A 41,494-nucleotide genomic window follows, 5' to 3' on the forward strand; every position below is an offset into this window, starting at 1 on the left:
TCTTTTAAAACTCAGTTTTACTTGACTCACCCAACTCGTTGAAGTGCTTGTTTGTAAGCAGCCCGCCGTGTCGGTGGATGCGCATTATAGGGAGATTCGATTTCCACGCAACCCCTTTTTTAAAGAAAAATGCAAAAAATAGATCGTTTGCTTTTAATTTAGGCATTACGGCTTAAATTAATACAAAAAGCCGCTGTTTGGCGGCTTTATTGTGGGACTTTTATTGTTGGATGGTTAACTTCCAACCAGCATTACGTTGGTAGAGTGTCTCTTGGTTAAGTTCGCTTAGCATAAGCGGGTGTTGCTTTAACCACTGCGAGTCTATAGATAAGATGAGTGCCTCACCTTGAGCATTAATGGCTAGTTGCGGTAGTACATCATCTTTACGACGCATAGAGAGAATAACAGCTAAGCGCAACACTCTGACCAGACATATCGCTAGTTGCTGGTGCGCGCCAAGGGACTCAAACTGGTTTGCACTCAAGTCCCCCTTGTGGCTTTGCACTAACATAGTCACTAATAAGTGCTGTTGACGAGTGAACCCTGGCATATCGGTATTTTTAAGAATATAAGCGCCATGTTTTGGATATTGCTTATATTCAATTAATAAACCCACTTCATGGAGTTTTGCGGCGCTGTGCAGCAAAGCGTGATCAGTCTCATTCAAATGCCAATCGCTGGCCAGTTGGCTAGCAAGCAATTTGGCGATACAGGCTACGCGCTCACCCTGGCTATGATCTACATGGTAACGGGTAACAAAACTGTCGATAGTACGTTGTCTAATATCTTTACGCTGTAGTTCAGGGATCATGCTATAGAGCACCCCTTCGCGAAGCGCACCGCCGGCCAAGCCCATCGCTTCAATTTCTAACACTTCAAAGATAGCAATGAGGATTGCTAATCCAGAGACAAAGACCAAACGACGCTCTTCGCTTAAACCAGGAAGTTGAAGACTATCAATATTGCTATATTGTACCGTCAGCTGTCGAATATCGTGGAGCTTATCCAGGGTCAGTGTTTCGTCCTGACGCTGTGCGACCATAATTTCTTGAATTGCTTGTACGGTGCCTGATGCACCAGCGGCATAGTCCCATCCGGTGTGTTTATACTTAGCGGCGATCGGCTCGACAATATTTTTCGCCGCAGCAATAGCAGCATTATAGTTTTCTTGGCTTAAAGCGCCGTCTTTGAAATAAGCTTCTAGATAGGTAACACATCCCATATTGAGGCTTTGATAATGTATAGGGTGGGACCCTTCACCGATCACCACTTCGGTACTCGCGCCACCAATATCAATAACTAGTTGCTTGCCACTGCAGGAAGAAGTGTGTGCAACGCCTTGATAAATGGTTTTAGCTTCCTCTTCACCACTAATAACATTCACCGGGTGACCGAGAATCTCTTGCGCACGGTTCTTAAACTCTTCGGCGTTAGTGGCTAAGCGCAGCGTTGCCGTGGCAACAATGTAAACCTGATGGGCAGGAATATCCTGCAAGCGTTCAGCAAATAAGGCTAAGCACTCCCAACCGCGCTCCATCGCCTCTTGGCTCAGGCACATTTGCGCGTCTAGCCCTGCAGCAAGACGTACTTTACGTTTAACCCGACCAATTGTTTGCAAAGAGCCAGCAACGGTCTTAGCTATCAGCATGTGAAAACTGTTTGAGCCAAGATCGATTACCGCATATAAATCATCTTGGAGGGAAGGTTTCACCACTTGTTATTACCTCAAAAAAAGCTTGGCATAGGCCAAGCTTGGGGATCATTTACTTCTAACGCGGCTGACGACGCCGATTTTGCCCTTGGCCTCGACCGCCATTACGAGAACGTCCTTGCGGCCCTCGGCGTTTAATCATTTTTGGTGCTTTGATGTCATCCAACAATGCACTCTTGTCATAATGGGATAATGGGATGCTGTGTTCTATATACTCTTCTATCTCTTGAAGGTTATATGCATACTGCTCACAGGCAAAGCTAATAGCGTGTCCTGAAGCACCAGCGCGCCCAGTTCGACCGATGCGATGCACATAGTCTTCGCAGTCATCCGGTAGGTCATAGTTAAATACATGACTTACTTCTGGGATATGCAATCCGCGAGCGGCGACATCCGTAGCTACCAGAAAGTCTAAATCACCTTTAGTGAATTGCGCCAGGATAGACTGACGTTTTTTCTGATTGACATCGCCTGTTAATAGCCCGACTCTGTGGTCGTCAGCTTTAAGCCATGCATATACCGTTTCGCAACTGTGTTTAGTATTAGCAAACACAATCGCTTTATCTGGCCATTCTTCTTCAATTAAGGTTAGCAGCAGCTTCATCTTGTCTTCTTGTGAAGGATGGAACAGCTCTTCTTGAATACGCTTACCCGTTTTCACATCCGGCTCAATTTGCACATGCTCTGGATTTGTCATGTGCTCAAACGCGAGCTCTTGGACACGATAAGACAGTGTCGCCGAGAACAATAAGTTCAGTCGCTCACTTGCTTCTGGCATCCGCCTAAACATATAACGGATGTCTTTAATAAAACCAAGGTCAAACATACGGTCGGCTTCATCAAGGACGACCACCTCAATATCATTGAGGGTGTAACAACCTTGCTTATAAAGGTCGATCAATCGTCCCGTGGTGCCAATTAAGATATCAACACCTTTTTCCAGCTGTGCCCGTTGTTTTTCATAATCCTCGCCACCATATAATAAACCTAGTTTAAGGTTGCAGTGTGGCGCCAAGATTTCTGCGTCTTTGTGGATCTGAATCGCGAGCTCCCGAGTGGGAGCCATGATCAGGGCTCTTGGTTGCTGACCCGATGGCTTTTGACTACGCAATAAGTAATGGCAAGTGGCCGTAAGAAACGCCAAAGTCTTGCCGGTGCCCGTTTGTGCCTGACCAGCAATATCTTGGCCAGCCATAATGTATGGCATACACTTTGCCTGAATTGGCGTGCAGTATTCAAAGCCACTTGCTTGCAATCCGGCAACCACTTCCGGTGCTAAAGCAAAGTCTGCAAATTTTTTATCGGTTAAATGTGTCTTATTCATAGCGATAAAGCATAACGCTTAAACTTGCAATAAGAAACAAGAGTGTTTAAATACGCACTAAATAAATTCGCCAAAATTAACGGAGAACGTGATGAGCGATAAAATTATCCAATTAACTGACGACAGCTTTGACGCTGACGTATTGCAATCAGACAAGCCTGTACTAGTCGACTTTTGGGCTGAATGGTGCGGACCTTGTAAAATGATTGCGCCAATCCTTGACGAAGTAGCTGGCGAATTTGACGGCCGTGTAAGCATTGGCAAACTCAACATCGACCAAAACGCAGGCACTCCGCCTAAGTTTGGTATTCGAGGTATTCCAACTTTATTGCTATTTAAAGATGGCCAAGTTGCAGCAACGAAAGTAGGTGCATTATCTAAAGCTCAGCTAGTTGAGTTCTTAGAGAACAACCTGTAATCACGCCGTTAAAAAGGGCTTTGGCCCTTTTTTACTCTACAATTGTGTTTAAACACTGGACGATGCGCTTTCGAGCTGCTAGTTTATAACCCCAACAATCCTAAGTTTATCCAAAAACCTCACTCGGGATACTTCCATTTCGAGACGATAAATAGTTAAAGAACCCACCAATATGCATTTACGCGAACTGAAAGACAAGTCTATCAAAGAACTTGTAAAACTAGCCGAGTCTATGGGCTTAGAAAACGTAGCCCGCCTTAGAAAACAAGATATTATCTTCTCAATCTTAAAAGCGCACGCCAAAAGCGGTGAAAACATTTATGGCGGCGGTGTCTTGGAGATTTTGCAAGACGGCTTTGGCTTTTTACGTAGCTCTGAAGCCTCGTACCTAGCCGGCCCTGATGATATTTACGTCTCGCCAAGCCAAATTCGTCGTTTCAGTTTGCGTACTGGCGATACGATTGCGGGACTGATTCGCCCACCTAAGGATGGCGAACGCTACTTCGCACTATTAAAAGTGAACGAAGTTAACTTCGATAAACCTGAAAACTCCCGTACTAAAATCCTCTTCGAAAACCTTACTCCACTGCACGCAAACGAACGTTTACGCATGGAACGTGGTAATGGTAGTACCGAAGACATCACCGCACGGGTACTGGATTTAGCCTCACCAATTGGTAAGGGTCAGCGAGCCCTGATTGTTGCTCCGCCGAAAGCGGGTAAAACCATGTTGCTGCAAAATATTGCCCAGTCTATCAGCTACAATCAGCCTGATTGTGAGTTGATGGTTTTGCTGATTGACGAGCGCCCGGAAGAAGTAACAGAAATGCAGCGCTTGGTGAAAGGTGAAGTAGTAGCGTCAACATTTGATGAACCTGCCAGCCGTCACGTACAAGTAGCCGAAATGGTTATTGAGAAAGCCAAACGTCTGGTTGAGCACAAAAAAGACGTGGTTATTCTTTTAGACTCCATTACCCGTTTAGCCCGCGCCTACAACACCGTAATCCCATCATCAGGTAAAGTACTGACCGGTGGTGTTGATGCGAATGCGCTACATAAACCAAAACGCTTCTTCGGTGCAGCTCGTAATGTTGAAGAAGGGGGTAGCTTGACCATCATCGCTACAGCTCTAATTGATACCGGCTCAAAAATGGATGAAGTCATCTACGAAGAGTTTAAGGGTACAGGTAACATGGAACTGCACCTTAACCGTAAGATTGCAGAGAAACGCGTATTCCCAGCAATTGACTTCAACCGCTCAGGTACACGCCGCGAAGAGTTACTCACCAAGGCAGATGAGCTTCAGAAGATGTGGATTTTACGTAAGATTGTCCATGACATGTCGGAAATCGATGCCATGGAATTCCTCATCGATAAGCTTGCCATGTGTAAAACCAACGATGAATTCTTTGATTCGATGAAGCGCAAGTAATAACTGCTTTAGCTTACTCGTAGGCCGTGACTGTTTTGCAGTCGCGGCCTTTTTTATTTTGCGCCTAGACGAGATTAGTCTATATCTTAGATAGGGCAAAATATAATCAGTAAGCTAATGAATCTTAGAAATTTTTACCTTCTCTTTGTGGCGGTATTAACATTCACGCAAGTGATAGTGGCCTACCAGTTCACGTCATCGTGGTGGCACACCGCCCTTATTTTATTGCCCACTTTGATTATCCTCGCCTTATTTATCTACGTTTTGAAGCGAGGCACTGTACAAGACCGTGAGCTGACCGCTGCCCTGGCACAGCACTTGGTAGATGGAGAAAAAGTGAACGTCAGTTTTCGCTTTGATGACAGCAAACACACTCCCCAATCTTATCTGGTATTCAATAGCTGCTTAGCCACCATTGAGCATTTAATTATGGAAATTCATGCAAGCGCTGCACGCCTTCTTCCGATGGCTGATGAACTTACCGATACCTATTCCTCAGTAACTCAAAAAGCGATGATGCAAAGTACCCATGGTAACGACATGGTAAACTCATTTAATGACATGATGCATATTACGACCCAACTCGGTGATGGCATTGATAATATTTGTGGCTCGTTGGAGCTGGCAACAAACTCAGTAAAACAAACCAAAATCGACGCTGATAAAAGCCAGCGCAGCATGCAAACACTGTCATCACAGATAGCACAAACCAATGATGAATTAGCGCAGTTGCAACAAGACAGCGAAAAAATTAGTTCGGTGATTGATGTTATCAATGCCATTGCTGAACAAACCAATCTACTGGCATTAAACGCCGCGATTGAAGCGGCACGCGCGGGTGAAATGGGCCGTGGCTTTGCTGTGGTCGCTGACGAAGTTCGCCACCTCGCTGCACGCACGACCAAATCCACCAGTGAAGTGCGGGAAATGGTGCAACATATTCAGCAAGGGACGCAGCGGGTCACCGAGTTGATGCAACAAAGCATCTCGCTGACACAGGAAACCGTTGAATTATCCGCGCAAGCGACTAACGAGGTCGACCAAATAGAGCATTCTATGCTCGACATTAGCGCCCATTCAGAACAAATCCGCAGTCAACTGCAGCAGCAGCATACGTTGTCTGATAGAGCGCAAAGCTGCGTCGATGCCATGCAAGAGCTCAACTCAGACGCGCTGCCTAGCTCGCGGATACAATCGGTATCATCACAAGACTTGCTCAACCTCGCACAGTGTATAGAGCAGAAGATAAGCTTATTTATTACCAGTGAAGAACATTATGATACCCGCAGACGTAATGATCCCAGCCGAAAACACAAAGATGCGCTGCCGCAAAAGACGAGCCATAGTGAGGATCTTACGGGTGATATTGATTTATTCTAGTTCCAGATTTGCCAAGTCTTCGATTAATACACCGACTTGCTCTTTATCCTGATACTTTGCCGCAAGTTCAATATCGCATACCAACTCCGCAATGGTTTGGCTGGCAAACATCTGCGCAGCCCCAGCTAAGCGGTGGGCGACGGCCTTAATTTCATCGAGGTCATTACGAGCGTGTGCATTTACTAAGCTTTCGATCTCTCTTGGTAAGGTGTGCATAAAGCTTTCGTGCAAGTCGCTCATATCCACACTCTGAGCCGCACGAGCGTCTATTTCAACATTCAAAAAGTGCTCTAGGGTGCGGCAAAACTCTTCTTTTTCGATAGGTTTCGCCAAGTGATTAGTGAACCCAGCAGCTTTGTACCGTTCAATATCATGGGTCATGGCGTTCGCCGTTAAAGCAATGATCGGTTGCGTATAGCCACATTGGCGCAACAAATTAAGAGCCTCAAGACCATCCATTTTTGGCATTTGGATATCCATTAACACTAAATCAGGGCAGTGCTGCAAAGTAAGCTCTACAGCTTGTTCACCATTAGCAGCGCTGTGCACTTTAATACCTAAGTTGGTAAGTAGACGCTCAATTAGTCTACGATTATCCTCGTGATCCTCGGCCAGTACCACCTCACCGGAAAAGCTCAGGGCCCGTGCTGCCTGAATCGTGTCGTTACTGCGCTCGTCCATTTCCATACAACGACAAGGGATATAGAAGCTAAATGTACTGCCCTGTCCCAAAACACTAGAGACGCTTATATCTCCACCCATAATCTGCGCTAGTTGCTGCGATAGGCTTAGGCCGAGGCCAGTGCCACCAAAGCGTCGGCTGATTGAGTTATCACCTTGGCTAAAGTTCGCGAAAATGGCATCAAGCTTATCTTCAGCAATACCAATCCCGGTGTCTTTTACACGAAAGCACACGCCCTGCTCATCAGCAGTAATAGCAAGTTCAACCTCACCTTGCTCGGTGAACTTCACCGCATTAGAGCATAAGTTCACCAGCACCTGTTTTACTCTAATGTAGTCAAATTCCGCACCAAAGCTTGCTGGCAACTTATTATTAATGCGAAAAAGAATGCCTTTTTGTGATGCGCTCGGCTGGAACATGGCATTTATATCCGCAAGCAAGGAACAAATACTCACTGTTGAAATAACCAACTCCAGCTTGTTGGCCTCGATTTTACTCAAATCGAGTACATCGTTAATCAGCTCTCCAAGGTGTTGGCTATTGTTGTAGATAACTCGTAGCTCCTTGGCTACTTGCTCGGCGGGCACATCACCTTCGATGATCGCTTGCGCTTGACCCATAATAGAGGTCAGGGGGGTGCGTATTTCATGGCTGATATTGGCCAAGAATTGGCTTTTTATTTCATTTGCCGCACTGAGCTGATCGGCTAGCTCCTCCAGCTCTTTGGTACGTTGCTTTACTTTATCCTCTAACATTGCCGTAGCTTTGCGCTCGGCAGAGCGCCGGAATAACAACACTATACTGATAAAAGCCAATATCAGTATACCTGCAGCCAGAAATGTCATTTGACGACGCTGCTGCGCTTCGAGTTTGTCTAACTGTTGCTGTTGCTTGAGCGAGTCAACCTGTTGTTGTAGTTCCGTAGCATTGTACTTAGCTTGGAAATCATTCAAAGAACTGGCTATTTTATTGCTTAACATCTCTTGCTGCTGGCGCTCATAGCGCTCGTATAGCAATGCGCTTTTGACATGATCACCCTGCGCCGCAGTCACGAGTAATTCAATTAAGGAAATCGCAGGAGAAGCTTTGTCATCGGTCACCTGCTCGCGCATGGTGTAAACCTCTCGCAGCGCTTGCTGTGCCTGCTTATATTGGCCTTTAGCGAACAGCAACTTGGCTTCAATCTCTTTAATATTGCTGTTGTAATGCAAATTATCCATTACCTCAGCCTGCGCTTGGGCGTCACGCATTTGCGTATAAGCGGCATCAAAACGCCCTTGCACGAAGTTTAATTCAGCTAAGCGAATAAGATTGACAATATGGTTTGGGCGGTCGCCATTTTCTTGGTACTTCACCAGAGCCTTTTGGTAGTAAATTTCTGCTTGTTCGAAATCCATACGTGATTGGTAAATAGAGCCTAAGTTAGTCTCCATTTGCGCTTGCCCTATGGTATCGCCCAAACGCTCAAAGCTATCACCTATTTGCTCATAAATATCAAATGCAGCTTCGAAACGGTACCAGTCCATGTAAGCAACGGCGATGTTGTGCATGATATTAACTTGGTCATATTCGTCGCCATATTCATCGTAAAGCTCTTTTGCCTTTGAATAGGAGGCGATGGCCGCTTCGATTTGGTCTGCGCCAGAATAAGCCAGGCCAATATTATTATATAAATGGGCTGCAATAATGGGTTTGTCGATTTGCTCGATGATCTCGATGGCGCGAAGATAATCTTCAATGGCGGTTAAATCTTGACCCCGGTAGTAGTGGCTAACGCCTTGCATCTGTGCATATCGCGAATGCTCAATGACCGTGCCGTGTTTTGCAGCTAGTTGCTCTGCGCGTAAATAGTAGCGAGCCGCCTTTTCGTAGTTACTGTCTTCAAAAAACTGTTTGGCGATAAAGGCATTGACTGCTAATTGTTGTGGTTCAGAGAGAGGTTGAGCGAGTTTGCTGATGGCGTAATCGCGTTGCAATTGCTGAGGTTGGGAGCGAATATCGTCAATCAGCGCATCACCATAGCTCAGGCTAGTAAAAAGTGAGCATACAAGTAACTGGATACACACCAGTAACCGAGGGAGCTTCCTTTGCGACATATTCCATTTCACTGTATTTTAAACCCTGTACACCCTACGCTGGGCAATCTCAATTACGTTAACGGTTTTATTATGGACGACTCACATTACAACCCACTCATAGAGCCTATTTTAGCGCTCTTAACGGACGGTCAAAGTTGGAAAGTCCATACCCTGGCTAGCCAATTAAAAGCACACGGTCACCTTGGCCGCCTTGATGAAGACTCCATGGCCGATTTAGCTAAACGCAACTTCATCATTATGAATGCACTGTTTCAGCTACAAGATGAATTGCTCAAAAGCGACTGCTATTTGTCCATATCTAGTTTACATATTCAGCTCGTTTACGGCCACCCAAAACAACGACCTAGCAGCAACGATTCATTGCGAGAATATTACCTCAATTGGCAGAATTACGCCTTATCTCGCGAGCAAGTTATAGACTTGTTAGACCAGTTTTGGCAAGCCTTGCCCATTAACACTTTAGACGATACGACCCTAGCACGTATTAACAAACGTTGGAAATTGTCACAGCCGATTCAAATGCAGGCACTAAAAAAGCGATGGCGCACGCTTGCGCTTGCGTACCACCCGGATAAAAACACCCACAGTAACGCAGACTTTCAACAAATTCATAATGAATACCAACAGTTACTTCAATATGTGCGAGTAAAAAATAACAATTGCAATTGATAATTACTTTCATTAACATGCGCAACGTTGTTTTTTATCTAGGTAATTATTATGAACCGCCACGCGCTCACCTTAGCAATCGCAGCTGCCTTCCCTACCGCGACTCTCGCAACTGAAAACATGGAAAAGATCGAAGTCGTCGGCTCGTATTTTAACGACTATAAAGTGGATAGCGCTTCAGGCGCCTTACGCACAAATACCTCATTGCTAGAGACGGCTCAGTCTGTAACTGTTATTCCTGACACTATAGTTAATGAGCAACTGGCCACCACACTCGGCGAAGTACTGAGTAATGACGCCAGCCTTACATCGGGCTCGAAACAGCGTAACCGAGAAACATTCAACATGCGTGGGTTTGGCTTAAGTTCATCGACTGGCTACTTACGCGATGGCCACCAGCATTGGTCTCATTACCAACAACCGATTGAAATCCTTGAGCGTGTTGAGGTTATCAAAGGCCCTTCGAGTATCCTCTATGGTCAGTCTGGTCCGGGCGGATTGGTCAATATGGTGACCAAAAAGCCCACCGCCAATCAATTTATTAACCTTGCGGCAGATATCGATCAACACGGCTCCACTCGCTTTATGCTTGATGCAAGCTCTGCACTAACCGAAGATGAGCGCCTGCGCGGACGCGGCATTTTAGTCAAGCAAGATGTAAACTTCTGGCGCGAATACCCCAACGGCGAAGAACGCGAACGAGACCGCTTTTTGGGCGCTATGGTGTTAGATTATGACCTCACGGACGACACTTTAATACGCGTACATTATGACCGCACTGATGATAAAACTGGGTTAGATACTGGGGCTTGGCTAAACAACGATGGCGAGCTTATCGGTGACGATAAAACGATTTACGATTTTTCTTGGGCTTTCACTGATATTACTGTGGAAAATATCGGCCTTGATGTACGCCATTTCATTAACAACCAGTGGCAAGTGAAAGTAGGCTACAACGAGCAAACGTTCGAGCGCCAACGTTTTGAGTCGGCACCGCGCAAACCGAGCGACTATCAAGTCGGTGATAGCTACACCTCGCGCCCCTATGATCGCTTTGATGATTGGCAATTTACTACCGCCTACATCGACTTTGTTGGCGAATTTAAGCTGGCCAATATGCAACACCAACTACTGATTGGTGCCAATAGTCTAGATTACTATTATGGACAGCTTCGCACCCGCGCAGATGCAGTGGATTACACACTCGCTCAGCAACAGCCAAGCCGCCCCAATGTAAGCTATCAGAGCGATGATAGCTTATACACCGCAGAATATGACTACTATGGTATCTATATTCAAGACTTGATCACTGTGAACCCACAGTGGCAAGTCTCTATTGGTGGACGCTACGATAAGCAAAATAAAACCGGTGCCGACAATGAATCTGTACTTCCTAAACTAGGCATACTTTACCACCCACTGGATACCGCCACGATTTACCTCAGCTACTCAGAAGGCTTCGAGCCGCAGGGCGCCGATAAGCTCAATAATGAAACCGACAAGAATCATAATATGAAACTTGACGCTGTGACTTCTGAGCAAATAGAGCTCGGTGCTAAGTGGCAGTTGTTCGATGACCGTTTACTGCTAAGCGGCTCACTGTTTGATATCAGTAAAGACGGCACCTTAGTCACTGAGCTCGTTGAACACCCTGATTATGATTCAATCACTACACAGGTTGGCGAGCAGCGTCATAAGGGCCTAGAGCTCGCCGCACAGGGCGCGGTCACCGATCGTTTTTTCGTCATGGCGTCCACTATGTATTTAAATGCTCAATACGAACGTGATGAGAATTATGAGGGCAACCGCCCTGCGGATGCACCCAAGTGGTCGGCTTCACTGTGGTCACGCTATGAGCTTAACGATGCCCTGGCCTTTAATGCTGGCGTTTTTTACACCGGAAAACGCTTTGCCGACAGTGCCAATACCGTTGAGAAAGATGCGTATACGCGCGTCGATGTCGGTGCTACCTACGCGCTTAAGCTTGCCGGTAATGACATTGACTTAAGACTCAATATTGAGAACCTATTTGATACTGACTACCTTGCCGGCGGTGGCGTCAGTAATGTCACTGTTGGCGAAGGCACGAACTTCCGCCTTGCTGCCCAGTTCAGCTTCTAACCATAAAGAGGTCGCCTCTCGGCGACCTCCTTCCCTCCCGACCTAGCGCATAAATTATCACCATGAGTAAGGATGTGATTAAATACACTTTTATCTCTAGACCTAGGAACAACCATGAAGTTTGTCTCTTTGTTGGCACTGCCCCTACTCGCATTAGCGCCAATACAGCAAGCAGCCGCAGAGCAATTTACCACTGAGCAATTACAACACACCGCACAAATTCGTCAGCAGGCACAAAACAGCGAGTTAAGTTGGCAACTCGTGGAGTCCCTTACCACCGAGGTCGGCCCTCGCCTGCCGGGTACCGAGAATGATAAAAAGGCCGTTGCTTGGGCCAAAGCTCAGTTCGAACGGCTCGGCTTCGATAAAGTGTGGCTCGAAAAAGCCCACTTCCCACACTGGCGCCGCTATCATGAATCAGGACATATACTCTCTCCTAGCAAACAGCCGCTGCATCTAACAGCTTTAGGCAACAGCGTTAGCACCGCAAAAGACGGCCTAAGCGCTCCTATCGTATTGTTTGAAACGCTGGCAGAGTTACAAGCTGCACCCGCCGGCTCGCTAGCAGGAAAAATTGCCTATGTGAACTATCGTATGAACCGTGATATTGATGGCAACGGTTATGGGCCTGCAGTGAAAGCGCGCAGTTCAGGCGCCGTTGTCGCAGCCCAAAAAGGCGCAATTGGCTATATGATGCGCTCAGTCAGCACCAGTCATCACCGTTTTGCTCATACCGGTGGCAGTCACTATAAAGAAGGGGTAAGCAAGATCCCCAATGTGGCTATTGCTAACCCAGATGCCGATCAAATTGCGCGACTTATCGCACTCGGCGAACAAGTCACCGTACACATCAATATACAAACCGAAGATTTAGGACAGGGCGAGAGCTATAACGTGATTGGTGAGATAACTGGCCATAGTAAACCTGATGAATACGTGCTCTTAGCTAGCCACCTTGATTCATGGGATTTAGGCACCGGTGCCTTAGATGACGGCGCAGGCGTTGCAATCACCATGGCAGCAGCAAAGCATGTGGCAGCGGTGAAACGCCCACAGCGAAGTATTCGTGTTGTCCTCTTTGCCGCTGAAGAGCTTGGCCTGTGGGGTGCTAAAGATTATGTCAAAGCACATAGTGATGAGTTAGATCACATCGTTGCCGCCGCCGAATCGGATTTTGGCGCCGATGTCGTGTATGCGTTCGAATCGAACGTGCATGCCCAATCCTTACCTATAGTGCGCGCGATTGCTGAGCAACTGAGACCTCTCGATGTAACCTACATCGGCGCAAACTCAGCCCGAGGAGGGCCGGACTTAATCCCGTTTGAACGAGCACAATCGAGCCCTATATTTGCCTTGCATCAAGACGGCACCGACTACTTTGATTACCATCACACCGCTGATGACACTCTAGATAAAATCGAACCACATAAGCTAAAGCAAAATACCGCTGCGTATGCCGTTTTTGCCTATATGGCCGCCGATGCTAAGGACAAAATTCAAGCAAAATAAAATCTTGCTAACATTTTTTAGTTGCGCTAGTGTGGAAAATACTTGCGCAACAAGGAATGTTAGTATGCCAGTTTCTGCCGTCCCCACTGAGCGACTCGCTCCGACACACATCAATAAACGCTTTGGCCGCTATTCAGTACTCAGTGCTTATGGCTTGCCCTTGATGCCGCTAGGCAGACCCGGCGCAGCTCTGAGCCACTGGTTCATTTGGGCGACTTACCATAGCTTGGGCTTGTGGCTTATTGCAGCATTAGTGGTTTTGCTTGTTAATCATAACCACCAACAAGGGCAACAAATGGCTGCCAACTTAGCTGCGCCCAAAATTTGGGATGTGTACGTCTTCGAAAAGCAAGGCTTAAGTCGTGCACTTGGTAAAGACGCAGCGCCGGGATATCAAGTGCTTCAGGTTAAAGCTGTTGATCCTGATACCGTCACTTTCAAAGTCAGTAGTGTCACTTATAAGCGAGAAAGCGGCACAGACAAAGCCATCAGCATGGATAATTTAATGCTTGATAGCTACTTTTTAACAAACCCCATCTCTCTTGAGCGTCAGCAGCTCGCCCCTTTATTTGCGCAGGGCACGATTATTTCAGCCCGTCGCCCCGAACATATCTACATTGACGGCGGCATCGTTCGTCCACGACCTAAGCCAAAACCTCTCTACGAAGGGCCTAAATTAAATCAAGCCAACCAAAAAGGTATTGAGTATTTTCGTCAAGGCTTGTGGGCTGAGGCATTGAGCGCTTTTCAGCGTGGTGCCGAGCAAGGTGATGCCTGGTCGCAATACAACTTAGGTGACATGTATTTAAAAGGCCAAAGCACTGAACAAGACACTCAACAAGCATGTCTGTGGTTTAAGAGAGCCGCCGAACAAAACCATCCTAAAGCTAAAATAGCGCTAAAGCACTGTAGCTAGTAAGCGATAACTCCTAGCTGTTACTAAAAACCGGCACCAAGCAATGTTATGTTGCAATATAACACCTTGGTGTTACTATATAACAAAACATGGAGATAGAATAATTATTAAGGAGCTTGCTTTGCGCTTACGTTATTTACCATTATTAGTTGCGACGACATTATTGTGGGGTTGTGGCGACAGTATCGATGACCTAAATCAACCCACAGAAGCTGTACCTGAAGAGCATTCAGAGCATGAGCATAATGATGAACACATCGCCGGACGCCTGTTAATTTCGGCGGCTGAACAGGCTGAAGTAAGCGTATTTAACGCTGAGGACTTAAGCCTCGTCGAGCTACTACCGACAACGCATGTGGTATCTGGCATGTACGCTACACCCTCATTGCGTTACGCTGCGTTGATCCAGCGAGACCAAGGCTTAGTAGAGTTTATTGATGGTGGCGTTTATAGCGAAGACCATGGCGACCATATGCACCCTTACGAGCAAGCCCCTAGCTTGTCATCGTTACAACTTAGTGGTGCTAAGCCGACACACTTTAACGCTGCAGAGCAACAAGCGGCCTTATTTTTCGATGGTGATAAACAAAACACGGTCAACGCATCAGTCACCCTACTTGACGATCATCATATTGGCGAAGGTGAGGTAATTGCCCACCACGAGTTTGCTACTTATATGCATGGTGCCGCACAGATACGCGGCGACTACGTGCTAGCAACCTATCGAGAGGCCAGCAGTGACACTGTATTGCCTAGCCAAGTTGAGCTGTTTCATCGCCATGATGATCATCTTCACCATGAACTACGCTTTGCACCAACCTGCCCGATGCTCCACGGCAGCGCGCAAAATGAAGAACATGTCGCCTTTGGTTGTAGCGATGGTGTACTGCTAATAGAGCAACAAGATACGAGCTTCAGTGCCCATAAGATAGCTAACCCTGAGGGGCTTGAGGGTCGCATTGGCACCATCAAAGCAAGCCATAACTCGCATGACCTGCTTGCCATTACCTCAGCAAAGCGATTGTTTAACCTCGATCCAGAAAATCATGATATGACCGAAGTGTTATGGCGTGATGAAGCAGACATCGATGCTTTAGCTAGCACCTTTAGCGCTCATCACGGTGCTTACTTTATTCTCGATAATCACGGTGACTTACACGTTTTTGAAGGCGATGGTGGCTGGCATCACAGCACTCACTTCAACCTTTTTTCGGAGGTATCAGTGAACTACCAGTTAGCGGTTGCCGCAGACGAGGAAGCTCTTTACGTGCTCAATCAGCAAGAGAGCATGCTACACAAAGTGGACTTAGAGTCGCAGGCCATCACTGCGACCCAAGAGCTTAACTTTGCTGCCAGTAAATTGCAGTGGTTAGGTATCGCTGAAGATGAGCATGACCACGCACACTAGGTTTGTTCCCGTGGCCTGCTTGCCCTTGCGGCTGTAGGCCATTTTCTTACTAAAAGGCCCTGTTTTAAAACAGGGCCTTTTTACATCGCTCAATCACAAGCTAAACCTTTTATAAATTAAGGTGTTCAGTGACAAACGCGATCATCTGCTGGTAATAATGAAGTTGGTGCTCGGCGTTATAAAAGCCGTGCCCCTCATCCTCCAGCAACACATATTGATACGGATGTTCAGCCTTATCTAGGGCGGCTATCAAAGACTCGGCCTGTTCAATGGGGGCGCGCTGATCTTCTCCTCCATGAACAATGAGTACGGGCGCCTTTAATTTGTCGACATTGTAACTCGGTGAGAACGCCTTTAGCTGCTTCTTGTCGCTGCCTAAGACCTTGCGTAAGTAGCGCTGGCCACTATCGCGCGCAGCCACGTCACCCTCATCAAACATCAACGGTAAATCATAGACCCCGACTACGCCCACCGCACATTGGAACATATCGGGTTCAATAATAGCGCTTTGCAATGCTGAGTAGGCGCCAAAGCTGGCTCCCATGATGCACATATTATCTTTATCAACCCAGCCTTGCTCTGTCACGTAGTTAACACCGTCAATGATGTCATACTGAATATCACTGCCCCATTTGCGATACCCTGCACGCTGGAAGTTGCCACCAAAGCCGCCTGAGCCCCTGAAGTTGACCTGCAACACAGCTATGCCCCTGCTAGCCAAGAGCTGTACTTCGGGATCGAATCCCCACCAGTCACGAGGACCATGGGGGCCGCCGTGGGGAAGTACAACTAATGGTAAGTCTTTTAATTCCTTACCATGGGGCACGGTAAAGTAACCGTAAATATTCAGCCCGTCACGCGCAGTGTATTGAATGGGCTTGGTTTGTGACATTTGCGCGGTATCAATCCAAGGCCGCGACGAGAACAAAAATTTCAACTCGTTGGTACTGGCGTTAAACAGATAAAAGCTACTGGGGTGACGGTCGCTACCAGTCCACACCACATTCAGGTTGCCATCTTCGGTGCTGCTGATAATGCGTACTTGCCGTCCAGGAACGGCTTGCAAAAGCCCCTTAAGACGCTTTGCCATAGGCGCAGTCTTATCAACAAAAGCATAATTAGGATATTGCGCTTCATATTCAATCGCGAATACCGATTTATCGACCTCATCAACCCATACCTTGCTAGGAGACACATGCTCTTCTTGATAGACCAATTCATGGGTTTTGGTCTCTAAGTTCAACTTATAAAGGCCAGCGGGTTCGCCATTTTTAGAGGCACTGGCGTACACAACATCCCCTTTTTGGTTAAAGCCATGCAACTTGATATCTGACAACCCCATGGCCCCGCGCTCAAGCTCAACCCACTGACCCTCATCAAGGTCACGTAAGTGAATCTCTTGGTCGGTGTAATTATCAGTAGAGACCGATACCCGCAAGCGTCCTTGTTCATCAGTTAAAAACTGCGCCATACGCGACGGTGAACGGGTGACCTGTCGGCGCAACCCGCGATACACATCCACTTCATAAACGATGGTATGGGGCTCCTTGCTGCCAGTCCAAGGGTAGGTAACCACCAGCATATGTCGCTCATCATCAACCAATGGGTCAAGAATATAAGAGGTGCCGTATACAGAGGTCGCCTTACGTAAACGCGAGCCCGTCTGTTGCTCACCCTGATAGCCCATCAGGTATTTAGAGCGGCTACCATCGACGTTTACGCCGAATAATTCGCCATAATATTCAGGATGGTCTTTCCAGCCTCGTAAGTATTCTTTGCTTAACACCACGCGCTCATTATTGACCCATTGGTAATTGCCAACCTGTGCGTTGCCGGGAAAGCTGACGCCGTGATGCACTTTGAAGTTTTCGGTATCAAGAATAATCAGGACATCCTTGCCCTCTTTTTTGGTCATCGCCCCTAGGTAAGCGCCATCGGGAGATAATTTAAGAGAGTGATACTGTGCGCTACGGGAGAAATGCTCTAGAGGAATAAGCTCCGTTTTGGCGTCCTCGGCACTAACGGCCGTGCTAACAAGCCCCAACAGCAGGGCAATAAATAATTTCATTATTTCACTCCATGAAATGTATTTTAAAAGTAGTACTTTTTATTTTTGTTAAATAAGTTACACGAGTGTACCGCGATAGCAATTATGGTTCCAGCTACGGGCCAGATGAAAGGGTTGTTAAACCTATACCTAACCCAACGTTGTGTGCGATGCAGATTCAGCGCAATACCAGCACTGAATGCGCCCGCGATTTTTTGTTTTTACTGATAACTTCATTTATCGTCGCTCTCCCCTAGGGTCGGGCCTCATGTCATAGCAAAAAAACAGAGAGCTAACGCAGCTTCAATAAATCCTAAAAAAGGGTAATAGGCCCAGTGAAGTGCATACGCTACACTGTAGTTGTCCACAAAATAGGAGTCTTTCACTTATGAAGCCCTCCCTAATAATATTATTACTTGTCACTTTGTTATCTGCGTGTTCAGAGTTATCCATAGAACCATCAGAAAATTCCGTTGGCATTAGCTATCGGTGTGATTCTGGATCGACTTTAAAGGTCGAATATAACGACAGCACGGCCACATTAACGCTTGACGGCGATACTTACAGTTTATCGGGAGAACGCTCGGCCTCCGGAAACAAATATACTAACGGTGAAATGACCTTCTGGGGCAAGGGCGATGAAGCAATGCTAATGATAGGGAATGAAACCTGGCAGTGTCACCGTAGCCACTGATCGCTTTTCCATTGGCTTACAGTATAATGCTGCAAACACTCAGGCTTAACGAGGCGTAATGAAATATAAAGATCTTCGCGACTTTATCGCGTTACTGGAAAAGCGCGGCGAGCTCAAACGAATTAGCCAGCCCATCGATACTTACCTGGAAATGACGGAAATAGCCGATCGCACTTTGCGCGCTAAAGGCCCGGCCCTGTTATTTGAAAACCCCAAAGGTTACGATATTCCGGTATTAGCTAACCTCTTTGGCACTCCTGAACGCGTAGCCCTGGGTATGGGCCAAGATAATGTAGAGGCCTTGCGTGAAGTAGGTAAGCTGTTGGCCTTTTTAAAAGAGCCTGAGCCCCCGAAAGGTATTAAAGAAGCTATAGGCCAGCTGCCGGTGTTCAAGCAAGTGCTTAACATGCCAGCGAAGGAAGTGAAGAAAGCCCCATGCCAACAAGTGGTATTAGCTGGAGAGCAAGTAGATTTAACCCGCCTGCCCATTCAGCACTGCTGGCCGGGTGATGCTGCACCGTTGATCACTTGGGGCCTAACCGTTACCAAGGGCCCGTACAAGAAACGTCAGAACCTCGGTATATATCGCCAGCAATTACTGGGGAAAAACAAGATCATCATGCGTTGGCTATCCCATCGCGGTGGTGCGCTTGACTTTCAAGAGTGGTGTAAAGAGCATCCGGGTGAACCTTATCCGGTATCGGTTGCCCTCGGAGCCGACCCTGCCACCATACTAGGCGCGGTAACACCTGTGCCCGACACTCTGAGTGAATACGCCTTTGCAGGTTTACTTCGTGGCGGCAAGACCGAAGTGGTCAAGTCCGTTTCCAATGATTTACAGGTTCCCGCTAGTGCCGAATTCGTGCTTGAAGGTTACATTGCTCAAGACGAGCGCGCCCCAGAAGGGCCTTATGGTGACCATACCGGTTATTACAATGAGGTTGATGACTTCCCTGTTATGACGGTGACGCATGTTACGCACCGTGAAAATCCTATTTATCACAGCACCTATACTGGCCGCCCACCCGATGAGCCGGCTATTTTAGGCGTCGCCCTGAACGAGGTATTTGTACCTATACTGCAAAAGCAATTCCCAGAGATAGTCGATTTTTACCTGCCCCCAGAAGGCTGCTCATACCGCATGGCCGTAGTGACCATGAAAAAGCAGTATCCAGGGCATGCAAAACGAGTAATGATGGGAGTCTGGTCGTTCTTACGCCAGTTTATGTACACTAAGTTCGTCATTGTCTGTGATGACGATGTCAACGCACGCGACTGGAATGATGTCATTTGGGCGATCACCACCCGTATGGACCCCGCTCGCGACACCACCCTAGTGGAAAACACCCCGATCGATTATCTCGACTTTGCTTCACCTGTTTCTGGCTTGGGTTCAAAAATGGGCATGGACGCAACCAATAAGTGGCCAGGAGAAACGGATCGCGAATGGGGTGAGCCTATCGTTATGGATGACAAGGTCAAACAACGCGTTGACGAAATCTGGGATTCCCTAGGTATCGACTAAAGTGCAGACTTATCGCCACAGCCGCTTATGTGATACGCTGTGGCGCAGCTAAAATCATAAAGGTTAATCATGCAAACACTAAAAGCGGATGTGGTAAGCATCACGCCACTGACAGAATTTGTTTCCAAGGTTGTCTTGGCACCAGAGCAGCCAGCTGAGTTTGAAGCGGGTCACTACTTGCAGCTCGTTTTAGCCGAGAAAGATAAGCGCGCCTTCTCTATCGCCAGCCGCCCAAGCCAAAAACAGCAAATTGAGCTGCATATCGGCGCATCGGGCGCTGATAGCTATGCGATGCAAGCCCTCGATCATTTGCGCCAGCACCATGAAAATGGCACCCAAGCGTTGATTGAAGTAGGTTTAGGCGTATCGCAGTTACGCATCGACTGCACCCGTCCGGTGGTATTGTTAGCCGGTGGCACCGGTTTTTCATACGTAAAATCAATGGCCGACCACCTAGCTGAAATTGACTGTGACCGTCCCGTCTTTTTTTACTGGGGTGTGAAGCATGAAGATGCTTTATATGCCAAAGATGAAATGCAGCAGTGGGCAGCTAAACGCAGTAACTTCACTTTTATCCCGGTGGTTGAGCAGCCTCAAGGTGAATGGCATGGTCATACCGGCCTTGTGCACCACGCGGTGATGAAAGACATTGTTTCCTTGGAGCCTTACTCTATTTATATGGCGGGACGCTTCGACATGATAGGCATTGTACGCGACGACTTCATAGAGCATGGTGCCCAGCGCGAATATATGTTTGCCGACGCATTTGCTTTTATCAAATAGAGGCCGCAAGCTAAAGCCCTACATTTCACCGATGTAGGGCTAATTCTCACTAAACCATCCGTTAAATCGAACACTTCCATTTATTTATTCCCTTTTACCTATCAAAAAGACAAGCCTACACTGCTCCTAAGACTTAAAGGAGTGACAGATTATGTTCGATTTAAAAGTACAGCATGCTATGAGGCGGAGCTTTCTTTCTCTCAGCCCAGACTTGGAACTAACAGCGGCCATTGCGCAGCTCAAGAAACACCAGGTTATAGGCGCACCTGTTGTTGATGAGCAACAACAGTTGGTGGGTTACTTGTCGGAGCAGGACTGTCTGGCACCGCTGACCATCAATAGCTATTTTTGTGATGGCCGCATTACAGTGGCTGATGTGATGCACCAAGATGTGCTCACAACATCCACACAGACGCCACTACTGGAGGTTGCGCTAAAAATGCAACAACCTCATAAACCCAAGCAATACCCCGTAGTGGAGCAAAACAAAGTGATAGGCGTCATTAGCCGTACTCAGGTTTTACATGCGCTAAGTCGCAGCTATCAAAGCTGTAATGCAGCCTAATTTATGAGCGCTGTGCCGCTTTCACTTTTAATGCTGCTTTATCACCGTCACTTAAATAAGCGATAGTCAGGGCATTTTCTTGGGCCTGAGTGATGTGCTCTTGGGTGAGGCCGGCTTGGTAGGCAGCATGCTGATATTCATTAGCAAGCTCGATGCCTTGCACAGCAGGATCATCGGTGTTGATGCTAGCCAAAATGCCTTGCTCTAAAAATTGTTTGAGCGGATGTGTATCAATTTGTGCCACTGTGCTGGTCAGTACGTTACTGGTCAAGCAAGATTCAATACCGATACGGTGATCGCGCAAATAATCCATAAGCTTAGGATCTTTGGCGGCGTTAACGCCATGGCCGATGCGGTCAGCCCCTAATCCTTCGATGGCTTGCCAGATACTGCGTGAGTCTTCGGCCTCGCCAGCGTGAATAGTCGCTCGTAAGTCGGCTTTATGGACTTGCCTAAAGTGATCCACAAACAACTCCCCGGGAAAGCCCAACTCATCACCAGCTAAATCAACGGCGACCATGTGCTCTTTGAAGGCTAAGATAGCATCGAGTTCTTGCTGACACTTTTGCTGGCCAAAGGTACGCGATAAAATGCCAATTAAGTTGACTTGAACGTCGTGCTCTTGCACCGCGCTGTGGATGCCATCAACCACTGCTTCCACGACACCTTGCGGATGCAGGCCATGACTCATCGCCATGTAATAGGGGCTAAAGCGCAACTCGGTATAGTCAATACCTTGTGCCGCTGCGTCTTCGACGTTTTCAATAGCAATACGACGACAGGCGTCATAGTCCCCTAACACTTTCACTCCCCAATCCAGCTTAGCCAGAAATGAGACTAAGTCTGGAGCAACCTCGATTACCTGAACATGAGGGCGTAGCGATTCAAGATCGCTGCCTGGAAGGTCAAGATTAAACTGCTGACCAAGCTCTAAAATTGTTTTGGCACGCACATTGCCATCAAGGTGGCGGTGTAAGTCGAGCAATGGTAACTGGCGATTGATCATAATGACCCCCTAGGTTTCGATAAAATTGCGCGGATCATACGCACTTGAGGGATAAATTCAAGCTACGCGTGCTGCTTCGCTGGGTGCTGTTTTAATTGCATGGCGATACTACTAAATAGCCGCTCCGCGTCTATGGGTTTGACCACATAATCATTCATGCCGTAGTGCTCAGCAAGCTTAAAGTCATGCTCTTGAGCATTGGCAGAGAGCCCAATAATTGGCAAGTCGTCTAGCAGTAGCTCATTACGGATAGCTCTAGCTGCGGTTAAACCATCCATGTTCGGCATTTGAATATCCATTAATACTAAGTCGTAGTGGTTTTCACTTACCATCTCAATAGCCTCGACACCGTCATTAGCAATATCAGGCTGGGCTCCTTTGCCCTCGAGCATGGCTTTGGCAACTTGTTGGTTCAATAAGTTATCCTCAACTAACAAAATCGCGACGCCGGTGAGGTCTAACTCCAAAGTGGCTTGCTCTTTCGCCTTGGGCACATCTGGACGTACAGCTAAAGGGCTTTGTTTGGGCAGATAAACACGAAAACACGAGCCTAGCCCCTCTTCACTTTCTAGGGAAATGCGCCCGCCCATTAAGGTGACCAGTTTCTGACAGATACTCAAGCCTAATCCTGTGCCGCCGAAGCGTCGCGAGGTGGAGCCGTCGGCTTGAGAAAAGGGCTTAAACAATTGCTTTTGAATATCTTCGCGAATGCCCATGCCGGTATCCGTGACACTAAAGCAGAGCTCGTTATCGTGTTCATCTACCTTTAGACGGATCGCCCCTTGCTGGGTGAATTTAACGGCGTTATTCAGCAGGTTTAATAACACTTGCTTAAGGCGAATCGCATCGGTGTGGAATACAGGGTTCACTCCCTCGTTTATTTCATAGTCAATCACTAAACTTTTGTTACCCGCTTCCACACTCATAAGGTGTTTTAGTTCTTTGCACAGCTCTTCAAGTTCTAAAGGCTCTTGATACAACTCTAGTTTGCCTGCCTCCATTTTCGAAAAGTCGAGGATATCATTGAGCACCCGAAGTAATACGCTTAGAGCACTGTCGGCTTGAGTGATATATTGCTGCGCTTGTGGCCAATCTTGTTGTTGCAACGCTAAATAGTGCAAACCTTTAATGCCATTGATTGGCGTGCGAATTTCATGGCTCATGTTAGCCAGAAACTGAGACTTAGCGTCATTGGCACTATCAGCTTTGGCTTTTTCTTCTCGTAACACCCTGGTTTGTTTTGCTACTTGGTCACGCACCCGAATATTACTGCCGGTAATGGCGATTAAAAAAGTAATTAGTAACCACACAAACAACATGCCTATGACCTGTGCATACCAGTAGCCAGACCATGCGTGGGCTATCCTTTGGCGGTGCAAATTAAGTTGCCATTGGCGGTTAGCGATCGCAAAGTCATGACGCATGATAACGGGTCCGGACTGCGCTAAAGGTAAAATAACTTTTTGAGGCTGCGCACTCATATCCACCAGCTCAACCCCAACATTATTAAAGGTCAGGTTAGCCATTGCCGAGCGATACAACAAGGGTAGGCTGACCACCGCAGCCACATACCCTCTGATACTTTTATCTTTGGCTCTGACAGGCGACAACACCAAAAACCCTAAGTCTCCTTGAGGGCTACTCTCTAGCGCAAAGGTATCAGTGACGAAGAGTTCACCTTTATACGCTTGAAGATGCTTAAAATAAGGCTCAGCACTGATATCTAAACCAAAAACCTGTCGCATTCCCTGAGAAAAGTGGCCGTAGTAAACCGGAAAGTGCGCGCCGTTATTGGTATCGCGCTCATAGCGGGCAAACACTTTGAAAGGGTTGCTCATTTCCACCGTGGTAGATTGTTCAAACTGAGCGATATCTTGGCTTCTTACTTTAGGCATCCACACCAGCGCATTAATTTCTGGGTTGTAATTCATCTGCTTAGCCGTGAACTCACGAAATTCGCCACGAGTCACCGACTGTTGATTACCAATGAAGGAGGCTAGTACTTGAGTATTGGCCCGTAGGCGGGTAAGAATTTCGTCGAATTGGTCAACAACGACCTGAGCTTGGGCTTGGAATAATTCTTGGTCTTTATTGTGCTTGTTGGTTGCAGCAGCATAAAAGGTCAGGCTAATGGCCGCATAAATCACTATGGATGGCACAATCACTTGTAAGCGATGACGCATCACCGCGAAGTTAAAGCCTGCCAACAACAACGGAGTAAAAATCATAACTCCGATGCTATCGCCTATCCACCAAGTGACGAAGCTGTCCCATCGCGCCACCTCAGGAATAACGCCATTAGTGATCAGCAGCTCAGTACCCACAGCAGCAGCGAAGACACAAACAACTGGTCCACCAAAAATAATACTGGTGATGGTCAGCTTGAGGTCTGAGAGATCCAGAGGCGCTTTTATTATTCGGGTGATGACCCAGTAACCGAGAAAGGCCTGAGCAGTTGAAGCTGCGGTCACAGAGGCCGCATGCAAAGCAACCTGCCAATGTAAGATGTCGGCGACCACTTCAAGATGAAGTAAGTTGGTCATCAACGCGCCAAGTACAATGCCAACCAACGCTCGCCGTCCTGCGATCAATAATGCCGCTAACGCTATGCCTGAGGGAGGCCAGGAAGCCACCGCATAGCCATCAATAGCCAGTAGCGCATTGCTTAAAAAGCCGGTAATGAAGTAACCCAGTGCTACTACAAAGGTTAAGTTAAAGAGATTCTTCATTACCTTCCCTGCTTCTGGTCTTAAGTCTTAGCTGTGATCGAGAACCAATAATGCTTTTTCAGCTTGCTGCGTTGCGCGATAACTACGCATCGCTCGCTGCGGATGAGGCAGGGTTTGTTGTTGTGCTAACACCTTATCGAAAATACGCGATGCGAGGTCATGCTCTCCTTGGCTTTGTGCCAAGTAAGCGAGGCACAACAGCATTTCTGCTTCGTCAGGTTGCTTCTTCAACTCTTGTTGCAGTGCCTTTTGCAGCGCTTCAACGTCACCTTGCTCTATCTCACTAAGGATAGACAATAATTGTGAATATTCACCGCGTTTCAATAACTTCTTCAAGGCATCAGTCACCGACGCAATGTCGCCTATGCGCACAACAGCACGTAGATAGTGTGTGTGTGCCGCCTCACGGATATGCTTTGGCAGCTCACTTTGGCGTTTATCGAGCTGAGCTTTATCTGCTCCTTGGAAATATTGTCGCAGCGCCCAGTCCCATTGGTATTCATTAAGACTTTGTGATTTCACCAAACGCGGCACTAGCTCTGCAAATTCACTGTACTTTCGTAATCTTAGTAACACCTGTGCATATAAGTTTAGCTGCTGTGAAGTCGCTTTTTTACTACTACACTGTTGCCGTAAGGTCGCTAATACCTCTGCATCAGAGTGGCTCTCTAACCACAGTGCCGCAGGTTTCGCACGGTTGGTATCTGAGAGCTCATCAAGCAAGTTTAGGGCTAGATCTGGCTTATCTTGACGCAAACTTGCTTTGGCGCGCATTGCCAATGCAAAATCCTGCCAATGGTCTTCCACCTTGCCTTTGCTCAATGTATGTTGCAGCTGCTCCATGTCGTCATTAATCAACGCCCAAATCGCTTGTTCCAATACGGCCTGCTTGCGCTCTTTGGCGCGCGCGAAAAAGCCATGACGCAAATTGCGGTAACTGCCCCAGCCATAGCGCACCAAGCTGTAAATCAAGTAGCCCAGAAACAGCGCCAAGGCGGTAAGAATGGCGAAGCTTACAATGCTTCCCTCTACAGTCCACTGGCCGAACGCAATAAGAACATAACCTCTCTCGTCTATCAGCCAAGGCGCTATCGCTGCAACTGCAGCAATAACAATAAACACAATTAATAAACGCGCCATATTAAGACTCCCCCACAACCTGAACAGAGCTGAGCGTAACTGGCTGCTGAGGAACCAAGGTTTTTAATTGTAGCTGTTTAAGCTGACCCAAAAACTGGCTGGTCTGCGGTTGTTGCAGGTTAAAGTACCGGGTCACGATATCGGCAGCACTTTGCAAAGCTTGTGTATACAACTTCGGATGTTTATGGCTAGCTGCAAAGCCTGCCTGATCAAGATAAAAGTGAAGTCGCTGTTTAATAAGTCGCTGCTGCTGGTTATCTAATAATGGCTCTATCGCGGCCTCGCGCTTGCGCACTTTTATAAAGTCATCCACCAACTTATCCCAGGTTGCAGCTAAATTGCGTCGCCAATCAGATACATTGTCCGACAATGCCTGTGATTGCTCGCCATTGCTTGTGGTAGGCGCCAATTCAACCATATTAAATTGTAACTTATCGACCTGACCACCAAGGCCGTGAAGTCGAAGCACCACCGCTTCAACATCGGCCACTTCGATACTGGCCAGCTGCTGTAAATCAGTGTGAATAGCGCGTCTTAATTGGGCATTCCCTGGGTAACTTGCCAGTAATGCATCGAGTCGCTTCAGCGTTGCTGCAGCGCCTGCGTAGTTCGCTTCCGACCAAAGTTGAAAATCAGCCATGGCGACCAAGCGCTTCACTTCGTTGATGTCTAACGGCGGTTGCTCTTGATTGTTCAAGCCATCAATGGCTTGCTCTATTTGCCCTGCTACGGCACGTTGATTAGCGCTTAGCTCACCATTAACTCTATCGCTAAACTGTCGTTGCCACTGCTGAGCACTATGTTGCTGTTGTTGCAGAGCGTTGGCCAATGCTTCAAGGCGTTGGTTGAGCGCTTGATTATCGCTTTGTAGCTGCTCTAAATGCTGTTGTAGTTGGTTTTGTTCTTGGTTTTGCGCCTGCTGTTGTAACCAATATTGATATCCAGTTACCCCAGCTGCAGCCAATGCCACCAGCAACGCTAGAACGGCTGTTTTACTTATTTTTTGTGTCATTGGTTTACTCTGTGATGGTACTGCTTTAGGTTGTGTTGCGCTTGGCGCAGGCTCACTCTTTGGTGTGTTTTTTGGTTGTTCGCTCATGTTTCCTTCCTGCTCGGCACCAATACATGCGGCAATGGCCTCGTTGTCGACATCGGCGGCAACCTTAATTTGCTCGCCTTTCACCCCAAGCTTCACTAGGTGCGCCTTAGTACGCTCACTTACAATATAAAATTGCCTTGATTTAAGCCACTGTAACAGGCTTTCATCTTGGCAAGCAAAAATAGCATCCGCACCACTGTTACTGGTGATTACCAACGCCTCAACACCCTGCTGCTGCCACTGCTGTAACCATGCCTCGCTGCTACCGTTGACAGCTTTGCGCTCGTAAGTCACCAGTGAGTTAACAAAAGCACCTCGGTCTTTCAGCGTTTTGGCAATCAAAGTGCGCCCACCTCGGCCTTTGATTAACACGACTGTTTTGCCTTCAACCTTCTGCAACTCAGGTAATCTCAATAATCCTTCAGAGTCATGCTGTTTTTTTGGCACCTTGGTATTACATGAAAATTGCTGTTCAAGGGCTTGAGCGGTCGTGGGTCCAACCGCAAAGCAAGCCAAATTGGCGGGTAAGGTATCGCGCTGTTGATACAATCCTTGCACCGCATCTTGCGACACAAAAATAGCGATATCAGCCTCATCAAGGGTAGCCAGCTGATTTGCGTCGACCGAGAGATAGTCAATCTGCAGCACGGGTGTGGTACTGACGCGATGACCTGCAGCAATCAACAGCTCAGCGAGTACTTCTCCTTTGCCTTGAGGGCGGGTGACCACAATATGCGCCATAGTAATAAATCCGTATTATTTTAGTTCGCCATATACTTCGGCAAGAATACTTCCCGCCCCTTGCGCTAACAGGTCATCCGCTAGCGAAATACCAAGCTGCTCAGCTTCAGAAGCAGGACCGGAGATCTCAGCTCGTAAAATTTGCTGTCCATCCACCGACCCCACTAAACCACGTAAATAAACGTGATCTCCGTTCAGCTCGGCATAGGCTCCTATAGGAACCTGGCAGCCTCCCTGAAGTCGGCGATTCATCGCTCGCTCGGCATCTACTCGAATCCGGGTTTCGCGATGCTCCAGCGGTGCTAGCAACGCCTTAATCGCCGTATCATCACTGCGACACTCGATACCCACAGCACCTTGGCCATTGGCAGGGAGTGATTGCTCAGCACTGATATAACTGCGAATACGCTCGGGCATGTGCAACCGTATTAAACCGGCCGCAGCAAGAATAATGGCGTCATATTGACCATCATCTAGTTTAGCCAAGCGGGTGTTCACATTACCTCGTAAATCACGCACCTCTAAATCTGGGCGCTGCTCTTTAAGTTGGCACTGCCGACGTAGGCTGGACGTGCCGACCACAGCACCTGCGGGCAAGCTATCAATGTTATCAAACGTATTCGAAACAAAGGCGTCACGAGGGTCTTCACGCTCGCAGATAGTGTGTAACTCGAGACCCTCGGGAAACTCTACCGGGACATCTTTCATTGAATGCACAGCGATATCAGCGCGACCATCGAGCATCGCTTGCTCAAGCTCTTTAACAAATAAGCCTTTTCCACCCACTTTTGCCAGTGGCGTATCAAGAATAATGTCACCCTTGGTGGTCATGGTGACGAGCTCTACGGTAATCCCCTTGTGATGACGCTCTAGTTGCGCTTTTACAAACTCAGCTTGCCATAGCGCTAACGCGCTTTTGCGAGTAGCAATACGCACTCGCGCGGTCGAATTGGTCATGAGATTCCTACTTCGAATTTATCGTGAGCCAACCAAGCGAAATGCTCGGGTAGCCAATAGTTTATTATTTTCGTCTCTCAGCTCTACTCGCCATGTGCCGAGCTGGCTTGGCATGATGTTCTTGGACGAGAAGGTACGGTAACGAGTGGTATGAACACCGAGCTCAACGTTGGCCATAGTTTGGTCATTAAAGTACCACACATGCTTTACTTTTTGTCCTTGTAAACCATGTAATTCGGTGAAGAAAAACAGCTGTTGTTGGAAGTCGCTGGTTTTGACCTCTTGGCCAAGAGAATTAATCGGTTCACGGTCTTGCACAGCGGTTGTGAGCACCGCTCGGCTTACCTTATCGGTGTCAATTTTGGTGCCTTGAGACAAGCTTGCTACTTTAGCCTCAGTATTAAACTCACTCTCGGGGGCAGGCGCATCCACAGTCGTGTCATTCGCCTGTGCCTCAGTTGAGGACGCGGAGCTTTCGACAGTACTCGTTTCATTGGTACTCACTTGTGCCACCAGCGTTTGCTCAGGCTCTATCATGGCGCTCTTTGTGTCAGCCTCTACTTCATCTTCTTTGTGGGGCTGGCTCGGTTGCACTGGTGCCTGCGCAGCTAAAGCGACGGGTGCTGCTTTTGCCACCGTGTCCTCATGCGCACTCTCATTGGATGCTTCAGCCTGACTCTGTGCACCATCGGAGGACGCCGTATTCACCTCGCCCTGTTCGGCGTTGGCAGGCGTAAATGCTAGGTACCAAATCGCAGCCACAGAACACAAACCAAGCGTTGCAGCACCAACGATGCGGCGCCAATGCCATTGATATTGCACTTCCTTGCGCTCAATACGTTGAGTCTTGTTATTCATATTCGCTGTGATCACGATTTTTTGTCCCATTACCGTTGTTCCTGAATCATTATTAACTTAGTCGCTCAAGCAGCCATTGTCGAATAGCTTGCAGCTCGGCATCACAGACTTGGTGGGCCATAGCGTAAGATTGCCAAGATACGTTCATGCCTTCATTTTGCAGATAAGTATAGGCTTGTTTACCTGCTTCTAAAGGCACCACATTGTCAAAATCGCCATGAGCCATGAAAATATTAAGATCGCGATGGCGGGCCTCATCCGTTAAGCGCTCAGGCTCAGACATATAGGTTGATAGCGCCATAACACCAGCCAGCTTATGATGGTAACGCGGCGCTAAGTGTAAGGCGATAACTCCCCCTTGAGAGAAGCCAGCTAAAATAATTTTATCCGCAGGGATCCCGGCCGCTATCTGCTCGTCTATTAATGCACTGATACTTTGCGCCGATTGTTGCACACCTTGGGCATCTGCACGTTTATCTAGATCAAGAGATTTGATGTCGTACCAAGCCCGCATCTCCATACCACCATTGATGGTCACCGCTTGCACCGGGGCGTGTGGGAAGAGGAACTTGACCCCGAGCTCGGCTGGTAGGTTTAAGTGCGCAGCAACAGGTGCAAACCCTTCTCCAGAATCGCCTAAACCGTGAAGCCAGATAACTGTACATTTGTGCTCTGGCGCATCAAACACACTCACGCCGTCAAAGCTACTCACTTAATCATGCTCCCAACGGATTTCAACACCCGCTTGTTTACTCGCCGCATCACACATAAACTGCCAGAATTCCGCACCAGAACGGTTATCAATCCAAGTATCGCCGCGTAGTTCAAAATGGTGTCCGTTAAACTTAGTAGCGACCCAAACTTGATGTAATGGCGCTTGTTTATTAATGACGATTTTACTGCGATCAGCAAAGATAATTTCTAATATGCCAGCTGCAGACTCATAATCTAAATCCGCATCAATATCGTCTATCTGCTCTTCTATTGTTAGCATCAAGGCATCGGCTAACTGATGGTATTCGGTATCGGTCATGGTGGTTTCGCTCATTGTGGCTGCGCTCCTATATGCTCGCAGTAACGTTCGATGGGAAATAATTCAACAGCAACGACTACATTTTTTGTATTTTCTGTTACTCTGCGATTATAAAACGAGTCATATTAATTATCTATCGAATCGCTATGTACAAAAGTCATCGTTTGCTTCGTATCCTTGCAGCCTCCAGCTTAACGCTTCTCAGTGCGTGTGGTCAAAGCGGCGCGCTCTATTTGCCACAACAAGAACAAGTAGATAACCAACAAGCAGAAACACCGCTAAATGCCAAGGAAACCGCAAACGATAACGCAGAGCCGTCGCCACAGCAGTAAAAGCAATGGCCTTGGCGCAACTTTGTAGGCATAGTAACAGCATAGAGTGAGCGATTATAAAGCGTTATGTTAGTTAACTTTTCAAAGATGCATGGTTTGGGTAATGACTTTATGGTCGTGGACAATGTTACCCAAAATATTTTTCTCTCCCGAGACCAGATCAAGCGCTTGGCGGATCGTCATTTTGGCGTTGGCTTTGACCAGCTGCTCATGGTGGAAGCACCTTATTCACCGGATTTAGACTTTCATTACCGCATTTTTAACGCCGATGGCAACGAGGTTGAACAATGCGGTAACGGCGCACGTTGTTTTGCTCGCTTCGTACGTATGAAGGGACTCACTAACCGTCATAAAATCACCGTTTCTACTAAAGGCGGCAATATGACGCTGTATATTGAAAAAGACGGGCAAGTGACGGTCAATATGGGGCAGCCAATATTAGAGCCCAAAGATATACCGCTTCAAGCCAATAAGCGTGAGCTAACGTATATTCTTCGCCACCAAGAACATACATTATTTATGGGCGCCGCATCGATGGGTAATCCACACTGTGTGATCGAGGTTGAAGACATTACTGCCGCCGAGGTGCACACCCTAGGTCCAGCTGTTGAGCAGCATGAACGCTTTCCAAAGCGTGCCAATGTCGGTTTTATGCAGATTATTGACGAGTCTCATATTAAACTCAGAGTGTGGGAGCGTGGCGCAGGTGAAACCTTAGCCTGTGGTAGCGGTGCATGTGCAGCCGCCGTTGTCGGCCAGCTACAAAGCAAGCTTGGGCGCAGCGTCAAGGTCGACCTACCAGGCGGAGCATTGCAAATACGGTGGCAAGGTGAAGGACACCCAGTCAAGATGACGGGCCCCGCTGAGCATGTTTTTGACGGACAAATAGCCTTATGAGCGAATTAACTACACAGCAAGTCAGTGAATACCTACAACAGCACCCAGACTTCTTTTTAGAAAATCCGGGGGTGTTTGCTTGTATGAACTTTGGCTCTCAGCATGAGAGTGTCGCTTCCTTACAACTGCGCCAGCAGCAGCTATTGAGAGAGCAAAACCTTGCTCTTCAAGAACAATTACAACAACTTGTAAGTCAAGCGAAGCAAAACGAACAGGTTTACCAAGTATTCAGTGCCTGTCATCGCCAGCTTATGAGTGACTGTGAATTTGTCGAGCTTGCCAGTAGCCTAGAGCAACTTATTTGCGAACAACTGCAGCTTAACGAGTGCAAGTTGGTTCAGTACAATGACGCTCTGCAACCGCTAATAAATAGCCGTTTACACGCACAAGGCCATTATCTAGGACGTCTCTCGGAGCAAGAGCAGGCATTGATCTTTAATCACACCTGCAAGAGCGCGGCATTGTACTTAATTGGCGAGCCAGATGCGCCCTTAGCATTGCTCGCTTTTGCCAGCGAAGATGAACTGCATTTTGAGCCCGCGCAGGACAGCTTTTTTATCTTCGAGTTTGTGAAAGCATTACAAGAGCGTCTCGCTACCAGTTCATGAGCGAGTCGCAGGCGCTAACATTTTCGACCATGGCTGACACCTGGGGCGCGCCTGTCCAGTCGTACAGCGATTATCTTCGTTTTGAAAAACAATATTCGCCACTCACACTAGAGCAATATCAACGGCAACTTCTTGAAGTAGCGAGGTATTATCATGAAGAGCGTGATGGTTGGCTGACCTTAAGCGCTGATGATATTCGCCGGTTCGCGATGTCATTGCGAGCACGAGGTCTAAGTGCACGTACCGTCAGTTTAAAATTAAGTTGTCTGCGGGCTTTTTTTCGCTATTTGAAGCTTTACCACCAGCACCACGACAACCCGGCGCAGTACGTAAAAGGACCAAAATTCGATAAGCCCCTGCCTCGTAACTTAGATGTAGACCAAATGCATCAATTGTTGGATATTGATGATGATGACCCGCTTGCAGTTCGTGATAAAGCCATGATGGAGCTGATGTATTCCAGTGGTTTGCGGATCAGCGAACTGGTGAGCTTAAATGTAACCGATATAGACGTGCGTGGCGGAGAAGTTCGGGTCCTAGGTAAAGGCCGTAAAGAGCGTATTGTTCCTGTGGGCCGCCAAGCTATTAGCGCATTAAACTCGTGGCTAAAAATACGCCCAGCGCTGATCGGCCAAGACTCTGATGCGCTATTTTTATCACAGCGCAAGTTGCGCATTTCTGCTCGTCACGTGCGTGAGCGCATGCGTGAATGGGGCGTCAAACAAGGGATTAGTGCACAGGTACACCCACACAAACTACGCCACTCTTTTGCTTCGCATGTGCTTGAGTCCAGTGGTGATTTGCGCGCGGTGCAAGAGTTACTTGGACACAGCAGCTTGTCCGCCACTCAGGTTTATACCCATTTGGACTTTCAACATCTTGCTAAGGTGTATGATAATACCCACCCTAGAGCCAAAAAACAGAAGTAACTATGATTCGATTTAATCGCGCCTTAGAGCAAGCCAAAGTGCTCAGTTTTGATTTGGATGACACGCTGTATAACAATCATCCGGTCATTAAGGCTGCACTGCAGGCGCAACATGATTACTTACAAACATTGCCGCAATGGCGCGAGCAAGAAGCTGATTTTTGGCAATACTGTCGCGAACAAGCGTTAATGCAGCAGCCAGCATTAGCACATGATGTTACCGCCCTACGTAAGCAAGCACTTACTCATGCCATGATTCACATGGACGTTGATAGCAGCCATGCTGAACATGCCTATCGGGCGTTTGCCGAGGCCCGTAGTGACATTGTTGTTGCCGACAGTGTTCTAGCGTTATTGGACGCTTTGCGCCAACGCTTTCGCCTGATAGCCATCACCAACGGTAATGTCGATGTCACCCGCTTTAATCTTCATGGCCAGTTTGATGCCGTGTTTATGGCCGGCCCGGACGGTCGTGCAAAACCCTACAGCGACCTTTACCACAAAGCAGCGCAAGCAATGGCGGTCACACCGCAGCAAATAATCCATATCGGCGATAGCTTAGACACCGATGTACAAGGCGCTAATAATGCTGGTTGCAAAAGTGTATGGCTCAATAACCAAGCGATTAGCTACCAATACAAGGGGCTAGCGGATATGGAGATTAGCGATATCCATGAGCTCGAGATTCTTACTTAAACAGGTTAGTTTGTCTGAGTGTTTAACAGCTCAGGTCGTATTCCAGAGCTTGCCACTGGGGCCAGCCTGGCTCACTATGAGCGAAGAATCGCGGCGGCTCCTTTGGTTGCTCTCGTAGCTTATCAGCAACATCATATTATTGGTTTTAAACTGGGCTTTGCGTTATCACCACAGTGTTTTTATAGCTGGCTTGGCAGCGTGGTGCCCAGTTATCGCTCTCAAGGGGTAGCCAGTGCGCTGCTGCAATATCAAGAGCACTGGGCCAAAGCCCATGGCTATCAAGAAATTCAAGTTAAGAGCATGCTGTGCTTTAGCGCTATGCGTGCCATGTTAGCAAAGCACCAGTACCTATAACTCACTGCCAACAGCCTAATTGATGCCGATACTAAGATTGTATTTAGCAAGCTGCTATAAAGCCATCAAATGCCAGTGTCGGGCCTGCAACACCATAGCTCATGACAAAGAGACAGCGCACTGGTTATAAAAACAGTATTCTATTTAGCCAAGCTGGAACTCTTGTTATACTGGTGGCAATTATGACAGGTGGAAAGCGGCGATGGATGTATCTGAATTACTTGATGGCTTAAACGACAAGCAACGCGAGGCGGTAGCAGCGCCGTTGCAAAATATGCTGGTATTAGCAGGAGCTGGCTCGGGCAAAACCCGAGTCTTGGTGCACCGCATCGCTTGGCTTACTCAAGTTGAAGGGGCCTCGCCTTTTAGCATCTTCGCCGTAACCTTTACCAACAAAGCCGCAAAAGAGATGCGTGCTCGTGTCGAGCAGACCATTCAAGGCTCCGTTGGCGGGATGTGGGTAGGCACATTCCACGGCTTGGCACACCGTATTTTGCGCGCCCATCACCGCGAAGCCAAGCTGCCTGAGTCTTTTCAAATCCTTGATAGCGATGATCAACAGCGAATGATCCGCCGCTTACTCAAGGCCATGAATATTGATGAGAAGAAGTGGCCAGCCAAACACCTTGCGTGGTATATCAGCGCCAAAAAAGATGAGGGCCTGCGCCCCGGTGACATTCAAGCTTATGATGTCAACGAGCAGCTATTGCTGCGTGTATACTCAGCTTACCAAGAGGCTTGCGATCGCGCCGGACTGGTCGATTTTGCAGAAATACTGCTGCGCTGCTACGAGGTACTCCAGCAAAACCCCACTCTGCTGCGCCATTATCAACAACGCTTTGCGCATATTCTGGTGGACGAGTTTCAAGATACCAATACCATTCAATACCGCTGGCTAGCACTGATCGCAGGCGATACCAACAGCATGATGATTGTCGGCGATGATGATCAAAGTATCTATGGCTGGCGTGGTGCCCGTATCGAGAATATCAAACGCTTTTTAGACGACTTCGACGCCGAAACCATTCGTCTTGAACAAAATTACCGCTCGACTGCCACCATCTTGAAAGCGGCGAATTCTCTAATTGAGAATAACGCAGAACGCATGGGTAAAAATCTGTGGACCGACGGCAATCAAGGCGAGCCTATTTCCATTTATGCTGCTTTTAATGAGCTAGATGAAGCGCGCTTTATTGTTGGCAAAATAAAAACCTGGATGGATGCGGGCAATGCACTAACCGATACGGCAATTCTTTACCGTAACAATGCGCAATCTCGAGTCTTAGAGGAAGCCTTGTTACAAGAGGGGTTAAAGTACCGTATTTACGGCGGCATGCGCTTCTTCGAACGCCAAGAAATCAAAGATGCATTATGTTATTTGCGCCTGGTGAGTAATCGTCAAGATGATGCCGCCTTTGAGCGTGTGATCAACACCCCAACTCGAGGCATTGGCGATAAAACGCTCAGTCATATTCGTGACTGTGCCCGAGCCGAGTCGCTGCCGTTATGGTATGCCGCCAAGGCTATCTTAGAGCAGAAACATTTGTCTGGTCGCGCCGCCACAGCAGTCAATCGCTTTATTGAGTTGGTTGAGGGTGTGGAGCAGCGTATTGCTGAGTTGACCCTTGCGGAGCAGGCAAAATACACCATAGAGAATACCGGTTTGATGGCCATGTATCAGGCCGAAAAAGGCGAAAAAGGCCGTGCTCGCGTGGAAAACTTAGAAGAGCTTATTAACGCTTGCGAGCAGTATGAATTACCTGTTGATGAAGAGTTTTCCTCACCACTGCAAGGCTTTTTAGCCTATACCTCTTTAGAGGCCGGAGAGGGTCAAGCCGAAGAGCACGAAGACGCAGTGCAAATGATGACTCTGCACTCTGCCAAAGGCTTAGAGTTTCCATTGGTATTTATGGTCGGTGTAGAGGAAGGCATGTTCCCGTCACAACAAAGCCAAGAGGAAAGTGGTCGCTTAGAAGAAGAGCGCCGCTTATGTTATGTCGGCATGACCCGAGCTATGGATAAACTTTATATTACCCACGCTGAAAGCCGACGCTTATATGGCCAAGAAAAGTATCACAGCCCGTCTCGGTTCCTACGAGAAATGCCGGAAGACTGTGTAGAAGAGATCCGCGTTAAAACAAAAATTTCGGCGCCACAACAAGCTAACCGCTTTAGCCCTTCATTGACTCAAGCAGCGTTTGCCGACAGTGGCTTTAGTCTCGGCCAGCGAGTTCTCCATGCTAAGTTTGGTGAGGGCACCGTGCTTAACTACGAAGGAGCTGGCCCGCAATCACGGGTACAAGTAAACTTCGACGATGTTGGTAGCAAATGGTTGGTCACCGCTTATGCGCGCTTACAAGCAATCTGAGCTAGCCTCGTTACTGAGTGGCTTAACCCAGCGGCGTTGGCGACAACTGCTGCTGCTGCGGGGTGAGCCGTCATGGTGCACACAGCAACTGCAATATTTGCAACAGGATACCGGCAGCGACTGGCTCACTTTAAGTAAATCTAACCACTGTGTTGATAACCAATGGCCGGAGCATCTGCATCAAATTCTTGGACAAGAGCATAGCTTTGTTGCCTACGATTGCTACAGCGGCTTTTATGCCGATAAGGTAGCCGCAGCCGCTGGCACCGTTAAAGCCGGGGGCCTGATGGTCGTTATGCTGCCAGAAAATACCCACGACTTTGTCGACCCTGGTATCAATAAAATTCTGCCTTATGGCCACCCTCAACCCGAGAGTTGCTTGTTTTGGCGCTGGTTTGAGCAACAATTAGTCGACTGTAAGCCACTTAGCCTCTGTCAATCAGCGCATACTCATCAAGCACTTACTTATCAATCGCTAACTTACACGACCGCGAGTTCTCAGGACTACAGCGAGCAAGAGCAAGCTATAGAGTTGATCATCAAAACAGCCACAGGGCGTGCCAATCGGCCTTTGGTGCTCAGCGCTGATCGGGGTCGTGGGAAATCAGCTGCACTTGGCATAAGTGCCGCGAAACTGCCTGACAAAGATATTATCCTCTGTGCCATTCAGCGCCGCTCCCTCGACAGCGCTTTTAAGCACTTAGCAGAGCAGGCACAACTCGATGCAGACAACGGCAATCAACTGGTTAACGTACGATTTATGCCGCCGGATAAATTAATCAGTGAGCAGCCGCAATGTGACGTATTATTTGTTGATGAAGCGGCCACCATACCCATTCCGATACTAAAGCAACTCCTAGCGCTTTATCCTCGAGTTGTGTTTGCCAGCACCATGGCCGGCTATGAAGGCAGCGGTCGCGGCTATACGTTGCGATTTTTAGACTTCTTGAAAAAAGCCTATAAGAATCACCGCACCTTCAATATGGTTACCCCCATACGTTTTGCTAACGGCGATCCACTAGAGCAAAGCATCAACCGGCTGCTGTTACTGGATATGCGCACACCGGTGCCCGCACAAAGGGTGGACCACAGCGAGGTGGAGCTGCTTAAAGTGCCAGCCCATAGCTTGCTGACTGATGCCGCCTTACTGGAGCAATGCTTTTCCTTATTGGTGCTCGCTCACTACCAGACGTCCGCCAATGATTTGCGGCAACTGCTTGATGCACCGTCACAGCACCTTTATATCTGCCGCGATGGCGCCAAGGTTATTGGCGTGGCGCTTGTCAGCATGGAGGGGGAGTTAGATCAGGATATATCAAGCTCAATCGCCATCGGTCAGCGCCGTCCTCAGGGCCGTCTATTAGCGCAAAGTATGATTAATATGTCCGGCGACGCACAGCTCGGACAACTAAGTTATGCACGCATAGTGCGCATCGCCATTGTGCCTAAGCTGCACCATCAAGGGTTGGGCCATTTATTGTTGTCCTTTATTGAGGGGGACTTACGGCAGTCGCATGTAGCGGTTATTGGTACTAGCTTTGGCGCGCATGCAGCGCTGCTCGCGTTTTGGCAATCAGCCAACTACCACACTATCAAACTAGGTAGTAAACGCGACCATGTCAGTGGCGAACATAGTGTATTAATGGTAAAAAGTCTCAATAGCCTCGGTGCTTCGAGTGTTGCGGCTCTGCATCAGAGCTGGTGCCAAGATATGCCACTGTTGCTAAGCCACTGCTTTAATGACATAGCACCAAAGTTAACATTACAGCTGTTAAAAGAAGCGCCAACAAGGCCACTCACCGAAGCGGACAGGCTTTGTCTAACTCGCTTTATGAATAATGAGATACCATTGAACCTATGCTACGGAGCCCTGTACCGCGCAATCGCAGGTAATTGGTCATTGCTGTTCAACGTGGACGATGAAGCCCAAGTGCTTATCTTGCATACCTTAGGTATAAATAAGCGGGTGGTTGATTTGCAGCAAAGCAAAAAGCAGACTAATAAGATATTAATAGCTTTAGCTTCACGAATACTAACCTAAGGATCAGCATGCTCAGTGCTCTACTGCTTTCGCTCACCCTTGACGTTGCAATGCCCGTGGCGACGAAGCAAAAGCAATCTCTGAGTTTGGGCATGTCATGTGCACTCACCGGCCCCGCACAAGAAATTGGTAAGGCACTTAAGATTGGCGCCCAACTCTACTTTGATAATCATAATAGACACAGTGATACCGTCATCAACCTGACGGTCTTGGATGATGGTTATGAACCAATTAATACTGTGGCCAATACCCATGAGTTCATCACACAAAGAAAGGTCGATGCCTTGTTTGGCTATATGGGGACACCGACTACTGCAGCCATCGTCGATTTAATTTCCAAACACCAAGTCCCGCTATTATTTCCCTACTCTGGAGCAGCTTTTCTGCGCAACCTAGAAACATCCAATGTTATTAATCTGCGTACTAGCTACGACGATGAGGCTATGGCTCATGCCCAGTACTTTAAAGACCGGGGTGTAAAAAGTGTGGGGATAGTTATTCAGGCCGATGAGTTTGGTCTCGAGGCAGGGTCTAGCACCCTAAAAGCACTAGCCAGCAAAGGCTTAGCTGTTAAACAAACGGCACGATTTCGGCGCAATACCCAAGATTTAGCCATCGCGCTAAAGAAGCTTTTGCCTCTGCGTCTTGATGCCATCGTGTTGATAGGTACCTACGTACCGGTTGCTGAGTTTATAAATACCGCAGCAGAACAAGGGCAAGAACCTTGGTTCGCGGCAATGTCATTTACTTCCGAAAGTGCATTACGGCCTCACCTCAAGCAAAGCTCTCGAGCTATAGTCACAGAAGTGGTGGCAGACCCTAACACGTGCCAGCAACCCCTATGTGACGCCTTTCGGCGGGATTTCTCCGCCGCAGGCATGAGTAAGGCCAATCGCTTACATTTTGAAGGTTACTTAAATGCTTATGCGATGACACTCATTGCTGAATTCTGCCTGCAAAGGCAAGCCCCTATGTCATCCTGCATTGCTCAAAATGGCGCACTCATCAGCTCTCAAGATCCGCAGCTTGCAACACTCTTCAAGCTTTCAAAGCCCGTTGGTGAGAATAGTTACATCGTTCCACTTAATTAACTGTATTTGCTGGTTAAAAAGTCTATCTAGACTAAGCTTTAGAATAACGATTGCGGGCAACTCTTAGACTTTTATGGACTTTGTTAATTTTCGTATTGGCGCTAAAACCATCTCTTTAAAGATCCTTGATATCTTACTCACTGAGCGTTACGACGATAACCTCACCAGTCTTCCTAATGAGCACAAAGCGTTTCTCGGGGTTAAAGACTATATGGATATACCAACACCGGTATTCGATTTAGGCATTATGCTCAATGGTGTCTCCACGAAGCAGAGTAATGCAAACTTGGCGCATAAGTTGGACCAGTTTATTACATTAAATAAAACGTGGTTTACAGCGCTGGAGAACGCCGTAGAAAATACCCAAGCCATGACCAACGAGTACGACGATGATATTCGTCAGTTTGTGCGCTGGTACCAAAATATGCACGCCCACGACAGTGACCTAAAAGATATCCTACAGCGCTTGAGTGACAGCCATCAGCGTCTATTAGAGCAAGCTAAATTGGTGCGCACTGCCACACAAGAACAAGGGCGTGAAATATTAAGCTATGAAAAGCATCACAGCTTCGCTCACCTCAATCGCTTATTAGAAACCGCCAAAGATCAGATCTTATACAACTATAAGCCTATCATCGTTTTTACCACTAAAGATGGTCTAAACCCCTATATTGGTTTGCTTATAGACAGAGTGGAAGACAGCATCAGTGTCGAGCAAGATGATATTAAGTCGCTAAGTGAATTAACGTCGGTTGGGTTCAATATAGATAATGAAACCAAACATATGATGGCCGGGTTAATAAAGCTCGGCGATAGTCACTCAGTGATCATAGAGCCCAGTGCTATTTTTAGGCCTGAACACCTTTCTCACAATCCAGAAGAAACGCCCGCATATGGATTATTCTGATCAGTAAGGGTTTATCCTGGCTAGGTTGCTGTGTTGTGGATCAGGGTTTTGCCCCGACTAGGTGATGCAAGATTGAAATCTTGCCTACGGGTGTGGGGTTTTCTGATGTTTAGTTCTGTTGTAGGTCAGGATTTATCCTGACTGGGGTGATGCAAGGCTGAAGCCTGGCCTACGGGTGTGGGTTTTTTCTGGTGTTCCGCTCTGTTGTAGGTCAGGATTTATCCTGACTAGATGATGCAAGGCTGAAGCCTTGCCTACAGATATAGATATGGTGACGGGTATTTCGCTGTGTTGTGGGTCAGGGTTTATCCTGACTAGGGTGATGCAAGGCTGAAGCCTTGCCTACAGGTGTGGTAAAGGGTGATGCTCTGTTGTAGGTCAGGGTTTATCCTGACTGGGGTGACGCAAGGCTGAAGCCTGGCCTAC

Annotated in this window: 34 protein-coding genes; 22 read left to right on the forward strand and 12 right to left on the reverse strand. The window is 47.7% G+C overall.

Going from position 1 to position 41,494, the window contains the following annotated elements; all coding sequences use genetic code 11:
• Positions 1–220: 220 nt before the first annotated feature.
• Together gppA and rhlB are read right to left on the reverse strand one after the other, a co-directional pair.
• Positions 221–1,714: a guanosine-5'-triphosphate,3'-diphosphate diphosphatase gene (gene gppA / locus W04_RS17920; RefSeq protein WP_053911840.1), complete on the reverse strand. Its 1,494-nt coding sequence runs from the start codon at positions 1,712–1,714 to the stop codon at positions 221–223.
• Between the two features lie 55 nt (positions 1,715–1,769).
• Entirely contained in the window at positions 1,770–3,035 is a 1,266-nt protein-coding gene (rhlB, locus tag W04_RS17925) for an ATP-dependent RNA helicase RhlB (RefSeq protein WP_053911841.1), read from the reverse strand.
• A gap of 91 nt (positions 3,036–3,126) precedes the next feature.
• Here rhlB and trxA point away from each other — a divergent pair, with 91 nt between their 5' ends.
• The 3 genes from trxA to W04_RS17940 all read left to right on the forward strand — a co-directional run bounded on the left by trxA (position 3,127) and on the right by W04_RS17940 (position 6,265).
• Entirely contained in the window at positions 3,127–3,453 is a 327-nt protein-coding gene (gene trxA, locus W04_RS17930) for a thioredoxin TrxA (RefSeq protein ID WP_022943568.1), read from the forward strand.
• 172 nt (positions 3,454–3,625) lie between these two features.
• A complete protein-coding gene (gene rho, locus W04_RS17935) occupies positions 3,626–4,885 on the forward strand; it encodes a transcription termination factor Rho (protein ID WP_022943569.1) in 1,260 nt (419 codons plus the stop codon).
• A gap of 117 nt (positions 4,886–5,002) precedes the next feature.
• A complete protein-coding gene (locus tag W04_RS17940) occupies positions 5,003–6,265 on the forward strand; it encodes a methyl-accepting chemotaxis protein (protein ID WP_082342286.1) in 1,263 nt (420 codons plus the stop codon).
• Here W04_RS17940 and W04_RS17945 read toward each other — a convergent pair.
• Positions 6,257–9,043 (reverse strand): ATP-binding protein, encoded by a 2,787-nt coding sequence (locus W04_RS17945; RefSeq protein ID WP_045979501.1) that lies wholly within the window; start codon positions 9,041–9,043, stop codon positions 6,257–6,259. The two genes, W04_RS17940 and W04_RS17945, sit on opposite strands and share 9 nt — an antisense overlap.
• 72 nt (positions 9,044–9,115) lie before the next feature.
• Here W04_RS17945 and W04_RS17950 point away from each other — a divergent pair, with 72 nt between their 5' ends.
• The 5 genes from W04_RS17950 (at position 9,116) to W04_RS17970 (ending at position 15,669) form a co-directional block, all read left to right on the forward strand.
• Positions 9,116–9,715 carry a DNA-J related domain-containing protein gene (locus W04_RS17950; protein WP_053911843.1) on the forward strand — a complete coding sequence of 200 codons (600 nt, stop codon included), beginning with the start codon at positions 9,116–9,118 and terminating at the stop codon, positions 9,713–9,715.
• Between the two features lie 51 nt (positions 9,716–9,766).
• Positions 9,767–11,836: a TonB-dependent siderophore receptor gene (locus W04_RS17955; RefSeq protein WP_053911844.1), complete on the forward strand. Its 2,070-nt coding sequence runs from the start codon at positions 9,767–9,769 to the stop codon at positions 11,834–11,836.
• Between the two features lie 114 nt (positions 11,837–11,950).
• The gene (locus W04_RS17960; protein ID WP_053911845.1) at positions 11,951–13,345 is read left to right on the forward strand and encodes a M20/M25/M40 family metallo-hydrolase; all 1,395 of its coding nucleotides are present in this window, start codon (positions 11,951–11,953) and stop codon (positions 13,343–13,345) included.
• A 64-nt stretch (positions 13,346–13,409) separates the two neighbouring features.
• Complete coding sequence (locus W04_RS17965; RefSeq protein WP_053911846.1) at positions 13,410–14,261, forward strand: tetratricopeptide repeat protein; 852 nt, start codon at positions 13,410–13,412, stop codon at positions 14,259–14,261.
• Between the two features lie 121 nt (positions 14,262–14,382).
• The gene (locus W04_RS17970) at positions 14,383–15,669 is read left to right on the forward strand and encodes a hypothetical protein (protein WP_053911847.1); all 1,287 of its coding nucleotides are present in this window, start codon (positions 14,383–14,385) and stop codon (positions 15,667–15,669) included.
• A gap of 109 nt (positions 15,670–15,778) precedes the next feature.
• Here the strand turns inward: W04_RS17970 and W04_RS17975 are convergent, their stop codons facing one another.
• Positions 15,779–17,737: a S9 family peptidase gene (locus W04_RS17975; RefSeq protein WP_053911848.1), complete on the reverse strand. Its 1,959-nt coding sequence runs from the start codon at positions 17,735–17,737 to the stop codon at positions 15,779–15,781.
• A 367-nt stretch (positions 17,738–18,104) separates the two neighbouring features.
• Here W04_RS17975 and W04_RS18780 point away from each other — a divergent pair, with 367 nt between their 5' ends.
• The 4 genes from W04_RS18780 (at position 18,105) to W04_RS17990 (ending at position 21,283) form a co-directional block, all read left to right on the forward strand.
• Positions 18,105–18,410, forward strand: a complete 306-nt coding sequence (locus W04_RS18780; protein WP_082342288.1) for an MliC family protein — start codon at positions 18,105–18,107, stop codon at positions 18,408–18,410.
• A gap of 58 nt (positions 18,411–18,468) precedes the next feature.
• On the forward strand, positions 18,469–19,935 hold the full coding sequence (gene ubiD, locus W04_RS17980) for a 4-hydroxy-3-polyprenylbenzoate decarboxylase (protein ID WP_053911849.1): 1,467 nt from the start codon (positions 18,469–18,471) through the stop codon (positions 19,933–19,935).
• Between the two features lie 69 nt (positions 19,936–20,004).
• The gene (fre, locus tag W04_RS17985; protein WP_053911850.1) at positions 20,005–20,718 is read left to right on the forward strand and encodes an NAD(P)H-flavin reductase; all 714 of its coding nucleotides are present in this window, start codon (positions 20,005–20,007) and stop codon (positions 20,716–20,718) included.
• Between the two features lie 151 nt (positions 20,719–20,869).
• Positions 20,870–21,283: a CBS domain-containing protein gene (locus W04_RS17990; protein ID WP_053911851.1), complete on the forward strand. Its 414-nt coding sequence runs from the start codon at positions 20,870–20,872 to the stop codon at positions 21,281–21,283.
• Position 21,284: 1 nt separating this feature from the next.
• Here W04_RS17990 and add read toward each other — a convergent pair whose 3' ends face one another.
• The 8 genes from add to cyaY form a co-directional block, all read right to left on the reverse strand.
• Complete coding sequence (add, locus tag W04_RS17995; RefSeq protein WP_053911852.1) at positions 21,285–22,289, reverse strand: adenosine deaminase; 1,005 nt, start codon at positions 22,287–22,289, stop codon at positions 21,285–21,287.
• Positions 22,290–22,351: 62 nt separating this feature from the next.
• The gene (locus W04_RS18000; RefSeq protein WP_053911853.1) at positions 22,352–25,018 is read right to left on the reverse strand and encodes an ATP-binding protein; all 2,667 of its coding nucleotides are present in this window, start codon (positions 25,016–25,018) and stop codon (positions 22,352–22,354) included.
• A 27-nt stretch (positions 25,019–25,045) separates the two neighbouring features.
• The gene (locus tag W04_RS18005; protein WP_053911854.1) at positions 25,046–26,158 is read right to left on the reverse strand and encodes a heme biosynthesis HemY N-terminal domain-containing protein; all 1,113 of its coding nucleotides are present in this window, start codon (positions 26,156–26,158) and stop codon (positions 25,046–25,048) included.
• Between the two features lies 1 nt (position 26,159).
• Complete coding sequence (locus W04_RS18010; protein WP_053911855.1) at positions 26,160–27,998, reverse strand: uroporphyrinogen-III synthase; 1,839 nt, start codon at positions 27,996–27,998, stop codon at positions 26,160–26,162.
• 15 nt (positions 27,999–28,013) lie between these two features.
• The gene (gene hemC / locus W04_RS18015; protein WP_053911856.1) at positions 28,014–28,955 is read right to left on the reverse strand and encodes a hydroxymethylbilane synthase; all 942 of its coding nucleotides are present in this window, start codon (positions 28,953–28,955) and stop codon (positions 28,014–28,016) included.
• Between the two features lie 18 nt (positions 28,956–28,973).
• The gene (locus W04_RS18020; RefSeq protein ID WP_053911857.1) at positions 28,974–29,843 is read right to left on the reverse strand and encodes a DUF2914 domain-containing protein; all 870 of its coding nucleotides are present in this window, start codon (positions 29,841–29,843) and stop codon (positions 28,974–28,976) included.
• A 22-nt stretch (positions 29,844–29,865) separates the two neighbouring features.
• Positions 29,866–30,525, reverse strand: coding sequence for an alpha/beta hydrolase (locus W04_RS18025; RefSeq protein WP_231658206.1), 660 nt, complete (start codon positions 30,523–30,525; stop codon positions 29,866–29,868).
• Positions 30,526–30,846, reverse strand: a complete 321-nt coding sequence (gene cyaY / locus W04_RS18030) for an iron donor protein CyaY (protein ID WP_026110922.1) — start codon at positions 30,844–30,846, stop codon at positions 30,526–30,528. It lies immediately after the preceding gene.
• A 146-nt stretch (positions 30,847–30,992) separates the two neighbouring features.
• On the opposite strand from cyaY, the gene W04_RS18035 reads away from it, so the two are divergent.
• The 10 genes from W04_RS18035 (at position 30,993) to W04_RS18080 (ending at position 41,068) form a co-directional block, all read left to right on the forward strand.
• The gene (locus W04_RS18035) at positions 30,993–31,178 is read left to right on the forward strand and encodes a lipoprotein (protein WP_022943589.1); all 186 of its coding nucleotides are present in this window, start codon (positions 30,993–30,995) and stop codon (positions 31,176–31,178) included.
• A 66-nt stretch (positions 31,179–31,244) separates the two neighbouring features.
• Entirely contained in the window at positions 31,245–32,075 is an 831-nt protein-coding gene (dapF, locus tag W04_RS18040; RefSeq protein WP_053911858.1) for a diaminopimelate epimerase, read from the forward strand.
• A complete protein-coding gene (locus W04_RS18045) occupies positions 32,072–32,683 on the forward strand; it encodes a DUF484 family protein (protein WP_053911859.1) in 612 nt (203 codons plus the stop codon). Before dapF ends, W04_RS18045 begins: the two co-directional genes overlap by 4 nt.
• A complete protein-coding gene (gene xerC, locus W04_RS18050; RefSeq protein ID WP_053911860.1) occupies positions 32,680–33,612 on the forward strand; it encodes a tyrosine recombinase XerC in 933 nt (310 codons plus the stop codon). Before W04_RS18045 ends, xerC begins: the two co-directional genes overlap by 4 nt.
• 2 nt (positions 33,613–33,614) lie before the next feature.
• Positions 33,615–34,307: an HAD-IA family hydrolase gene (locus tag W04_RS18055; protein WP_053911861.1), complete on the forward strand. Its 693-nt coding sequence runs from the start codon at positions 33,615–33,617 to the stop codon at positions 34,305–34,307.
• An 18-nt stretch (positions 34,308–34,325) separates the two neighbouring features.
• Positions 34,326–34,661 (forward strand): GNAT family N-acetyltransferase, encoded by a 336-nt coding sequence (locus W04_RS18060; RefSeq protein ID WP_082342289.1) that lies wholly within the window; start codon positions 34,326–34,328, stop codon positions 34,659–34,661.
• Between the two features lie 202 nt (positions 34,662–34,863).
• On the forward strand, positions 34,864–37,029 hold the full coding sequence (gene uvrD, locus W04_RS18065; protein WP_053911862.1) for a DNA helicase II: 2,166 nt from the start codon (positions 34,864–34,866) through the stop codon (positions 37,027–37,029).
• Entirely contained in the window at positions 37,007–39,070 is a 2,064-nt protein-coding gene (locus W04_RS18070) for a GNAT family N-acetyltransferase (protein WP_053911863.1), read from the forward strand. Before uvrD ends, W04_RS18070 begins: the two co-directional genes overlap by 23 nt.
• A gap of 8 nt (positions 39,071–39,078) precedes the next feature.
• A complete protein-coding gene (locus W04_RS18075; RefSeq protein WP_053911864.1) occupies positions 39,079–40,161 on the forward strand; it encodes an ABC transporter substrate-binding protein in 1,083 nt (360 codons plus the stop codon).
• A 73-nt stretch (positions 40,162–40,234) separates the two neighbouring features.
• Positions 40,235–41,068, forward strand: a complete 834-nt coding sequence (locus W04_RS18080; protein WP_053911865.1) for a chemotaxis protein — start codon at positions 40,235–40,237, stop codon at positions 41,066–41,068.
• Positions 41,069–41,494: the final 426 nt, after the last annotated feature.

The sequence above is a fragment of the Pseudoalteromonas sp. SW0106-04 genome, assembly GCF_001293805.1.
Lineage (GTDB): Bacteria > Pseudomonadota > Gammaproteobacteria > Enterobacterales > Alteromonadaceae > Pseudoalteromonas > Pseudoalteromonas ruthenica.

Coding starts and splice junctions, on each gene's coding strand:
- rhlB (WP_053911841.1), bottom strand. CDS start 3,035: ATGAATAAGACACATTTAACCGATAAAAAATTTGCAGACTTTGCTTTA.
- trxA (WP_022943568.1), top strand. CDS start 3,127: ATGAGCGATAAAATTATCCAATTAACTGACGACAGCTTTGACGCTGAC.
- rho (WP_022943569.1), top strand. CDS start 3,626: ATGCATTTACGCGAACTGAAAGACAAGTCTATCAAAGAACTTGTAAAA.
- W04_RS17940 (WP_082342286.1), top strand. CDS start 5,003: ATGAATCTTAGAAATTTTTACCTTCTCTTTGTGGCGGTATTAACATTC.
- W04_RS17945 (WP_045979501.1), bottom strand. CDS start 9,043: ATGTCGCAAAGGAAGCTCCCTCGGTTACTGGTGTGTATCCAGTTACTT.
- W04_RS17950 (WP_053911843.1), top strand. CDS start 9,116: ATGGACGACTCACATTACAACCCACTCATAGAGCCTATTTTAGCGCTC.
- W04_RS17955 (WP_053911844.1), top strand. CDS start 9,767: ATGAACCGCCACGCGCTCACCTTAGCAATCGCAGCTGCCTTCCCTACC.
- W04_RS17960 (WP_053911845.1), top strand. CDS start 11,951: ATGAAGTTTGTCTCTTTGTTGGCACTGCCCCTACTCGCATTAGCGCCA.
- W04_RS17965 (WP_053911846.1), top strand. CDS start 13,410: ATGCCAGTTTCTGCCGTCCCCACTGAGCGACTCGCTCCGACACACATC.
- W04_RS17975 (WP_053911848.1), bottom strand. CDS start 17,737: ATGAAATTATTTATTGCCCTGCTGTTGGGGCTTGTTAGCACGGCCGTT.
- W04_RS18780 (WP_082342288.1), top strand. CDS start 18,105: ATGAAGCCCTCCCTAATAATATTATTACTTGTCACTTTGTTATCTGCG.
- ubiD (WP_053911849.1), top strand. CDS start 18,469: ATGAAATATAAAGATCTTCGCGACTTTATCGCGTTACTGGAAAAGCGC.
- fre (WP_053911850.1), top strand. CDS start 20,005: ATGCAAACACTAAAAGCGGATGTGGTAAGCATCACGCCACTGACAGAA.
- W04_RS17990 (WP_053911851.1), top strand. CDS start 20,870: ATGTTCGATTTAAAAGTACAGCATGCTATGAGGCGGAGCTTTCTTTCT.
- add (WP_053911852.1), bottom strand. CDS start 22,289: ATGATCAATCGCCAGTTACCATTGCTCGACTTACACCGCCACCTTGAT.
- W04_RS18000 (WP_053911853.1), bottom strand. CDS start 25,018: ATGAAGAATCTCTTTAACTTAACCTTTGTAGTAGCACTGGGTTACTTC.
- W04_RS18005 (WP_053911854.1), bottom strand. CDS start 26,158: ATGGCGCGTTTATTAATTGTGTTTATTGTTATTGCTGCAGTTGCAGCG.
- W04_RS18010 (WP_053911855.1), bottom strand. CDS start 27,998: ATGGCGCATATTGTGGTCACCCGCCCTCAAGGCAAAGGAGAAGTACTC.
- hemC (WP_053911856.1), bottom strand. CDS start 28,955: ATGACCAATTCGACCGCGCGAGTGCGTATTGCTACTCGCAAAAGCGCG.
- W04_RS18020 (WP_053911857.1), bottom strand. CDS start 29,843: ATGGGACAAAAAATCGTGATCACAGCGAATATGAATAACAAGACTCAA.
- cyaY (WP_026110922.1), bottom strand. CDS start 30,846: ATGACCGATACCGAATACCATCAGTTAGCCGATGCCTTGATGCTAACA.
- W04_RS18035 (WP_022943589.1), top strand. CDS start 30,993: ATGTACAAAAGTCATCGTTTGCTTCGTATCCTTGCAGCCTCCAGCTTA.
- dapF (WP_053911858.1), top strand. CDS start 31,245: ATGTTAGTTAACTTTTCAAAGATGCATGGTTTGGGTAATGACTTTATG.
- W04_RS18045 (WP_053911859.1), top strand. CDS start 32,072: ATGAGCGAATTAACTACACAGCAAGTCAGTGAATACCTACAACAGCAC.
- xerC (WP_053911860.1), top strand. CDS start 32,680: ATGAGCGAGTCGCAGGCGCTAACATTTTCGACCATGGCTGACACCTGG.
- W04_RS18055 (WP_053911861.1), top strand. CDS start 33,615: ATGATTCGATTTAATCGCGCCTTAGAGCAAGCCAAAGTGCTCAGTTTT.
- uvrD (WP_053911862.1), top strand. CDS start 34,864: ATGGATGTATCTGAATTACTTGATGGCTTAAACGACAAGCAACGCGAG.
- W04_RS18070 (WP_053911863.1), top strand. CDS start 37,007: ATGCGCGCTTACAAGCAATCTGAGCTAGCCTCGTTACTGAGTGGCTTA.
- W04_RS18075 (WP_053911864.1), top strand. CDS start 39,079: ATGCTCAGTGCTCTACTGCTTTCGCTCACCCTTGACGTTGCAATGCCC.
- W04_RS18080 (WP_053911865.1), top strand. CDS start 40,235: ATGGACTTTGTTAATTTTCGTATTGGCGCTAAAACCATCTCTTTAAAG.